This window comes from Acinetobacter sp. A2 (assembly GCF_012371325.1).
In the GTDB taxonomy this organism is placed as follows: domain Bacteria; phylum Pseudomonadota; class Gammaproteobacteria; order Pseudomonadales; family Moraxellaceae; genus Acinetobacter.
Map to the genome: position 1 here is coordinate 1 of NZ_JAAZQX010000020.1, position 51,169 is coordinate 51,169.

General features: G+C 42.4%; 54 protein-coding genes and 1 pseudogene. 19 read left to right on the top strand and 36 right to left on the bottom strand.

Annotated features, from left to right (window positions below; genetic code table 11):
* Nucleotides 1-104 precede the first annotated feature (104 nt).
* The 3 genes and pseudogenes from HHA43_RS13225 to HHA43_RS08765 form a co-directional block, all read left to right on the top strand.
* Nucleotides 105-614: pseudogene (locus HHA43_RS13225) on the top strand (AraC family transcriptional regulator); the annotation flags it as partial.
* A 159-nt stretch (nucleotides 615-773) separates the two neighbouring features.
* Entirely contained in the window at nucleotides 774-1,028 is a 255-nt protein-coding gene (locus HHA43_RS13230) for a helix-turn-helix transcriptional regulator (protein WP_266096373.1), read from the top strand.
* A 181-nt stretch (nucleotides 1,029-1,209) separates the two neighbouring features.
* Nucleotides 1,210-2,856: an acyl-CoA synthetase gene (locus tag HHA43_RS08765; protein ID WP_168542404.1), complete on the top strand. Its 1,647-nt coding sequence runs from the start codon at nucleotides 1,210-1,212 to the stop codon at nucleotides 2,854-2,856.
* A 155-nt stretch (nucleotides 2,857-3,011) separates the two neighbouring features.
* Here the strand turns inward: HHA43_RS08765 and yjgA are convergent, their stop codons facing one another.
* The 9 genes from yjgA to mazG all read right to left on the bottom strand — a co-directional run bounded on the left by yjgA (nucleotide 3,012) and on the right by mazG (nucleotide 9,681).
* Complete coding sequence (gene yjgA, locus HHA43_RS08770) at nucleotides 3,012-3,545, bottom strand: ribosome biogenesis factor YjgA (protein ID WP_168418445.1); 534 nt, start codon at nucleotides 3,543-3,545, stop codon at nucleotides 3,012-3,014.
* A 2-nt stretch (nucleotides 3,546-3,547) separates the two neighbouring features.
* Nucleotides 3,548-3,817 carry an HPr family phosphocarrier protein gene (locus HHA43_RS08775; RefSeq protein ID WP_026438354.1) on the bottom strand — a complete coding sequence of 90 codons (270 nt, stop codon included), beginning with the start codon at nucleotides 3,815-3,817 and terminating at the stop codon, nucleotides 3,548-3,550.
* The gene (gene rapZ / locus HHA43_RS08780; protein WP_168418444.1) at nucleotides 3,814-4,665 is read right to left on the bottom strand and encodes an RNase adapter RapZ; all 852 of its coding nucleotides are present in this window, start codon (nucleotides 4,663-4,665) and stop codon (nucleotides 3,814-3,816) included. Before rapZ ends, HHA43_RS08775 begins: the two co-directional genes overlap by 4 nt.
* 24 nt (nucleotides 4,666-4,689) lie before the next feature.
* The gene (panC, locus tag HHA43_RS08785) at nucleotides 4,690-5,535 is read right to left on the bottom strand and encodes a pantoate--beta-alanine ligase (protein WP_168461627.1); all 846 of its coding nucleotides are present in this window, start codon (nucleotides 5,533-5,535) and stop codon (nucleotides 4,690-4,692) included.
* A 1-nt stretch (nucleotide 5,536) separates the two neighbouring features.
* Nucleotides 5,537-6,346, bottom strand: a complete 810-nt coding sequence (gene panB, locus HHA43_RS08790) for a 3-methyl-2-oxobutanoate hydroxymethyltransferase (protein ID WP_168418442.1) — start codon at nucleotides 6,344-6,346, stop codon at nucleotides 5,537-5,539.
* A gap of 48 nt (nucleotides 6,347-6,394) precedes the next feature.
* Complete coding sequence (gene folK, locus HHA43_RS08795; protein ID WP_168461625.1) at nucleotides 6,395-6,883, bottom strand: 2-amino-4-hydroxy-6-hydroxymethyldihydropteridine diphosphokinase; 489 nt, start codon at nucleotides 6,881-6,883, stop codon at nucleotides 6,395-6,397.
* On the bottom strand, nucleotides 6,880-8,340 hold the full coding sequence (pcnB, locus tag HHA43_RS08800; RefSeq protein ID WP_168461623.1) for a polynucleotide adenylyltransferase PcnB: 1,461 nt from the start codon (nucleotides 8,338-8,340) through the stop codon (nucleotides 6,880-6,882). The genes folK and pcnB overlap by 4 nt, the downstream gene beginning before the upstream one ends.
* Nucleotides 8,341-8,469: 129 nt before the next feature.
* Nucleotides 8,470-8,904: a ComEA family DNA-binding protein gene (locus HHA43_RS08805; RefSeq protein WP_168542405.1), complete on the bottom strand. Its 435-nt coding sequence runs from the start codon at nucleotides 8,902-8,904 to the stop codon at nucleotides 8,470-8,472.
* Between the two features lie 12 nt (nucleotides 8,905-8,916).
* Complete coding sequence (mazG, locus tag HHA43_RS08810; RefSeq protein WP_168542406.1) at nucleotides 8,917-9,681, bottom strand: nucleoside triphosphate pyrophosphohydrolase; 765 nt, start codon at nucleotides 9,679-9,681, stop codon at nucleotides 8,917-8,919.
* A gap of 108 nt (nucleotides 9,682-9,789) precedes the next feature.
* On the opposite strand from mazG, the gene HHA43_RS08815 reads away from it, so the two are divergent.
* Nucleotides 9,790-10,563: an SDR family oxidoreductase gene (locus HHA43_RS08815; RefSeq protein ID WP_168418437.1), complete on the top strand. Its 774-nt coding sequence runs from the start codon at nucleotides 9,790-9,792 to the stop codon at nucleotides 10,561-10,563.
* Nucleotides 10,564-10,647: 84 nt separating this feature from the next.
* Here HHA43_RS08815 and der read toward each other — a convergent pair whose 3' ends face one another.
* The 20 genes from der to orn all read right to left on the bottom strand — a co-directional run bounded on the left by der (nucleotide 10,648) and on the right by orn (nucleotide 33,197).
* Nucleotides 10,648-12,060, bottom strand: coding sequence for a ribosome biogenesis GTPase Der (gene der / locus HHA43_RS08820; RefSeq protein ID WP_168418436.1), 1,413 nt, complete (start codon nucleotides 12,058-12,060; stop codon nucleotides 10,648-10,650).
* A gap of 161 nt (nucleotides 12,061-12,221) precedes the next feature.
* A complete protein-coding gene (bamB, locus tag HHA43_RS08825) occupies nucleotides 12,222-13,370 on the bottom strand; it encodes an outer membrane protein assembly factor BamB (protein WP_168418435.1) in 1,149 nt (382 codons plus the stop codon).
* Nucleotides 13,367-14,071: a YfgM family protein gene (locus HHA43_RS08830; protein ID WP_168542407.1), complete on the bottom strand. Its 705-nt coding sequence runs from the start codon at nucleotides 14,069-14,071 to the stop codon at nucleotides 13,367-13,369. Before HHA43_RS08830 ends, bamB begins: the two co-directional genes overlap by 4 nt.
* A 30-nt stretch (nucleotides 14,072-14,101) precedes the next feature.
* Nucleotides 14,102-15,397, bottom strand: a complete 1,296-nt coding sequence (gene hisS, locus HHA43_RS08835) for a histidine--tRNA ligase (RefSeq protein WP_104852470.1) — start codon at nucleotides 15,395-15,397, stop codon at nucleotides 14,102-14,104.
* Nucleotides 15,398-15,400: 3 nt separating this feature from the next.
* Entirely contained in the window at nucleotides 15,401-16,522 is a 1,122-nt protein-coding gene (ispG, locus tag HHA43_RS08840) for a flavodoxin-dependent (E)-4-hydroxy-3-methylbut-2-enyl-diphosphate synthase (protein WP_104852471.1), read from the bottom strand.
* Nucleotides 16,523-16,544: 22 nt separating this feature from the next.
* Complete coding sequence (locus HHA43_RS08845; protein WP_168461615.1) at nucleotides 16,545-17,354, bottom strand: helix-turn-helix domain-containing protein; 810 nt, start codon at nucleotides 17,352-17,354, stop codon at nucleotides 16,545-16,547.
* On the bottom strand, nucleotides 17,345-18,154 hold the full coding sequence (gene pilW, locus HHA43_RS08850) for a type IV pilus biogenesis/stability protein PilW (protein WP_019836295.1): 810 nt from the start codon (nucleotides 18,152-18,154) through the stop codon (nucleotides 17,345-17,347). Before pilW ends, HHA43_RS08845 begins: the two co-directional genes overlap by 10 nt.
* A 54-nt stretch (nucleotides 18,155-18,208) precedes the next feature.
* Nucleotides 18,209-19,441 carry a 23S rRNA (adenine(2503)-C(2))-methyltransferase RlmN gene (gene rlmN, locus HHA43_RS08855; protein ID WP_168461613.1) on the bottom strand — a complete coding sequence of 411 codons (1,233 nt, stop codon included), beginning with the start codon at nucleotides 19,439-19,441 and terminating at the stop codon, nucleotides 18,209-18,211.
* A gap of 138 nt (nucleotides 19,442-19,579) precedes the next feature.
* On the bottom strand, nucleotides 19,580-20,011 hold the full coding sequence (ndk, locus tag HHA43_RS08860) for a nucleoside-diphosphate kinase (protein ID WP_004975092.1): 432 nt from the start codon (nucleotides 20,009-20,011) through the stop codon (nucleotides 19,580-19,582).
* Nucleotides 20,012-20,173: 162 nt separating this feature from the next.
* On the bottom strand, nucleotides 20,174-20,374 hold the full coding sequence (gene iscX, locus HHA43_RS08865; RefSeq protein WP_104852473.1) for a Fe-S cluster assembly protein IscX: 201 nt from the start codon (nucleotides 20,372-20,374) through the stop codon (nucleotides 20,174-20,176).
* 459 nt (nucleotides 20,375-20,833) lie between these two features.
* Nucleotides 20,834-21,385, bottom strand: a complete 552-nt coding sequence (locus HHA43_RS08870) for a phosphatase PAP2 family protein (protein ID WP_168418432.1) — start codon at nucleotides 21,383-21,385, stop codon at nucleotides 20,834-20,836.
* Between the two features lie 24 nt (nucleotides 21,386-21,409).
* Nucleotides 21,410-22,693: a glycosyltransferase family 4 protein gene (locus HHA43_RS08875; RefSeq protein ID WP_168542409.1), complete on the bottom strand. Its 1,284-nt coding sequence runs from the start codon at nucleotides 22,691-22,693 to the stop codon at nucleotides 21,410-21,412.
* Nucleotides 22,694-22,913: 220 nt separating this feature from the next.
* On the bottom strand, nucleotides 22,914-23,339 hold the full coding sequence (locus HHA43_RS08880) for a hypothetical protein (protein WP_104470588.1): 426 nt from the start codon (nucleotides 23,337-23,339) through the stop codon (nucleotides 22,914-22,916).
* A gap of 32 nt (nucleotides 23,340-23,371) precedes the next feature.
* On the bottom strand, nucleotides 23,372-25,681 hold the full coding sequence (locus HHA43_RS08885; protein WP_168542411.1) for a fimbria/pilus outer membrane usher protein: 2,310 nt from the start codon (nucleotides 25,679-25,681) through the stop codon (nucleotides 23,372-23,374).
* 3 nt (nucleotides 25,682-25,684) lie between these two features.
* Nucleotides 25,685-26,401 (bottom strand): molecular chaperone, encoded by a 717-nt coding sequence (locus tag HHA43_RS08890; protein WP_168542413.1) that lies wholly within the window; start codon nucleotides 26,399-26,401, stop codon nucleotides 25,685-25,687.
* Between the two features lie 98 nt (nucleotides 26,402-26,499).
* On the bottom strand, nucleotides 26,500-27,027 hold the full coding sequence (locus HHA43_RS08895) for a hypothetical protein (protein ID WP_168542415.1): 528 nt from the start codon (nucleotides 27,025-27,027) through the stop codon (nucleotides 26,500-26,502).
* A 750-nt stretch (nucleotides 27,028-27,777) separates the two neighbouring features.
* Nucleotides 27,778-28,704 (bottom strand): branched-chain amino acid transaminase, encoded by a 927-nt coding sequence (locus HHA43_RS08900; RefSeq protein ID WP_168525977.1) that lies wholly within the window; start codon nucleotides 28,702-28,704, stop codon nucleotides 27,778-27,780.
* Between the two features lie 33 nt (nucleotides 28,705-28,737).
* Nucleotides 28,738-31,482 carry a bifunctional [glutamate--ammonia ligase]-adenylyl-L-tyrosine phosphorylase/[glutamate--ammonia-ligase] adenylyltransferase gene (glnE, locus tag HHA43_RS08905; RefSeq protein WP_168542417.1) on the bottom strand — a complete coding sequence of 915 codons (2,745 nt, stop codon included), beginning with the start codon at nucleotides 31,480-31,482 and terminating at the stop codon, nucleotides 28,738-28,740.
* Between the two features lie 183 nt (nucleotides 31,483-31,665).
* The gene (locus HHA43_RS08910; RefSeq protein WP_168418425.1) at nucleotides 31,666-32,472 is read right to left on the bottom strand and encodes an enoyl-ACP reductase FabI; all 807 of its coding nucleotides are present in this window, start codon (nucleotides 32,470-32,472) and stop codon (nucleotides 31,666-31,668) included.
* A 167-nt stretch (nucleotides 32,473-32,639) separates the two neighbouring features.
* Complete coding sequence (gene orn / locus HHA43_RS08915) at nucleotides 32,640-33,197, bottom strand: oligoribonuclease (protein ID WP_004976254.1); 558 nt, start codon at nucleotides 33,195-33,197, stop codon at nucleotides 32,640-32,642.
* A 122-nt stretch (nucleotides 33,198-33,319) separates the two neighbouring features.
* Here orn and rsgA point away from each other — a divergent pair, with 122 nt between their 5' ends.
* The 4 genes from rsgA (at nucleotide 33,320) to secB (ending at nucleotide 35,663) form a co-directional block, all read left to right on the top strand.
* Nucleotides 33,320-34,378, top strand: a complete 1,059-nt coding sequence (rsgA, locus tag HHA43_RS08920) for a small ribosomal subunit biogenesis GTPase RsgA (RefSeq protein WP_168418424.1) — start codon at nucleotides 33,320-33,322, stop codon at nucleotides 34,376-34,378.
* Nucleotides 34,379-34,472: 94 nt separating this feature from the next.
* On the top strand, nucleotides 34,473-34,880 hold the full coding sequence (locus tag HHA43_RS08925; protein ID WP_168418423.1) for a rhodanese-like domain-containing protein: 408 nt from the start codon (nucleotides 34,473-34,475) through the stop codon (nucleotides 34,878-34,880).
* A gap of 33 nt (nucleotides 34,881-34,913) precedes the next feature.
* On the top strand, nucleotides 34,914-35,168 hold the full coding sequence (grxC, locus tag HHA43_RS08930; RefSeq protein WP_004976247.1) for a glutaredoxin 3: 255 nt from the start codon (nucleotides 34,914-34,916) through the stop codon (nucleotides 35,166-35,168).
* Nucleotides 35,169-35,204: 36 nt separating this feature from the next.
* On the top strand, nucleotides 35,205-35,663 hold the full coding sequence (gene secB, locus HHA43_RS08935) for a protein-export chaperone SecB (protein ID WP_070153851.1): 459 nt from the start codon (nucleotides 35,205-35,207) through the stop codon (nucleotides 35,661-35,663).
* 80 nt (nucleotides 35,664-35,743) lie between these two features.
* Here the strand turns inward: secB and coaBC are convergent, their stop codons facing one another.
* Nucleotides 35,744-37,018 (bottom strand): bifunctional phosphopantothenoylcysteine decarboxylase/phosphopantothenate--cysteine ligase CoaBC, encoded by a 1,275-nt coding sequence (gene coaBC, locus HHA43_RS08940; RefSeq protein WP_168418422.1) that lies wholly within the window; start codon nucleotides 37,016-37,018, stop codon nucleotides 35,744-35,746.
* A gap of 113 nt (nucleotides 37,019-37,131) precedes the next feature.
* Between coaBC and radC the strand changes: the two genes are divergently transcribed.
* Nucleotides 37,132-37,830 carry a RadC family protein gene (gene radC / locus HHA43_RS08945; protein ID WP_168418421.1) on the top strand — a complete coding sequence of 233 codons (699 nt, stop codon included), beginning with the start codon at nucleotides 37,132-37,134 and terminating at the stop codon, nucleotides 37,828-37,830.
* 68 nt (nucleotides 37,831-37,898) lie between these two features.
* Nucleotides 37,899-38,807: a bestrophin family protein gene (locus HHA43_RS08950; RefSeq protein ID WP_168418420.1), complete on the top strand. Its 909-nt coding sequence runs from the start codon at nucleotides 37,899-37,901 to the stop codon at nucleotides 38,805-38,807.
* An 81-nt stretch (nucleotides 38,808-38,888) separates the two neighbouring features.
* On the opposite strand, the gene HHA43_RS08955 is transcribed toward HHA43_RS08950, so the two are convergent.
* Complete coding sequence (locus HHA43_RS08955; protein WP_168542419.1) at nucleotides 38,889-39,740, bottom strand: PHP domain-containing protein; 852 nt, start codon at nucleotides 39,738-39,740, stop codon at nucleotides 38,889-38,891.
* Between the two features lie 45 nt (nucleotides 39,741-39,785).
* Here HHA43_RS08955 and HHA43_RS08960 point away from each other — a divergent pair, with 45 nt between their 5' ends.
* The 4 genes from HHA43_RS08960 to mnmC are packed head-to-tail and all read left to right on the top strand — an operon-like array spanning nucleotide 39,786 to nucleotide 43,150.
* Complete coding sequence (locus HHA43_RS08960; protein WP_168542421.1) at nucleotides 39,786-40,397, top strand: septation protein IspZ; 612 nt, start codon at nucleotides 39,786-39,788, stop codon at nucleotides 40,395-40,397.
* Between the two features lie 29 nt (nucleotides 40,398-40,426).
* Entirely contained in the window at nucleotides 40,427-40,729 is a 303-nt protein-coding gene (locus HHA43_RS08965) for a YciI family protein (RefSeq protein ID WP_019838031.1), read from the top strand.
* Nucleotides 40,730-40,734: 5 nt separating this feature from the next.
* The gene (locus tag HHA43_RS08970; RefSeq protein WP_168542423.1) at nucleotides 40,735-41,205 is read left to right on the top strand and encodes a hypothetical protein; all 471 of its coding nucleotides are present in this window, start codon (nucleotides 40,735-40,737) and stop codon (nucleotides 41,203-41,205) included.
* A 37-nt stretch (nucleotides 41,206-41,242) separates the two neighbouring features.
* Nucleotides 41,243-43,150, top strand: a complete 1,908-nt coding sequence (gene mnmC, locus HHA43_RS08975; RefSeq protein ID WP_168542425.1) for an FAD-dependent 5-carboxymethylaminomethyl-2-thiouridine(34) oxidoreductase MnmC — start codon at nucleotides 41,243-41,245, stop codon at nucleotides 43,148-43,150.
* A gap of 81 nt (nucleotides 43,151-43,231) precedes the next feature.
* Here the strand turns inward: mnmC and HHA43_RS08980 are convergent, their stop codons facing one another.
* A complete protein-coding gene (locus tag HHA43_RS08980; RefSeq protein ID WP_019838034.1) occupies nucleotides 43,232-43,546 on the bottom strand; it encodes a rhodanese-like domain-containing protein in 315 nt (104 codons plus the stop codon).
* A 91-nt stretch (nucleotides 43,547-43,637) separates the two neighbouring features.
* On the opposite strand from HHA43_RS08980, the gene HHA43_RS08985 reads away from it, so the two are divergent.
* Entirely contained in the window at nucleotides 43,638-44,126 is a 489-nt protein-coding gene (locus tag HHA43_RS08985; protein WP_168418414.1) for a YajQ family cyclic di-GMP-binding protein, read from the top strand.
* Nucleotides 44,127-44,138: 12 nt separating this feature from the next.
* Entirely contained in the window at nucleotides 44,139-44,648 is a 510-nt protein-coding gene (locus HHA43_RS08990; protein WP_168418413.1) for a DUF4442 domain-containing protein, read from the top strand.
* A gap of 67 nt (nucleotides 44,649-44,715) precedes the next feature.
* Here the strand turns inward: HHA43_RS08990 and HHA43_RS08995 are convergent, their stop codons facing one another.
* Genes HHA43_RS08995 through HHA43_RS09005 form a run of 3 tightly spaced genes read right to left on the bottom strand, consistent with a single transcriptional unit; the run spans nucleotide 44,716 to nucleotide 46,515 of the window.
* Nucleotides 44,716-45,159 carry an acyl-CoA thioesterase gene (locus tag HHA43_RS08995; protein WP_171525313.1) on the bottom strand — a complete coding sequence of 148 codons (444 nt, stop codon included), beginning with the start codon at nucleotides 45,157-45,159 and terminating at the stop codon, nucleotides 44,716-44,718.
* 27 nt (nucleotides 45,160-45,186) lie between these two features.
* On the bottom strand, nucleotides 45,187-45,618 hold the full coding sequence (trxC, locus tag HHA43_RS09000; protein WP_136143965.1) for a thioredoxin TrxC: 432 nt from the start codon (nucleotides 45,616-45,618) through the stop codon (nucleotides 45,187-45,189).
* The gene (locus HHA43_RS09005; protein ID WP_168542427.1) at nucleotides 45,619-46,515 is read right to left on the bottom strand and encodes an alpha/beta hydrolase; all 897 of its coding nucleotides are present in this window, start codon (nucleotides 46,513-46,515) and stop codon (nucleotides 45,619-45,621) included.
* Between the two features lie 115 nt (nucleotides 46,516-46,630).
* Here HHA43_RS09005 and HHA43_RS09010 point away from each other — a divergent pair, with 115 nt between their 5' ends.
* Both HHA43_RS09010 and HHA43_RS09015 read left to right on the top strand, forming a co-directional pair.
* Nucleotides 46,631-46,966, top strand: coding sequence for a TIGR01244 family sulfur transferase (locus HHA43_RS09010; RefSeq protein WP_019838040.1), 336 nt, complete (start codon nucleotides 46,631-46,633; stop codon nucleotides 46,964-46,966).
* On the top strand, nucleotides 46,959-47,378 hold the full coding sequence (locus HHA43_RS09015) for a beta-lactamase hydrolase domain-containing protein (RefSeq protein ID WP_168542429.1): 420 nt from the start codon (nucleotides 46,959-46,961) through the stop codon (nucleotides 47,376-47,378). The genes HHA43_RS09010 and HHA43_RS09015 overlap by 8 nt, the downstream gene beginning before the upstream one ends.
* Nucleotides 47,379-47,540: 162 nt before the next feature.
* On the opposite strand, the gene HHA43_RS09020 is transcribed toward HHA43_RS09015, so the two are convergent.
* Nucleotides 47,541-49,418, bottom strand: a complete 1,878-nt coding sequence (locus HHA43_RS09020; protein WP_168542431.1) for a hypothetical protein — start codon at nucleotides 49,416-49,418, stop codon at nucleotides 47,541-47,543.
* A gap of 160 nt (nucleotides 49,419-49,578) precedes the next feature.
* Between HHA43_RS09020 and HHA43_RS09025 the strand changes: the two genes are divergently transcribed.
* Nucleotides 49,579-50,961, top strand: a complete 1,383-nt coding sequence (locus HHA43_RS09025) for a dihydrolipoyl dehydrogenase (protein WP_168542433.1) — start codon at nucleotides 49,579-49,581, stop codon at nucleotides 50,959-50,961.
* The last annotated feature ends 208 nt before the right edge of the window (nucleotides 50,962-51,169 follow it).

Below are 51,169 nucleotides of genomic sequence, written 5' to 3' on the forward strand. Positions count from 1 at the left end.
GTTACACGCTTGGCAACAAGACATTAACAGAGTGCGAATTAGTCCTTGACTATGTTTGATTACATTTTAAGGAACAGCAGCAGCTTACATATCAGCATTGGTTTGAAGGCCTAGCCTTAGATGTAACTCAGATTGATCAAGGTCATGGTTTTATTTCATTTCAAGACATTTGTAAGGTTGCAACACGTGTGCTACAAGACACCCAATGCGAGCATTTGGGCTTAGAGATTGGACGTGACAAAGGGCTGATTTCCATGGGCATGCTAGGTTTTGCCATGATCTCGAGTCAAAATATTGTCGAAGCGCTACAGACAGGACTGCAATACCATCCAATTTCAGGCAGCGTAATGGACTTGGATTATGATTTTTCCTCTAACCATCCCATGTTAGTCATCAAAGAGCGCTACCCTACAGGTCAGTTGTTGCGCTTTTTCTGCGATGAAGCCCTGTCCAGTATTATTAGCTGTTTAGATGTGATGTTGGGGGATCATCAAGATTTGCTCGAAGTACATTTTAGTTTTGCCAAACCTGCGCATTTAGATGCTTATCACGCACATTATCAATGTCCTTTGCATTTTTCATCACACATGAATGCACTGGTATTTCGTCCTGAAATTTTTACCCGTAACATTAAAACCGCAAGTGCTGCCAACTACAGCACCGCTATGCGTGTCTGCCAAATGGCATTGCAAGATATGCAGGCGATTAATCAGCAGCAATATGCACATGTACTAAGTTATCTGATTGAGCAGCATTTACCGCAGCATTTTGATATGACGCAAGCAGCGCAGCATTTTCAAATGAGTGAAAGACATTTGCGCAGACAGCTTTCAGCTGAGGGCTGTAGTTTCCAAAATTTAAGACAACGTGTTTTAGAAAATAAAGCCAAACAACTGCTACAACAATCCCTTTCCATTAGTGAAGTCAGTCAGCAACTGGGCTTTAGTGAATTGCGTGAATTTAGACGTGCCTTTAAACGATGGACAGGACTCAGCCCTTCACTGTATAAAAATCAGATCACACCATAAACACTGATTATTCTTAAAGAAAAACAAAAAGTTAAATTTTACTTCACTCATTATTTAAACCGACTTACAAGCGAACAAAAATAAAAACAACAGGATTTCGACTAAAGCATAACTGCAAAGCTGCCATAAAATCCCTATCTTTTTAAATTGGATAAAATAACGACATATATGGAGAATAACAATGGTCAGCGCATACGATGAATTACCGCGTACACCCGCCAATTTTGTAGCCTTGTCCCCTTTACGTTACTTGGAACGGGCGGCTTATATTTACCCACACCAAAATGCGATTATTCATGGTTCTCGCCAAATCACATGGCGTGAAACATATTTGCGCTGCTGCCAATTTGCCCATCAACTTCAACAATTAGGCATTAGCAAAAACGATACTGTTTCGGTGCTGCTGCCGAATGTTCCGGCCATGCTAGAGGCACATTTTGCCGTACCTATGGCGGGGGCGGTGTTAAATACTTTAAATACCCGCTTAGATGCCAAAACACTGGCATTTATGCTTGATCATGCAGAATCGAAAGTACTTTTGGTTGACCCTGAATTTGCAGCCTTGGCGCAAGAAGCCTTGGCAATGGTCACGCATGAAATTTACGTCATTGATGTCAGCGACGCAGAATACGAACATGCTGCCAATGCAATCAGCATTGGACAAATTGAATACGAAACATGGCTCGCAGCGGGTGATCCGAATTTTGAATGGCATTTACCGCAAGATGAATGGGATGCGATTAGTCTAAATTACACATCAGGCACCACAGGCAACCCAAAAGGCGTGGTTTACCATCATCGTGGTGCATATATTAATGCAGCAAGTAATATTATTGCCTGTGGCATGACACCACGTGCCAAATACTTATGGACACTGCCTTTATTCCACTGTAACGGCTGGTGTTTTGCGTGGACCATGGCCGCTAATGGTGGTACCAATATCTGCTTGCGTAAAGTCGACCCTGAACTGATTTTCAAACTGATTGCAGAACACAAAGTCGATTATTTCTGCGGCGCACCAATTGTCTTATCGATGTTAATTAACACCCCAGAAGAGAAAAAGACCCAGTTTGAGCACCGTGTAGAAGTCATGGTAGCAGGTGCTGCACCACCAGCCGCAATTATTGAAGGCATGCGCAATATTGGCATTAATGTCACTCACGTTTATGGCCTGACTGAAACTTATGGCCCATCTGCACTCTGTGCTTCTCAAGCAGGTTGGAGCGACTTGTCTATTCAGGAACAAGCACAGTTACATTCACGTCAGGGTGTGCCATATCCATTGCAGGATGGCATGAAAGTTCTTGACCCTGAAACTATGCAACCTGTACCCAAAGACGGTAAGACCATGGGCGAAATTATGTTCCGTGGCAATATCGTGATGAAAGGCTATTTGAAAAACCCAGAAGCTACCGCAGAAGCATTTGCAGGTGGTTGGTTCCATACGGGTGATTTAGCCGTATGCCAACCCGACGGCTACGCCAAAATTACTGACCGCTCTAAAGACGTGATCATTTCAGGGGGCGAAAATATTTCGTCACTGGAAGTTGAAGAAGTCCTGTATCAACACCCTGCCGTGCTAACTGCTGCAGTGGTAGCAAAACCTGACCCGCGCTGGCAGGAAGTCCCATGTGCCTTCATTGAACTCAAAGACGGTAAACAGGCCAGCCCTGAAGAAATCATTGCCTATTGCAGCCAGCACTTAGCACGCTTTAAAGTACCAAAAGATGTGGTGATTACTGAAATTCCAAAAACCTCTACAGGCAAATTACAAAAGTTTGTATTGCGTGAGTGGGCCAAAGAGCGTTCAGTCGGTGAGTTTGGTTAAGGCTAAATTTAATCTAAAACTATGAGGATGTACCAACTATTCATCCTCATCATAAATCCAAATAAAAAACGACTCATCTTGGAGTCGTTTTTTGATTGTCAAATGAGTTAATCTACAACCATCTTCTGATTTGCTCTAACTCAACTTAATTTGACTTAACTTTCAGACAAGAGCGCAACCTGTTGTACATAGTTGAATAACTTGAGTTTAGACGCCTCTAATTCCTCTTCAGGTACTTCCTGTTTCATATCACGGTGAATACGCAACAGATGCTGACGCAACGTATGACGTTCTGCAGCTTTGTAGGTTTTACTAAAATCATTGATGACAGGGTCACCATCTTTAATAATACGCTCCACCCAACGCTGTAACTGCGCGGTTTTCTTTGCGCCTTGTTGTGGCGTCAAATACGACAAAATCACCGTTTCATTTTCATTGCGTAGCAGTTTACCAATACGCTGACACTGACGACGGCGTGCTTCATGTGAAGTGATACCTTGCAATTCCAGCAAAGCGTCAATTAAACGCTCTTCTACAGGAAGTTTCTGAATTTGTTTGGTGCTTAACTGCGCCAATTGTTCGCCCAGAGCAGCCATACGCTGTACGGCTTTTTTCTGTTCGGTTTTACTTGCACGCCCTTCTAAAGATTCAAAGTCATCTTCAGTAAAACGTTGCGGTCGACGTGCCACGATTAATCTGCCTCGTAAAATTTTGCTGCAAATAGTGCTTGAATGTCAGATAAAGCTTTTTCTTCATCTGCCCCATCAATCACCAAGCGTAAAGTAGTTCCCTTGCCTGCACCCAGCATGAGCAAGGACATAATATTTTTGGCATCGACCAACTTGTCGCCTTTGCCAATTTGGATTGACGAACGGAATTTGGTGGTCACTTCTATCAGTTTCCCAGATGCCCGTGCATGTAAACCTAGTTTATTAATTACGTCAACAGTTGTGTCAATCATGACCAGTGCTTCATTTCTCGGTGTAAGACTTGTATAGACCATTTTGCCTCAAGTGCTTTTTTTAGTCTATCTACGATATAAACAGAACGATGTTGCCCACCAGTACAGCCAATAGAAATGGTGATGTAGTGACGATGCCCTTCGGCAAAAGCAGGCAACCATTTTTCTAAAAACTGATAAATGTCTTTAAACATTTCATGAGTTTGCGGGCTTTGTTGCAAAAACTCCTGCACGGGTGCATCTAAACCTGAATGTTTTCGCAGCTCTAAATCCCAATGCGGGTTGGGTAAATGCCGTACGTCAAAAACATAGTCGGCATCTAGCGGAATGCCGTGCTTATAACCAAAGGACTGTAAAATCACAATTAAATGATCGCTTTGCCCAAGTTTAGACAGCAATACATGCTTTAGGTCATGCACGCTTTTATCGGTAGTATCTATATGCACAGTCGAGCGAAACTGAATAGGCATCAACAAGGTTTTTTCTTCTTGGATACATTCATTTAAGCTTTTAAATCGACTCGACAATGGATGCGGACGGCGTGATGCACTAAAGCGGGCAATCAGTTCCTGATCCTGCGTGGTCAGATAAATAATATCTACCGATCCATGCTTCTGCAGTTGTTCAAATACCAGATCAAACTCTTGCAAGTCGGCACGGGTACTGCGTACATCCACCCCCAACGCCAACTGCTCTAAATTATTTTCCTGATCCAGTTTGTCTACAATTTCTGGGAGCAATGCCAAGGGTAAATTATCAATACAGTAATAACCTAAATCTTCCAACACCTGTAATGCCGAAGATTTTCCTGAACCCGATTGACCTGTGACGATCAAAATACGTTTCATGGCATGCAACCCTTATATTGCGAACTATGCAGAATGTTTGACCTGCAAATTGTCAATTAAACGTGTATTGCCCAGTTTTGCAGCAACGAATAGCACAACATCTTCACTAAATGCTTCAATTTTTTGCAATTCTGTTGTACGTGCTTCTACATAGTCCACAACAAAGCCCGCAGCTGTCAATGTGGTCTTAATATTCGCTAACACTTGTGACAAGCTTTCGCCTTGCTGTAACGCCTGTTCTGCTGCTTTTAGACTTTGATAAATCGTCGGCGCAATTTGACGCTGTTCTGCACTCAAATAGCCATTACGCGAACTGAGCGCCAAGCCATCTGCTGCGCGTACAATGGGTACACCAATCACTTCAAGCGGAATGTTTAAATCACGCACAAACTGACGAATCACCGCCAATTGTTGATAGTCTTTTTCGCCAAAGAAAGCATAGTTTGGCTGCACCATATTAAACAATTTGGTCACTACGACTGCGACCCCATCAAAATGACCCGGGCGCTGTAAGCCACACAAATCTGCAGTAATATCGCTAACAGAAATATTGGTCAAACGTGGCTTATTGCCATACATTTGCTCCACAGAAGGCGCAAAAATAATGTCACAACCAACATCTGCCAACAGTTGGCTGTCCTGATCTAAAGTCCGTGGATAACTGTCAAAGTCTTCATTTGGACCAAATTGAATTGGATTCACAAAAATACTGACCACCACCAAATCACATATTTTTTTCGCTTCACGCACCAAAGTTAAGTGCCCTTCGTGCAAATTTCCCATGGTTGGCACAAAACCAATGGTTTTACGCGCAGCACGTGCAGGCTGTAAAGATGCTGCTAAGCCTTGAATTGTGGTTTCGGTTTTCATATTACAACTCAACTTGGAAAGTATGTTCACGTGCAGGGAAAGAGCCATCTTGTACTGCGGCATGATAGGCTTTAAATGCATCTAAAATAGCAGTTTCACCCGCTTGTTCTTTCATAAAGTTACGAACAAATTTTGCCATGCGACCAAAGGTAAGCCCTAGCATGTCTTGTACCACCAAGACTTGACCATCGGTTGCTGCACCAGCACCAATGCCAATCACAGGAATTTCAGGGAATAGCTCTGAAATTTCCTGACCTAGCTGTGCAGGTACACATTCCAGCAATAAAATTGCCGCACCTGCATCCACCACCGCTTTACAGTCTGCAATCAGCTTGTCTGCCGCTTCACGGGTACGCGCTTGCAACTTGTAGCCACCAAACACATGCACCGATTGCGGTGTCAAACCCAAATGCACACACACTGGAATACCGTTACGGGTTAATGTTGCAACGGTTTCACTGAGCCATGCACCGCCTTCCATTTTGACCATTTGCGCACCTGCCTGCATGACTTCTTTCGAGCTTTGCAGTGCATCATTTAAGGTGGCATAACTCATAAATGGCAGGTCTGTCAGAATAAAAGCATGCTGATTGCCACGGCGTACCGCAGCGGTGTGATAAGCCATATCGGCCACAGTCACAGGCAAAGTCGAGTCACGTCCCTGAATTGACATGCCCAAAGAATCACCAATTAAAATTGTGTCAATTTCGGCAACTTCCATTGCCTTTGCCATGCTTGCGTCATAGCAAGTCAGGCAGGAGAATTTGCGACCTTCCGCTTTAAATTTTCTTAGGTCACTTAGACTAATCATGAAAATATTCCTCTATGGAAAAGCATTACTCATGCTTAATTTAAAACTTTACAGCCCTGCCCAATCCCCTGCATCCGCAACTGTTAAGTTCGGATGTTCAAGCAATGCCAAATGTTTTAAAGCTTGTCCTTTGACGCTTAAATTAGCATCTAAATCTAACAATGGGATGACGACAAAATCACGCTCTAACACCCCCACATGCGGTACAGTCAAACGTTCATTTTCAATCGTGGCATCGCCATAAATCAATAAATCTAAATCTAGCGTGCGCTCACCCCAATGACGTAACCGCACCCGACCCGACTCCTGTTCAAAACGCTGTAACTCATCCAACAACGCTAGAGGTTCAAGTTCTGTTTCCAAACGCACTACGGCATTTAAATAGTTTGGCTGATCTTGTGGCCCCATGGGTGGACTTTGGTACAGCTTTGAGGTCTGCACAGCACCCAAAGTTGCCAGTTTTTGTACAGCATCGGCTAAAATTTGACGAGAGTCGCCCAAATTACTGCCTAAACCAATATAGGTGATGTTGCTCATTGTGTAGGCCCAAAAATCACTTGGCTTAAATCACGTTGTACACGTTTACGTTTTAAAATTGGATGATCTGCAGCAATACCAGACTCATGAGTGCTTGCAGAACGTTGAGCACGATTTTCTTCATATTGCTTGGCTTTACGCGCACGACGGCTGCGTGGCTCAGGCTCATTCACCAAAGGCTCAATTTGATGATCAATCTGCTGAGCTAACACCTCAACAGGCTCAGGCGCTGCTTTACGGCGGCTCTTAGCACGTGACCGGTTGTATTGAGCAATCGCACGTTCTTTTTCATCGGTGCTCATGAGCTGATAGGCATCCCACCATTGGCCCATGCCTAGGGTTGAGCTATCGCCTGATTTTTCTCGCAATAACAAGAAGTCAAAACCTGCTCGGAAACGCGCATGTCCCGATAATGCTTCGATCTGCTGTGGCTTAGGTTGCAACAAGCGGGTTTGCATTTCCCATACTTCACGAATAAAAGTTTCAGCAAAACGTGGAATGATGGTACGTGTTGCTTGACGTTTCAGCACATCTAAACCTGCCTGTGCACGTGCTTCGGCTGCAACTACACCTTTAGATAAATAAAAGTCACAACGCTCTAAAAATGGTTGCCACAACAGCACTGCATAGAAAAATGCAGGATTAATCGTTTTGCCAATGGCAATACGTTGATCTGTATTTTTTGCAGCACGTTCAATAAACGGATTAATGTCAGGTTTAATATCGGCAAATAACTGACGCCAAATTCCGAAATCAATCAACATTGGTAAAACTTTGTTTAGATGCCCCATCGTAAAGAGCTTTTGCGACTCATCATACAAACGGTGGGGTGAAACATCACGCAATAATTGCGTCATTTCAGGCGTAAAAATTTTTAGAATTTTTGGATCAATATTGAAGTTCAATTTAGCAGCGAAGCGCAAAGTCCGCAGCATACGCACAGGGTCTTCTTCAAAACGTAGGGTTGGATCACCCAATAAACGTAAGTTTTTATGCTTAATATCATCTACGGCATTGCAAAAATCCAGCACTATGCCTTTGCGGGGCTGGTAATACAATGCGTTGATTGAAAAATCACGACGGGCAAAATCTTGCTCGATTGTACCCCAGTTATTGTCGCGAAGAATCATGCCTGCGGCAGAAGTCACAGCTTTTTTGGGTGGCGCACGGAAAGTCGCTACTTCAATCAGTTCACGTCCTGCGTAGACATGCGCCAGCTCAAAACGTCGTCCAATAATTCGGCAACGTCGTCCGAAAACCTCTTTCACTTGTGATGGTGTGGCATTGGTCACGGCATCAAAATCCTTAGGATTCAGCCCCAACATTAAGTCACGAACTCCACCGCCTACAATATAGGCTTCATAGCCTGCTTTAGTTAAAGCATCTAAAACATCTAAAATGGAAGAAGGTAATTGAGCGGTAGATAAACCACATTTTGACGCGCGCAAAGTTTGCAAAAGACGCTGTCTCCTACGTCTGAACGTAAAATATATAAGATGTCGCTAATCATATCTCTATCACAATCAAAGGGCAATTTGATTCACACGCTAATTTTGCAATGTGTAGTGCTAAAATTCTGCTTGCAGCTACAATGCCAGCTTGTGTTTATTCTTGGCAAATAAAGCTGGGCCAATGCCTTTGACTTGCTGTAACTCTTCGATACTTTGAAACTGTCCCTTTTGTTTACGATATTCCACAATCGCTTCAGCCTTTTTCAAGCCAATCCCCGATAATTGTTGCAGTTGCTCTAGCGATGCACTGTTCAAACGGACTTGCTGCACACTAGAACTTACTTTTTGCTTCGGACGTGCTAAATAATATTGTGATGTGGCAGCAGTCGTTTGCTTTGCAGTCAAACGCTGATCTTGCGCTTCTTGCTGCGCTTTCCATTTTAAATAATTTTGGTCGAACTGCTGTGCCGTTGTGGGAAGACTGATTCCACACAGCAACACTGCCCATAATCCAAGTACTGTAAATTTAAAATCAGCCCAACTCAAACTCAATATACGTGGTATATACATACAATGATTAACCTATTTTTTTAATTGTTGTTTTGCTTGCTCCCAAAACCGATCCATTTCTTCTAAACTCATTTCTTCAATCTGCTTTTGTTGTAATTCGGCTTGATCTTCTATGTAAGCAAAGCGTGTTCTAAATTTATGAATTGTGCTCAATAATGCCATTTCACTGGACAGGCCTAGTTTACGACCTACATTGATCAAAGAAAATAAACAGTCACCAAACTCATCCAGTATTTCGTCGGATTGTTGCTGCTGAATCGCCTGCTGTAATTCCTGCAACTCTTCTTCAAGTTTTACATAAGCCTCTTCTACAGTTGGAAAATCAAAGCTTAACTGGGCTGCATGCTGCTGAATTTGCTGTGCCTGCTGTAATGCAGGGGCATGTTTAATTTCGTCTAAACGTGATTTTGCCTTGCCCTGTTTTTCTTGTTGTTTGATGGTTTTCCATAAGGCAGCAACATCTTCTGCGCTGAGCTGCGCAAACTGTTCGGCCTGAAACACATGTGGATGACGACGAATCAGTTTTTCAGTAATAGCTTGCACCACATCCTGAAAGTTAAACGCACCTTGCTCACTATACATTTGTGCCTGAAACACCACTTGCAGCAAAAGGTCTCCTAGTTCATCTCGAATTTCATCCACATTACCTGAACGTACTGCGGCTTCGACTTCATAGGCCTCTTCAATTGCATATTTGGTCAAACTTTCAGGGGTCTGCTTTTGATCCCACGGACATTGTTGACGAAGTTGTTGCATGACTGAAAGCAATTGCTGCATGAGATATTCCTTATTTCATTTTTTTGCACAAACCTGAATATTTTTTGCTATGCTCAAAACCGCAAGGACGATATGTACAACAAAAATAACATCAGGGAGCAAGTTCAAATGCACAGTATCTTGATTAGTGGTGCTGCACAAGGCATCGGTGCGGCAATTGCCCGTTTGTTTTACCAGCAAGGTTACCGTGTTGGTATTTATGACATTCATCTCACCCAAGCCCAACAACTGGCCAATCAACTGGGTGAACGTGCGCATGCAGGCTTATTGGATGTAGCGGACTATACCAGCTGGCAAGCTGCTTTGTCAGATTTTTGCCAATGGGCGGGTGAACTCAATATTTTAGTCAACAATGCTGGAATTTTATATTCAGGTGCTTTTGAAGATACACCTATAGAAGCTCATCACCGTACCATGGCAGTCAATGTCAATGGCGTGTTGAATGGCTGTCACGCCGCTTTGCCTTATTTGAAACAGGCTAGTTTTGCTCGGGTGATTAATCTGTCTTCCGCCTCTGCAATTTATGGACAAGCTGATTTAATCTCTTACTCTGCTTCTAAATTTGCTGTGCGTGGCATCACTGAAGGATTAGATATAGAATGGGATAAATTTGGTATTCGTGTGTTAGATGTAATGCCACTTTTTGTGCAAACAGCCATGGTTAAAGATATGAATGCTGGCACCATTCAAAATATGGGGGTACATCTCTCAGCAGAAGATGTAGCGCAAGTGGTTTATCAGCAAGCAACGGCCAAAGACTCTATTCTGACCAACACCCACCGTGCGGTAGGTTTAAAAGCCAAAACCTTAATGCAATTGTCTGGCATCAGCCCGCAATGGTTAAATCGTTGGTCGAATCGATTATTGGCAAAGCGCGCATAAGGTAATGCTACCCCAATATGCCGCACACAATAAAAAGCCCGAATTTAAAATTCGGGCTTTTTTTGCATCTTGAAAAATGACAGCTTACCCACGCTTAAACTTTTTCTCAGCTTTCTTGAACTTCTGTACATAGCGGCGGCGACGTGCTGCAGTACGTTCATCCACCTGTGACTTACGTCCTTCAAATGGGTTTTCAGAAGTTTTAAATTCAATTTTTACCGGTGTACCTTCAAGTTTATACACTTTACGGAACACATTTTCTAAATAGCGACGGTAATCCGCAGGGGTTTTATCTACCTTGTTGCCGTGAATGACAATTGTAGGTGGGTTTTGTCCGCCCATATGCGCATAGCGCATTTTGATGGCACGCCCCTGTACTTTTGGTGGATGGTGCGCATCAGTCGCATCATTCAAAATTTGTGTCAGTTTAGCAGGTGAAACTTTCAAATGTGATGATTCATAAGCACGGTGTATAGATGGGTATAGATCGCCCACACCTGTACCATGTAATGCAGAAATCAGGTGAATTTTTGCCCATGGAATAAAGTCAAAACGACGTTCTACATCTAGCTTACATTGCTTGCGATCATACTCAGACATATTGTCCCATTTGTTAATCGCAACCACCATGGCACGCCCTGCTTCGAGTGCATAACCAATCAAGTGTAAGTCTTGCTCTACAATACCATCACGTGCATCAACCACCACTACCACAACGTGAGCATCTTTCATGGCTTGTAAGGTTTTCACAATTGAGAATTTCTCAATCATTTCATCCACCTTACCTTTACGACGCACACCCGCAGTATCAATTAAGGTGTATTTACGCCCATTACGCTCAAATGGAATATAAACCGAGTCACGTGTTGTTCCAGGTTGGTCAAATGCAACTACGCGCTCTTCACCCAATAAACGGTTGACCAACGTAGATTTCCCCACGTTTGGACGTCCAATAATGGCTAAACGCAAACCTGTGTCTTGGTCATGTGCATCTGGGTTTTCGTCTTCAGGAATATCAGCCAGAACATCTTCCAGCATTTGCTGTACGCCACGTCCGTGACTAGCAGCCACTTGTAATGGTTCGCCCATACCTAGCTTGAAGAATTCCACCAAGGCTGCTTCGGCATGTACGCCATCGACCTTGTTGGCCACCAAGAATACTTTTTTGCCTAAAGTACGCAATTCACGTGCAATTTGCTCATCCGATGCGAGTAAACCTGCGCGTGCATCCACCACAAAAATAATGATGTCCGCTTCGTGGATTGCAGTTTTTGACTGCTCTGCCATATAAGAGTCAATACCGCCTTCGGTTTCGCCAATACCACCTGTGTCCACAACAATAAAGGACTTGTTTTGGTAAGTAGCATCACCATATTTTCGGTCACGTGTCAGACCAGCAAAGTCGGCAACAAGCGCATCACGGCTCTTGGTAATCTGGTTAAACAGCGTTGATTTTCCGACGTTCGGACGACCAATGAGCGCAATTACGGGTTTCATAGATTAACCTTTATACAAGATCAGCCAACTTAAATGGCCTGAACATCAGAAACTGTGGAGAAAGTAGATCAAATATCTAAATAAAAACACGGGGTATTGAACATTCAATTACCCCGCGTAAAAATACGGACGACTATTTTAGCATAAAAGTCAGAATAAAATTAACGGTTCTGCCAAACGCTGAAAGCACCCTTTTGCGTTGCTACATAGAGCTGATTGTCAATGACACGCAATGTGCGTACTTCACCGCTGGTTTTTGAGCGTCCAACCAACTGACCTGAACTTGGGTCAAGCAAATGCAATACACCGTCTAAATCGCCTACCACCAAATACTGACCTAACAACACAGGATTAGACAAACGACGATTCAGTAAACTGTCATTTTCCCAAAGTTGTTGCCCAGACGTGATTTCATAGGCAGCAATTTTACCGTCATCACTACTGACAAACACACCATTACCCGCTACTTCTGGGCGTTTGGTGCTGCTCATGTCTTCGCTCCAGATCACCTGTTGCGATGCCAAGTCCAATACAGTGACCTGACCTTGATAGCTTGTGGTCACCAAGAATTGGCCGGCAACTACAGGGTCACCATCAATATCATTTAAGCGTTGAATGTCTGAACGACCTTCACTGATTGCGACACGACGTTGCATGCGTGGTACGCCTGTCACAATATCTAAGGCATAAACATAGGCATTTGCCGAAGCAATTAAGACTGTACGCGGGTCTAAAGCAACAGGTGCAGCCATACCACGTAAGCTAAACTGTACGTTTGGCAAGTTATAGGTCCATACCAATTGACCCGTTTCTACGTTGTGCGCATACACCGTGCCATCATTGCTGACCGTGACCACACGACCAGACTGAATCAATGAAGGTGCAAGAATTGCACCTGTTAATTGTGCCACCCACTTTTGTTCGCCTGTTTGCTGATCTAGGGCGAACAATTGTCCTTTGCTGTTGCCTGCAACCACTATTCCTTCTGCAGCTTTTACGCCAGCACTAAGACCTTGCTTAGAAACTTGCTTTTGCCAAAGGCGCTGTTTGCCTTGATAGGCGGCCATTTCACCTTTAGGATCAACCGTAAAAATTACACCATTTGCAGCATCGAGCTGTAAACGCAGTGGATCTGCTGCCGTTGTAGAAGATACATTTTGCGAAAATACAGGCACTAAACTCTGTGCTTGTTCAAGTTTTGGGAGTGGATTTGGCTTAACTTCTGCAACTTTAATTTTATTTGTAGAACATCCCACCAAAGCGAGGGTTAAAACTGTCAGTGCAAACGGTATTTTATACTTTCTATTCATTGGCTCTCATCCACTTGTGTTTCTAATACTGGGCGTTCAATTTCAGGATCATCCACCAAAATGCCTACACTTTCGAGTTTTATTTGTAAAATTTGACGCTCTTGTTTACGTTCTACCAAAGTATCCCATGCACTTTGATACGCTTTTTTAGCATTTTCACGGTCATTTTTGGCAACATAGACATCACCACGTGCTTCGTCTGCTGTAGCTTTAAATGCAGGATCGGTCACGCCTGCCAAACTTTGAATGGCTTCGTCATATTTCTTTTGAGCCAGCTGTGCATACGCCAAACGTAACTTGACCAGTTGCACCAAGCCCTGATCTTTCACTTTTGAGTTTTCAACTTTCTTTAAAGCTTTTTCAGCCGCAGCAAAGTCTTGCTGATCATAAGCCAATTTTGCCATTAAAAACTGAGTTTGAATGGCCTGCGCAGAGTCTGGCGCTTCTTTCACAATTTTATCGGCAGTTGCAGACAATTGACTAAAAGCATCAGGATTCGCTTCTGTGTTACGTGCATCATCCATCAGTTGCTGCACTTTGGCAGTATTCATTTGATGCTCAGCCAAGTTTTTTTTCTGCCAATATTGCCATCCGAAAAAGGCAATCAACGCAATTAAAATCCCGCTAATAATGGCCGAGCCATATTTTTTCGCAAACGATTTTAAACTATCAAGTTGTTCGTCATCACTCAATGCGCTCATTGGATTACCCTTTTCCTTATGTTATTTGGCTTATTGTGAAGAAAATTTTTCAATGATGAAAGGCACAATTTCAGCAACAGCGACTGCAGTTTGCTCGGCAGTTGCCAAAGTTTTGACTGCCAATTGCTGTGCTTCCGCTTCGCGCTCACCATAAATCAATGCGTAGATTGCACCTGATTGATCGGCTTTTTTCATTTGGCTTTTCATTGAACCTTGTGAACCGACTTTCAGGCGAATTTGGCTGCCTGCCTGTTCCAACTGGTCACGAATTTGCTCAGCCAAAACCAAAGCCTTGCCTTGCGTATTTGGGTCTGCCAACAAGAACACTTCACAATCACGTACTGGTGTATTGTCTTCGACTTGCTCAAGTAGCAACAACAAACGCTCAATACCCATGGCAAATCCCACGGCAGGTACAGACTGATCTGCTTTGCCTTTCAATTGCCCAACCAGACCATCATAACGTCCACCTGCACAGACTGTGCCTTGTGAACCTAAATGCGTAGTTGTCCATTCAAATACTGTTTTGTTGTAATAATCTAGACCACGTACCAATTTTTGATTAATTACAAAATCAATGCCTGCATCTGTTAAATATTGCTGTAACTGGGCAAAGTGATTTAGGGTGTCTTCACCCATAAAATCATGTAATTTCGGTGCATTTTCTAAGATGCTTTGTGTTTTAGCATCTTTAGAGTCCAAAATACGCAGTGGATTGGTACTTAAACGACGCTGAGAATCTTCATCTAAATCGGCCTTGTGAGCTTCTAAAAACTCAACCAAAGCAGCACGATACGCAGCACGCTCATCCGACTCACCCAAAGTATTCAACTCTAAGCGAACTTTATCGGCAACGCCCATGCGTTTCCATAAACGCGCAGTCATTAAAATAAGTTCGGCATCCATGTCTGGCGTTGCAACACCAAAAGTTTCGACACCAAATTGATGGAATTGGCGGTAACGGCCTTTTTGCGGCTTTTCATAGCGGAACATCGGGCCGATATACCACACACGCGGGGTCGCGCCACGCAGTAAATTGTGCTCTAACATGGCACGTACACAGCCCGCAGTACCTTCAGGGCGTAAAGTCAAAGACTCTGGCGGATTGCCTTTGTCCAAGAAAGTGTACATTTCTTTTTCAACGATATCGGTCGCATCACCAATTGAACGCTTAAACAAATTGGTTTGCTCGACCATTGGCAAACGAATTTGTTGATAACCATAAGCATCCATTAGTGATGCTAAATGTTGCTCTAGACGTCTCCACGCAGGAGTTTGCGTAGGCAGAATGTCATTAAAACCTTTGATTGCAACAATTGAACTCATGTCTTACTCAGAAAAATTTGTACGAATAATCTCTTTAGATTTAGCTTCTTCAAGCTCTGTCACACGTTGACGAACCATGCTTTCGATTTCATCAACAAGTTGGTTGGTATCAATTAAATGGCTTTTTTCACCATTTCGATATACCAACGAACGTGGACTTGCACCCACGACACCAATATCCGCCTCTTTGGCTTCACCTGGGCCATTCACTTTACATCCAATAACCGATACATCCATAGGCGTGCGGATATCTTCCAAACGCTCTTCCAAAGCCTGCATCACAGAAATCACATTAAATTCCTGACGTGAACAGCTTGGGCAAGCAATGAAGTTAATGCCGTTTGAGCGTAAGCTTAAAGATTTAAGAATATCAAAACCAATTTTGACTTCATCTTCAGGTTCTGCCGCAAGCGAAATACGCATGGTATCGCCAATGCCTTCCATGAGCAGACCACCCAAAGCAATTGCTGACTTAACCGTACCTGTACGGTAAATGCCTGCTTCAGTTACGCCTAAATGTAATGGATTATCAATTTGTTGTGACAACAGGCGGTAAGCATCCATGGTTAAAAACACATTAGAGGCTTTGACTGAAACTTTAAATTCATGAAAGTCTAAGCGATCTAAAATATCAATATGACGCATGGCAGATTCTAGCAATGCAGCCCCTGTTGGCTCACCATATTTTTTCTGAATGTCTTTTTCTAGCGATCCTGCATTTACACCAATACGCATGGAAATATCGTGATGTTTTGCAGCAGCCACCACTTCACGAATTTTAGCTTCTGAGCCAATATTCCCTGGGTTAATACGCAAGCAATCTGCGCCAGCATCGGCAACGGCCAAAGCAATTTTATAGTCAAAGTGAATGTCTGCAACTAAGGGTACAGACACTTGCTTACGAATTTCACCAAATGCAGCTGCGGCTTCCATTGTTGGCACAGAAACACGCATGATGTCTACACCCGCATCCACACAACGCTGGATTTGCGCCACAGTCGCAGCTACATCACAGGTTTCTGTATTGGTCATACTCTGAATACTAATGGGTGCATCACCACCGACATAAACAGAACCCACACGAATTTTACGGGTCGGACGGCGTTGAATTGGATTCACAATCATGATATCGCTCTACCTTGCTGCATTATCGAGACAAACGGAATTCGGCTTTTCCGTTTACAGTATATGGCGATAATGAAATCGACTCATTGTTCAAACTTAATGACACAGCAGTGGCATCATCTAAACGAATTTGGAATGGGGCTTCACCTTGTAAATTTAAAGTTGATGCCTGACGTCCTGTTGCCAATACATTGCCTGCAGAGTCGACAATATGCACTGAAGTTGGACGTGCGAATTGCAAATTCAATTGATCACCTGAAGCAAGTGAGGTTGTGCCAACCGTTGCATTGTCTGAAATGATTTGCACATCAGATTGCAGCACTGCAATTTCAGGTTCAGCAGTGTCTTGACTAGAAGACATCCAGTTCTGAATCAATGCCACCAAAGCCCACAGTAGCAACAAGACAGCAATCGCAATGGCGATACGGGTCAGCCACTTCTTATTACGATCACGGTTGGAACCAGGCAGCTTCCCCATAATTTTGATGGGTGAATTGTTCAAGGCATGGTTGGGCAACAGACCTGTATCGTTGGCATAAATTTCATCAAAACGCTGAATAATCGCAGAAGCATCGACCTGCAAATATTTGGCATAGGTACGATAATAACCTTTAATAAAGGTCGCTTCTGGCAAGGCGGTATATTCATCCTGCTCAAGTGCAGTCAGTGTTTTCAATGGAATTTTCAAATCTTTTGAAACATCAGCCAGATCGCGTTTTTGATTCACACGAATTTGACGAAGGTACTCACCTGGACGTTGAACATTTCCTAATGCATGGGGTACCTGATTGCTCCCCTGTGATGGTTGCGGTGAATTAGGATTTACTTCCATACGGCCTCAGTACTGTACTGTAATTGCAAATAACGTTGGTATTCTTGGCTATTGGGAAATAATGCACGCAGCTGGTTCACTAAAACCTGAGTTCCCAATTGATCGCCATTGGCACGTGCTAAACGAATCCCAATCCATAAGGCACGCGCACCCTGATTTTTTTGCCCGACCGCACGTACAAACTGTTCATACAATTGTCGAGCGGGTGCAAATTGTTGTCTTAAATATAAAATTTCAGACAACTCTAACATTGAAACATAAGAATCGCGGTTGGCTTGCAAGGCTTGTTTGAATGATTTTTCGGCATTCGCGACATCACCCAACTTTAAATAAATACGCCCTACGTTTTCTAATGCTCTAAAACGCTGATCATAACCCAGTGTTGCACCAGCAATACTGAGCTGTTCAATCGCCTCATTATAACGTTCTACTTGATATAAATACGTACCATAGTTGTTACGCGCTTGTGCATTTTGAGGGTCAGCAGCAATGGCACGCTTGAAATAGGCATCGGCTTTTTCTAGATTCAGCTTGCTACCTTCTTGCTGCAACAACACTCCCATCATCATATTGGCAGATGAATCGCGTGAATCGCTTTCCAAAGCTTGATCCAACGCACGCTTAGCAGAATCTAAGTCGCCATTTTTTAAATATTCTGCGGCAAGTTGAGTGCGTACTTGTACTGCTTTTTCTGGGTCTTTTTGTCCGAGCGTTGGCGCTGTGGTTTGACAAGCTGCAGCAAAAATTGCCGAAATACAAACGGTTGTAATTTGTGCGAATTTAAATACAGGCTTATTCAATGGACATCCCCTTTGCGTCTTAATTCGATGCAAGTCGCTTATCTATACAAGTCATTATCCTTGCGAGCGTATAATTTCATTTTGCGCTGCAACTTTCTTTTTCCACTGCTCTGCACGACGGGTACGATCGGCGACTTGTCCGACCAATTGCCCACAGGCAGCATCAATATCATCACCACGTGTCTGACGAATCGTACACACAAAACCTGCATCAGACAAAGTTTTTTGGAAAGAAATAATTCGATTTCGGCTAGAACGCCCATACGGTGCGTGCGGAAATGGATTAAATGGGATCAAATTAATTTTGCTTGGCAGGTTCTTGAGTAACTGAATCATTTGCTGTGCATGTTCAGGATGGTCATTCACACCATCTAACATGACATATTCAATGGTCACGTGTTTACGGGCACTTTCATTGCCATCTTTGCCAATATAACGCTGACAAGCCGCAATCAATTGTTCCAACGGATATTTTTTGTTGATTGGAACCAGCTCATCACGTAATTGGTTATTGGTGGCATGTAAAGAAATTGCTAGGGCAACATCAATGTCTTGTGCCAATTGATCAATTTTAGGCACTACGCCCGAGGTAGATAAGGTCACACGGCGCTTAGACATACCATAGGCAAAGTCATCTAACATGATGCGCATAGAATTCAAAACAGCATCGTAATTCAGCAATGGTTCACCCATGCCCATCATCACCACGTTGGTCACAGAACGCTCACGCTCTACCACTGGCACATCTTCCATGTAGGAATAGTTTGCCATCCACAACTGACCAATAATTTCGGCTTGAGTCAAGTCACGCTGGAAGCCTTGTTTACCTGTAGAGCAAAATGAACAGTCTAGCGCACAACCCACTTGCGATGAAATACACAAGGTTTTGCGTGAGCCAGTTTTATCTTCTGCAGGAATCAAGACAGTTTCGACGAGTGAGCCTTCACCTTCGCCCACACGGAACACCCACTTACGCGTACCGTCTTTAGAATAGTTTTTATGCACCACTTCTGGCGCTTTAATTTCACAAATCTTTTCCAGTTTTTCACGTAACTTGCCCGAAATATTGGTCATTTCGGCAAAGTCTGTAACAAAAAACTGGTGAATCCATTTCATCACCTGCCCTGCACGGAATTTCTTTTCGCCTAACTCTTCAAAGAATTTTTCCATTTGTGGACGTGACATGCCAAGGAGATTCACTTTCTCTGCAGTATTGGACTGTGCAGGAGCGGATGCAGATGCTTGCTGAACATCTGTCGCAGATGCAGCGAGGACTTCTGTACTCATGTGTGTATTACCTAAACCATGTCTAAAGATGAAAGGAGATGCTCAAGAGGTGAGCAAGGGTTTATTCAGAAAATAAAAATTCGGAGAATAAAAAACCAGATAAGCATAATAACACTTATCTGGTTTGAATACTGCGTATTAACGAGTACGTGGGCAAACTTCAGTTTGAGCAAAGAAGTAGTTTACTTCACGCTCTGCAGATGCAACTGAGTCTGAACCGTGAGCAGCGTTTTCGTCGATGCTTACAGCGAAATCTGCACGGATTGTACCAGGAGCAGCTTCTTTAGGGTTTGTCGCACCTAAAATTTCACGGTGAGCAAGAACTGCGTTTTCACCTTCAAGAACTGAAACAACAACTGGACCAGAAGTCATGAACGCAACTAGGTCACCAAAGAAACCACGTTCTTTGTGCTCAGCGTAGAAGCCTTCAGCTTCAGCTTGAGAAAGGTGTTTCATTTTAGTCGCAACGATTTTAAGACCAGCTTTTTCGAAACGAGCAAAGATGTCACCGATGTGGTTTTTAGCAACTGCATCTGGTTTTACGATAGATAAAGTACGTTCAATAGCCATGATTGGCTCCTTAAGTCAATGTTGACGCGAAAATTTTGCCGCATTATACCGAATAATGGGCTGTTTTCTGCTTTTGATGTGTAAAAAAATTGCTTTTTTCGATATGAAGCAAATTATGCAGATCGACATCGGATAAATCCGTCTGGCTTCACAGCACTATTTTTAACGTGCTTCGTCAATCCACGCCATTTGAATGGCTTCTAACAAACCTTCTGTCGATTTTTCTGGGTTATCTTCAAACTCAGGTAAAGCGCAGACCCACGCGTGTAAATCGGTAAAACGAATCCATTGTGGATCCACATCGGGATGTGCTTCATATAATTCAATCGCAATGTCGATGCTATCTGTCCAACGTAAACCCATGTGTATTCCCTATTCTATTTAAGACAGCGACTACTTTAACAAATTTCACCAAAGCTGCCTGCCTTTCTGTATCTGATCTATAACTTTTCAAATATGATTTACACACATAAAACCATACTTAATGGTACTCAATCACATACATCTGATACTCGGAAACGTCATCCACAACCTGAGCAAAAACAAGCACTGCTTTGTTTGCAGCGCAAGTCAACAATGGAGCAGTAATCCAAATATGGAAAATCGCTTTTATGATGAGTAGCGTTACTCCGCAAGATGATGTTCTCGCGAAACACTCAGCTTCTCATTTTGCTGAATGAAAATATGTGTAGTAAAGTAGGTCGAACCGAAGGTTTATCCAACTGTTTGACCGTAATTAATAGGACTCCGTTATAACTCTTTAGCCCTCTAATCAATAAATTCATACTCAAGTTCTTAATATAAACTTGAGATACAAACCACTTATAAAACAATATTTACATAAGGTGCAGCCAAAATAATCGCACTCGCTACAGCCCCTCCAATCATCGCCCCGACGGCCACATCACTTGGATAGTGCAAACCTAAAATCATACGGGAAATAGCTACCAAAATCGTAAAGGGCAACATCAACATCAACAATACTGGCTGGATATAACCCAACACTGTGGTGGTCATTACTGCATGTAATGTGTGACCCGATGGAAAGCTAAAATGATCTAGCGGGCGCTCACCTAAACGAATGACTTGGTGAACCTGATAGGGACGTGGACGCACTGTTTTTTGTTTGAGGTATTTATAAATACCTGTACCAACCGAGCCGCCCAATAAGAGATAAATAATTTGTAAGCTGTAGCCAATGCCTTGCATGATCCATGCACTTGCTAGCATGACATACCAGAACACACCATCGCCCAAACGGCTAATAATTTTAAAAAATTGTGCCACCCTCTGCGAGTGGGAAAAATGGTTAAGATACAAACAGCCTTTTAAGTCGAGATCCAGCATTCTTATTTTTGCATTTTTAAACTTCATCAGTTCTCTCCTTTTGGCGCATAACTAAGATGGCATGTATCGCTCCTCTGCCACTTGATATAACGCCTGCTCAAATTGTTGGACTGGGTGTTGCCAGCCAATATTTAAAGTCGCTTTGCGGGCCTTTTCGCCCATTTGTCTAAGGGTTGTAATATCGGGAAGTCGGTGGATATGACCGACCAAATCTTCTGGCTGACCGAGTGGACTCAACCAACCTGTTTCATTCGGTTTTATATGTAAACGTGCACAAGCATAGTCATAAGCAATGACAGGTAAGCCACTGGCCATGGCTTCTAACACGACATTGCCAAAGGTTTCGACCTGACTGGCAAAGGTAAATACATCAGCACTGGCATAAGCTTCTGCAAGCGCTGTGCCACTTAAACTGCCAGTAAAAATAATATCGCCATGCAAATTCATGGCTTCTAGACGCTGACGATCGGGCCCATCACCCACCACCACCAATTTCACAGCTTGTTCCGTTTTTTGGGGCATGCTGTGGTAGGCATCAATAATCACATTGACTTCTTTTTCTGGCGATAAACGCCCCACATACAACATCACTCGTGTGTTTTCATCTGCCCCCCAGCGTGCTCTAAGTGCTGTTGAACGAAACTCAGGAGAGAAGTGCTCGACATCAACACCACGCCCGACAATCACCAATGGGCCTTCTACGCCAAACTGACGCAATGATTTTTCTGTGTCATGACTCGGCACACAGGTCAGCAAAGTATTGTTATGGAACCACTTTAGATAGTGTTGTATCGGTTTAAGTAAAAAAGCCAAATCAAAAAATCGGCTAAAATCCTGAAATGCAGAGTGAAAACCACTGGAAACAGGAATACCTTTTGATTTTGCCAAATGCAAACTAGCAAGCCCCAAAGGCCCTTCAGTCACAATATGCACTACATCTGGTTCAAACTCATCTAGCGCCTGCGAGAGTTTAGACCACTGTGGCCAGCCAAATTGTAAATTATTATATTTAGGAATCGCTTGGGCTTTAACCAGACACTCTTTATAAGGCTGAAACTGGCCATCATGCTGTTTTTGTTCAGGGCGTATGAGCAGAATTTTATGCCCAAGTGTCTGTAAACCTTTGCACAATTGCTGCAATGAACGTGCTACACCATTAATTTCGGGTGGCCAAGTTTCTGTCACGAGGGCAATTTTTAAACGTGGGCGGACAAGGTCTGAGAGTTCAGATTGAGGCTGGCTATTTTTTTGTTGTTGATCTTGTTTGAAATAAAATTTAAATGCATCGCTGTAACGCTCTAATTTACTGCTCTGCTTTGCCAATACATTGCTCATCGCCTTTCTGCTCAATTCTTATTTTATGCTAGTTAGCCTAATACAGCAGCATTGCAATAATATGATGCTTTGGTGACATGTTTGTCATTTTTTATACAATTTTAAAAGCTAGAAACCCCATAATTTGCTGTTAGTCGGCCCAAGAACAGATGAAAAAAAGCAGATATTCAATACCTGCCTGTTCAATACATTATCATGAGCCTGCTGCACATTAAAACATCTAAAACAGTAAGTTAACGTATAACTCATCGGTATAGCGTCCTGCTGGCGTTGTCAAACTCGGCTGTTCATCTAACCTTACCGCTACACTGTATTTATGCCCTGATGCAGAAGTCTGTCCTTCAATTGGCGTGTTCCACAGATTATTTTTTGCACCCATAATGCGCATACTGGTACGTAAACGGTGAGCACCATTGTTTACAAAACTGCTGCCGTGCTTGTCCCGTAAATTACGACTACTAAACTGAATACTATAACCACGATCACAGCGCACATTAAAACTGGTTGCCGTCTGACTACGGTATTGAGCGCTCATTTGCAATAAAGACTCACTCACCGAACCAATGGTGCAGGCCTGTGCAGGAACACAGACCCAACAGCCACACAACAACAGGCTTATTTTTTTTACGATCTCTAATCTTTTCATTTTTCTCACCCTCACTCATCATGCTGACATGCTTACTGACAAATCAAATCCATTTGCGTTGTTTGCGGAACCGTGCCAGCTTTAACTTGAGGTACTTCAAGCTGACTATGGCAAATCTTTCCACCTTTGGTTTTGACTTTTAGCGTATAGCTGCCGGGTTTCACACCATATAAATGTACATTTCCATCACTGCCCACAGGTACAAACTCAGTGGTATCACGACTTAAATACACCTCACTTCCCTGCACAAACGGCTGCTGATCAGCTGTAAGTAAACGTAATATAATCAATCCTGTACGCTGCACAGGAAAATTCACTTTATAACCACGTTGATTCATACCAATCACTTTTTGGCTTGAATATTCAAAGCTGTCATACATGTCTAACTGGTCTTGATCAAAAGACACGTCGTAATTGACGTAAGGTACAATGTCATGCACAAACACATAGCCTTTTTGATTGGTTTTGCCGACTGGTGTTAAAGCCCGTTGTACTTCTACATTTGGAATATCACCGACATTTACCAATGCAAAGGCATTGTCTACGTATTTGGTCATGGCCCATTTTCGATCTAACCAAACCACTGCACCCTGATAATTGGCTTGACTATAGCTAAAACGCTCACTTTCATCGTGGCTTAAATATAGATTACCCATAGGCATTCTTAGCGCCGTATAAGCATTTACCCCAATCTCATCTTCTGCTTGTTGGTGGCGCACAGCAAGCGTGTAATCCACACCATTTTGAGCCAGACTACTTTGTGCATAACGCAACTGCGTCTGTTCATCAAAGTTATGAGAAAGTTGCGCACTGCGGCGTTGGTCAAACTGATAGTTCAGGGTTAAATATGCCCCGTCACTATCCTCTATTTTTAAATCTTTATAATATGAAAATGACATTGAAGCCTGACGCCCAAACATACGCGAAAAACCGACCGTAAGCATTTGGCTATCTGCAAAACTATTTTCAGTATTGGAGTGATAACGACGTTCCAAATAGTTCACGTTTAAGGTGTTGATTAAAGGAACATTAAAAATACTGACATAGGCCAAATTGTCATATTCCACCGTTTGTGTTGCATCGCTATAACCCAAGCCTCGGTATTCAGGGCTGTAATACTTATGACTGGCACCGAATGCAATCCGACTGCCATTACGGCTTATTGAAGTACCATAGGTATAGCCATCGCCCCAGTCACTATGACTAGAAGCTGCATGCGTATCTAACAAGGCATATTTGCTGATAGCCTGTGTCCATAACAAACCAACATTTTGCACATCCTTGCTGTAACTTAAATTAGTGCCTAAGGTCGTGCTGTCAGTAATCCCGCGTCTGAAATAAAGGTTGCCAAAAAACTCACGATAATCATCTGACACGTAGTCATAGTCATAACGCAACTTGCCTGCAGAAAAGTTATATTCATTTAACCCAGGTTTGAGTAATTGCGTGGTGACATAGACAGGAAAGGATTGCACGGTACGGTTACCCAATACATCTTCCACCACCACCTGCGCCTCACCCGACTGCTGAATATTGGCGCCTGTATTTAAACTATAGTGTCCGGGTGTAATCTGTTGTTGATATAAATTGATGCCGTTAATGTATAAATCGACTGTCGATGGCAGTACCGCACTGCCCCTTAAGGTGGGTACATTCCAATAAATAAAATCTGGATAACTACTAAAATTTGAACCAAAAGATACACCGCCAAATCTAAATGTATCTAATAATGGATTATAAACACTGGTGTTATCACCCAAGGTTAAACGCTGATAACGTGATGGAAACTCTATTTCAAAACTGGTATTCAAACGCAGTAACTTATCTTGGTCTTGTTCTGCTTCTTTGCGATACATCATGGCATTTTTAAAAATCCAGTAATCCTTAAAAATACCAAGCTCCGCCAAGCCATTTAATTCATTATGGTTATCATAACGCGCATACAGTACGTCATAATTTAAAAAGCCACCCAAGTCCGCTTTAGAGGGAATCGCATGCGTTTGGGTAAATTGTGCATCAATAAAATAGCTGGCTGGTACAGTCAGTTTAATGGCTTGCAGTGCAGAATCTTGCTCAGACTGAATATCGTTAGTGGTTACTGAACAAAACTGCGTTTGTGCGCTGTGTTGTTGTAAGCGCTCTTGCAGCAAACCTAATTGTTGCAAGACCTCACATTCCATATAGCGTTGCCCATCCTGCTGCAATACCAGACTTTCAACGACACGATCAACGCCATTTAACCAAACACTATTTAATACCATTTCAGGCTGAGCAGCAGCGGCTTGTAATGGTATCCCCCACAGGACACATTGCAGCGCAAAAAACAGTCGAGTTCTATGCATGATTTAGCCCTTCATTTTTAACTCAATGGCTTGCTCACTTTTATCTGTTTCAAGTTTGAGTATGTAATTTTTCAAATCACTGAGTTTGATTTGCCCCATATCAAAGCTATGTTTTTGTTGATTTAACAAATATTTCATTTCACTAGAGGTTGCGATAGCTTGTTTTTTCTGGTCTAGAATGCTGATCGAAGAAATTTGCACATGTGATGCAGCATGATTTTCTATCTCTAAAAATAAGCGGTTATTCTGATAACGCGGGGTTGCCGTTACATTAATTGCATCTTGCTTGCCTACAAACAAAGGGACTGAAATCGTAAATAAAAACTGCAAAGCGTCTTCTTCCACCACAGGGGCAATTTCTTTAAAAACAATACGCCAAGTTTTTTCTTGCGCCATTTCTTCCTTAGAAAGTGGTCGGCTAAAACCTACGCGTATCACTTGTTGTGCATTCGGTTGTAAAACAAAGTTTTTAGGATTAATTAAGATGTCTTGTTCTGGTTCTAGCACATCTTCACCCTGTGCATTTTGCGACCATTTATAGGCAGACATTTCAAAGCTTTTCGGTTCAGTAAGATCGGTGGCTTCCATGACTACTGTTGCACTGCGTTGTCGTGCTTTATCGCCCAAATACATTTGCGTAGGTGAAATGACCAAGTTTGCATAAACAGCTTCTACACATAAGCAACCTGCAACCAGCATATATTTCAATAATCGTTTCATACTTCCCCCAGCAATGTCTTATTTTGTATTTCTTTAGACTAAAAAGTTGACTCCACCCTGTCGGTAAAGCCAACTTATTCAGATTGAGTTCAAGCGAATTAGAATGACACTCGAATGTTGTATTTATCGGTGTAAGTACCCGCTGGTTTAGAAATACCTACGCTGTCACTTTTAACCAAGACATTATAAGTATTCCAGCCATTGTTACCTGGCGCAATGTTGGTTTTCTGATCATTTAACTGAATCACAGACGATGAACCCGCAAGCGTGGTTTCAACGGTTAAACCCACTGCATGATTACCTGATATCGCTTGAGATTTGGTTGATTTGCTCCCCACACGGTTATCGGTATCGACCATTAAGTTGTACTTTGCATTCGCTCCAACCAAAAATTGACCTGAAGATTCTGCACCATCTTTTAATGAGATACTTGGTGTTTTCACTTTCAGTTCACAGCGCTTAGGCACAATCACTTGAATTGGAATACTTCCTGTACATGGCCCTTCGTTACATACTGGAGTTGGTTTAGGGTCTTTAGGAGGAGTATGACCACCTCCCGCCATTGTTACTGTTGAAAAAGCGCCGAAAACCACCACAGCTGCAGCTGTTTTAATAAATTTAGACATGTCATTTCTCCATAAACTTTTATAAAAACCATTTTTTAATCATTCACTCACTTGAGATGTCGTTAGAATTATTGAAACTCAATCCTTAGCGAGTTTCTTCATTGTAGGTATTTCTCACAAAAATCCATCTATATGCTCCATTTCACACAATTTTGAATAAACTTTGAATTTCAGCAAATTAGGAGATTAAAGTACTGTTTTAAATGACATCACAAAAAACTAGGGAGCAGCTTACTCCCTAAAATTTGTGACCCAAATTTTAGGGATAATAAAAAAATATATTTCTTTACACCTAGATTAAGATTTTGTTTTTATTGATTTTTAATTTATCTTTATTTTAACTTTTGTTACACTTTAAGTCGGTTTATTTTTAACTGAATGGTTAAATTATGATTTTTAGTCTATTTTTTACTATACTTTTCACATATTTGATTCGCTATCTCCTATCACATTCGACAGACTGAGCGCTTTTTAACATCAAATCTCACCAATTACAGGGATTGCCTCTCGCTATAAAAAACTATGTTTTGAGCAACTAAATTTATCGTTAAGATCAAATTTTCACACCACTAAATCAACGAAGAAATAATTGATTATTCATCTATATCGGTAAAGTGAGTGATAAATCTTGCTCGATGTTTAGCGAGCTCATAAGGTAATCGCAGACAAAATAAAACCCCATTCAAGCACTGCCTGAATGGGGTCATCACACCTGAGTCAATTCTCTTCACTCAGGCACACAAGCGTGACTTATTTAACGTAAGTCAACCAGTGTGCATATTTGTCATTCTTACCTTGAACTGCATCAAAGAAAGTTTTTTGAATTTCAGTGGTAATTGGGCCACGTGAACCACAACCAATCACACGGTCATCATATTCACGAATTGGGGTGACTTCCGCTGCTGTGCCTGTAAAGAAGGCTTCATCGGCAATGTAGAATTCATCACGAGTAATACGGCGTTCAACCACCTCATAACCCAAGTCTTTAGCAATGGTGATCACTGTTTGACGCGTAATACCATCTAAAGCACCGCCTGCGATGTCTGGTGTGTGTAAAACGCCATCTCTAATTAAGAATACGTTTTCACCAGAACCTTGGCATACATAACCTTGTGGGTCCATCAACATGGCTTCATCATAGCCTGCTTGCGCGACTTCTTGGTGTGCAAGAATAGACAAGGTGTAGTTACCTGAAGCTTTGGCTTTACACATAGTCACGTTTGGATGATGGTGCGTAAATGATGAAGTTTTAACGCGAATACCATTGGCCATCGCTTCTTCACCTAAATATGCACCCCAACCCCAAGCGGCAACAGCAGCATGAATGGTGTTATTGGTTGCAGCGATACCCAATTTTTCAGAACCAATCCAGATTAATGGACGTAAGTAGCACGATGAAAGTTTGTTTTCACGTACCACGTCAATTTGCGCTTGCTCTAAAGCTGCTTGATCAAATGGTACTTTCATTTGATAAATTTTGGCAGAGTTTAACAAACGCTTAGTATGGTCCTGAAGACGGAAAATCGCAGTTCCGTTTGGCGTTTCATAAGCGCGGACACCCTCAAACACACCCATACTGTAGTGTAAAGTATGCGTTAAGACGTGAATTTTTGCATCACGCCAGTCAACCAATTGTCCATCTTGCCAAATAAAACCATCACGATCAGCCAAATTCATGGCACACACTCCAAATGTTTATACATAGTCATTTTAATCCAACGCAGACATTGCAGTCGGATCAATTAATCTTTGCCATAACTTGCAAACGACCTCACGGGTATCGTACCAGTCCGCAGCATTGACTTGCATGGATTGATTTGCAAGGGCTAAGCGGTGGCTTTCGGCTCGTTCACGGAGATAAGCTTGAATCAATGCTGTCGCATCGTCGCTGGATAAGCAACCTGTTTTTGCGGCATCTTCAAGGATTCTTACGTTGTCGGAATAATGGGCGAGATCAGGATTCGACCCACTCCAGGCTAATACCGCATACTGTGCCATAAATTCGATATCAACGATACCACCTGCATCCTGTTTTAAATGAAAAATTCCATCTTTTTTTTGCTCTTTGGATGAACCCAAATGATCTTTCATTTTTTGACGCATTTTCAGCACTTCACTGCGCACATGTGCTTCTTCACGTGGCTGAGTCAAAATCTGACAACGCAATACTTCAAACTTGTCACGTAAACGTTGCTCACCCGCAATACTGCGCGCACGAACTAAAGCTTGATGCTCCCACAACCATGCACTTTTAAGCTGATATTGTTCAAAAGCACGTAAACTGGTGACCAATAAACCTGCTTCACCCGAAGGACGTAAACGGGTATCGACCTCATAGACACGGCCATCTAGGGTTTGTGTGGTCATAAGCGAAACAAACTTTTGCGCAACCCGCATGGCAAATTCAAAACCACTGATAGGTTTCATCCCATCGGTATCGGCTTGCTCATCCATGGCATGCACAAAGACCAAATCCAAATCTGAACCATAGCCCAACTCGATCCCACCGACCTTACCATAGCCAATAATCGCAAAGGCATTATGTTCTAAACCACAGCGCTGCCCTTCACTGTCGAGTGGATAACCATGCTTTTTGGCCGTAATTTGATACGCCAATTGTAAAGCTGCATTTACTGTTACTTCGGCAATATCCGTCAGCGCATCGGACACTTTCATCAAGTGGCTTTCTGCCAATACATCACTGGCTGCAACCGTGAGCACATTGGATTTTTTGAATAAACGCAGCACCCGCATTAAATCTTCAACTTCATCCAGCTCAATGCGCAGCAATTGCTGGCGTAGCGAATCTTCCAAATCACTGCGCTTCGGCAATTCAAAATCCATGGATAAAAATTCATCCAACAACACAGGATATTGGGTCAGTTCTTCACAAATCCATGGACTAACCGTGGCCATTTTCACCAAGCGCTGTAAAGCTCCCTTGCTTTCAATCAGCATCACCAAATACACGGTACGGCGCAGCACTGACTCAACCAATGGCATTAAGCGCATCAATGCCATTTGTGGATGTTCCGATTGCAACACCGCTTCAATCAAGTGTGGCCAAAAGGTTTTTAAACGCTGTAAAGCTTTGGCTGTAAGTTTTTTAATGCCGTGCCCATACCAAAACTCATGTACTAGGTTTTTCGCCTGATCATCCAGTACCGCATTCAGTTGTTTTTCTAGCTGACTATAATTTTCTAGCAAGGAATCAGGTTCATTTTCTTTAATTAAATGTTCAAACTGATAAATCACTTTGACACGCTTTTCATTCAGGGTCTGCATGAAGCTGTCCCAGTCAGCAAAACCCAAGGTATCGCTAATACGTGCACGTAGTTCAGGTTCGGTAGGTAGGGCTTGGCTTTGCTGATCATTCAAGGCTTGAATAGCATGTTCAACCCGACGCAGGAACAAATAGGCATCTTCTAAATCCAGTACGGCTTGCGGCTCTAATAACTCTGCCTCACCCAAATGGCGTAAATTGACTAAACATTGACGGTCTTGCAATTCCAGCTTTGAGCCACCGTAAATCAGCTGAAATACCTGTACGATAAACTCAACTTCACGAATCCCCCCCGCACCCAGTTTAATATTGTCTTCAATATTACGGCGCTGCACTTCGCGCTCAATCATGGCTTTCATTTCGCGCATGGCTTCAAAGGCGGTGTAATCGACATATTTACGAAATACGAAAGGTCGGGTCATCTCCAACAGTTCATCGCCTTCTTGCCCGCCCGTGATAATACGTGCCTTAATCCATGCATAGCGCTCCCATTCACGTCCATGCTGACTTAAGTATTTTTCCAATGCCACATGACTAATGGCCAAAGCTGAACCATCGCCCCACGGACGTAAACGCATATCAACACGAAATACAAAACCATCGGCAGTGATGTGATCTAGCAGATAGATCAGCTTTTGTCCCCATAAAATACAGAATTGCTGTACTTCAATGCACTTGCGTCCGTTGGTTTCGCCTTGTTCATCAAAGGCAAAAATCAGGTCGATGTCACTGGATAAATTCAGCTCCTGTGCGCCATGCTTACCCATAGCCACCACAATCAAATCCTGCACTTTGCCGTTATATCCCATTGGTTCGCCATGTTTGGCAACCAGCGGAACTCGCGCAAAATCTTTGGCAACTTGCACACAAATATCGGCAAAATCAGAAAGTTCTTGCGTCAGTGTCACCACATCAGTCAGTTGATTGGCATCTTGCCAAATCCAGCGGAACATTAAACGGGCACGTAAAATGCGCAGGGTTTTCATCCACAGGGTTTCATCACTGATGTCTTGTAAAGTCGAAATGACCAGTTGATGAATATAATCTGCACTCAGAGGTTTCAGAAATTGGTCAATTGCATAATCCTGTTGTAACAGGGCTTCGTGATTTGCCAAGACTTGTTCTGCGTATTGACTGGCATGTAATGTTTTTTGCAATTGTTCCGCATTCATTTTCACAACCTAAAACCGAGCTTTATTTTAAAGTTTTGTCAAAAGACAACTTTCTAGTTATAACAGCAGTTGCCTGCAACAAGGAAATAAAATTGCAGTGATCTGCAAAATATCTCTATTTTGAAAATATACCCATAAAAAAACCGAAGCCTAAACTTCGGTTTGATTTACTAAATACAATGCTTATTCAGCATCTAGCATCAAATCTGCGCTCATGCCTACCGTATTAAAGCCTGCATCGACATACAGAATTTCACCTGTAATACCGTTGGCCCATGGTGAGCATAGGAATAACGCGGCATTACCAACATCTTCAATCGTCACGTTACGTTTTAACGGTGCAACTTTTTCATTCAGGTCTAACATTTTACGGAATGATTTAATGCCTGATGCTGCAAGGGTACGAATTGGACCTGCAGAAATTGCATTCACACGAATACCTTCTGCACCCAAGCTTGAAGCTAAATAACGTACGCCTGCTTCCAAAGAAGCTTTGGCCATACCCATCACGTTATAGTTAGGCATAACACGTTCAGAACCTTGATAAGTCAGTGTCAATACGCAACCTTGGCGGGCTTGTAATAATGGTTTTGCAGCACGTGCCATTGCAATTAAGCTATAAGCACTGATGTCATGTGCAACTTTAAAGCCATCACGGTCAGTAACATCGGTAAAGTCACCATCTAAAGTATGTGCAGGTGCAAAACCAATAGAGTGAACCAAACCGTCTAAACCATCCCAGTGTTTCGCCAATTCAGCAAATGTTTGCTCAATTTCTGCATCTACACCAACATCACATGGCAAAACAATACTTGAACCAAATTGTGCAGCGAATTCATCAACACGTTTTTTGAGTTTTTCATTCGGATAAGTAAATGCTAATTCTGCACCTTCACGATGCAATGCTTGTGCAATACCAAATGCGATAGATAATTTACTTGCAATACCTGCAATTAAAAAACGCTTACCCGCCAAAAGACCTTGTGCCATGTGAAACTCACCTAGATATATTTCGCTGTATCATGCCAATTCTGAACACAGAGTGAAATTGCATAATGCGCCTTTTTTTGCAGATTATGTAAAAACTTGGCAACAAAAAAAGAGGCTATTGCCTCTTTTTTGCAACATCCGCACAGCTTTGCGTGTGTATATAGAGCTTAGTCTTGATTCATAATAAAAAAATATTGGCGGTAATATTTCAGCTCGGCAATCGAATCGCGAATGTCATCCATCGCCAAATGCGAAGCGTTCTTTTTCAAACCGCTCATAATTTCAGGGCGCCAGCGCTTTGCCAGTTCTTTGACTGAAGACACATCCAAATTACGGTAATGAAAATACTGTTCCAATTCAGGCATTAAACGGTGCAAGAAACGGCGGTCTTGGCAAATTGAGTTACCACACATTGGGGATGTTTTTGGATTCACCCATTTCTTTAAAAACTCAATGGTTTGCTGTTCTGCATCCTGCGCAGTGAGTTTGCTGCGGCGCACACGCTCAATTAAACCTGACTGCCCATGCTGACGCGTATTCCACTCATCCATAGCATTTAAAATGCGGTCAGGTTGATGCACTGCAAGCACAGGCCCTTCTGCCAAAATATTCAGATGATCATCGGTCACAATGGTGGCCACTTCAATAATCTGGTCATTGTCGGTATCTAGACCGGTCATTTCCAAATCAATCCAAATCAGGCGAGTATCAGGCGTGCTGCTCATAAATGTGCAATCTTATTCGGCTTAAAAACAACATAGTAGCAAATTTCTTGCTTCTTGGCTGTAACTGTGCCCCCGCTTCATGCTATTTTTGCCATCCTGAGCTCATGGTTTTTAGGATATGAATGGCTTTAATTCGTAAACGTCGATTGACTGAACAGCAGCAACGTCGAATTGAAAAACAACACAAGTCACGTCAGGCAGATATTGACACCTCACATGATTTAGAAGGCTTGGTGGTACAACACTATGGCCGTCAACTGGAAGTGCAAGCATTATCTGTCCCTGAAATTCATCCTGAAAAGCCTATAGTCCAAGCAGGCGAACCAGAGCCTTTTTGGAAACCCATTGAAATTGGCAGTGTTTGGCGCTGTCACACCCGTACCAATTTAGAATTATTGGTGACGGGAGATCGAGTGAAATGGCAGGCCGACCCAAATACAGGTTTGGGCATTATTAGCGCGATTCATCCACGTCAGTCTTTGCTGACCCGACCAGATCGCTACCATAAGGTCAAACCTGTTGCCGCCAATATCAGCCTGATTGTTATTGTGTTTGCGCCTTTGCCTGAACCTGCACCGGGCTTAATTGACCGCTATTTGGTTGCCTGTGCCGATGCAGACATTCCAGCCCTATTGGTCTTAAACAAATCTGATTTACTGCAAGAAAACGACCCAATTTTAGACTTGCTTAAGGAATATCAGGCCTTGGGCTATGAAGTTATGCAAACCCAGTCCGATGGCAATTTAGACCATTTAGCCGCACGTTTAGCAGGTGAAACTGTAGCCTTTGTGGGGCAATCTGGCGTAGGCAAAAGCTCGCTGATTAATGCCATCGTGCCAGAAGCGGCGCAAAAGACCAATATCATTTCGGAAAACTCAGCCCTTGGGCAGCACACCACCACTTCTACCCGCTTAATTGGCTTTGGCGAAGGCGCTGCCTTGATTGACTCGCCAGGTATTCGTGAATTTGGTTTGTGGCATTTAAGTGCAGATAAAATTCAGCACGGTTTTCCTGAAATTGAAAATTTGCTGGGACATTGCCAATTCCGTAACTGTACCCATAAACACGAAAAGCAATGTGCGTTGCGACAGGCAGCCGCACAGGGTGAAATTTTGCCGCGTCGTTTGGACAGTTATTTAAGACTCTGTGATGAAATTGCCGAAGCGCAACAAAAAAATTAATTTTATTATGGCGCTGCCCTTGAAGCGGTGTTTTTGATCGCCATATTTATACGCTATACTCTTGAACAATTTTGAAATTGTAATTAGGTGACTTGTGGAACGTTGGTTCGAATTTATGGGGAATCATCCCTTCTTATTTGGGACACTGGCCGTATTGGTAGTGTTGTTCTTTGTGTTAGAAGGTCAACGCAATGGTCGTAAAATTTCCCCACAATCTTTGGGTATTTTAGTCAAAGCTAAAAATGCCATGTTGATTGATTTACGTGATGCCAAAGATTTCCGTGAAGGTCATATCAGTGGCAGCCGCAATATTCCCTATAGCCAAATTACCAAGCATGTTGAAGAGCTAAAAACCTCAGATCGTCCATTGGTCTTTATCTGTAACTTAGGTCAAGTTGCAGGCAGTGCTTTACAACAAGTCGCTCATGCAGATGCCTATCGTTTAGATGGCGGCATTAGCAACTGGAAAGCACAAGGTTTACCTTTAGTAAAAAGCAAATAGTTATCCCTCATATTTTTCGCAAGGAGAACGATCATGGCTGAAGTCACTATTTATTCAACGACTGTGTGTCCATACTGCATTCGTGCAAAACAACTCCTTGAGCGTAAAGGCGTTGCCTATAAAGAAATTAATTTGTCGAATGAAGCGCCTGAAGTACGGGTTGAATTAATGCAACGTACCAATCATCGTACTGTTCCACAAATTTTCATCAATGACCAGTTTATTGGCGGCTTTGACCAATTATATGCGTTAGATCGCGAAGGCAAGCTCGATCAATTATTGGCATAAACATAACACTATATAACCAACTCGTAAGGATTTAACATGAGTGAAGAACAACAAGCTCAACCACAATTGGCATTAGAGCGCATTTATACCAAAGACATTTCTTTTGAAGTTCCTGGGGCACAAGTATTTACCAAAGAATGGCAGCCTGAACTTAACATTAACCTGTCATCTTCTGCAGAAAAAATAGACCCAACCCACTTTGAAGTGGCATTAAAAGTTGTGGTTCAAGCCAACAACGGTGGCGATACTGCATTTATTGTTGATGTTACCCAAGCTGGTATTTTCCTAGTTGATGGCGTTGAAGAAGAGCGTTTACCGTATATTCTGGGCGCATACTGCCCGAACATTTTGTTCCCATTCTTACGTGAATCTGTAAATGATATGGTAACCAAAGGCAGCTTCCCGCAATTATTGCTCACCCCAATCAACTTCGATGCCGAGTTTGAAGCCAATATGCAACGTGCGCAAGCTGCTGCAGCAGAAGGCCAAGCTTAATTTACGCTGTATTTAAGCTAAAAACCGCTGAAATTTCAGCGGTTTTTTTATGTCATTAACTTATGGATATACGATAAAGGTTAAAACTCATCATCCTGTGATGGATCACGATATAAAGCATCATGTATCGCCTCAACCAATTGCTGTGCAATTTCTTGCTTCGAGGCTTTTTCCAAATCACGTTTTTCCATGTGGTAGCTTTCAGCAAAAAATACGGTCATGGCATTTTCATCTGAAGCAAAGCCAATATCGGCACGGGAAACATCATTGCAGGCAATCATATCTAGCTTTTTCGCCACCAATTTACCCGCTGCATATTCTTCTACATTGCGAGTTTCTGCCGCAAAACCCACCATAAATGGACGTTTTTCCTGCTGAGCAATAGTCGCAACAATATCTGGGTTTTTCACCAAGGCCACATTCAGCTCATCGCCTGACTTTTTAATTTTGTGTTCTGCAATTTCTGCCACGCGGTAGTCGGCCACTGCAGCTGTAGCAATGAAAATATCACAGCCCTTTTCTAGCATTTGCAAACTGGTATCTAGCATTTGAATAGCAGAAGATACATTTATCCGCTGTACGCCATTCGGTGTATCTAAACTCACTGGGCCAGTAATGAGCGTAACTTTTGCTCCTGCCGCATAACAAGCTGCAGCCAGCGAGAAGCCCATTTTGCCGGTACTGTGGTTAGAAATATAACGCACAGGGTCTAAAGCTTCACGGGTTGGCCCGGCCGTAATGGTGACGTTTTTTCCTGCTAACATGCCAAACTTTTCCACCAAGGCACGCTGTGCCTGATGAAAATACTGGGTGACCTGATGGGCTAAATCTTCAGGCTCAGGCATACGCCCTAAACCGACATCGCCACAGGCTTGTTCGCCTGCGTCAGGCATAATCACATGCACGCCATCTTCCACCAAAGTGGTTAAATTACGCTGTGTGGCTTTGGCCGCCCACATTTGCTGATTCATGGCAGGTGCTACCCAAACAGGGGCATTAGTGGCTAAATATAAAGTGCTGAGTAAATCATCGGCCAGACCTGCAGCAAACTTGGCTAAGGTGTCACAGCTGGCTGGTGCAACCAATACTAAGTCCGCCCAACGAGCCAGTTCAATATGCCCCATGCCTGCTTCGGCTTCGGTATCTAGCAATTCAGTATGCACAGGATTACCCGACAGTGCCTGAAAAGTCAGTGGTGTGATAAAGGCTTGCGCACCTTTGGTCATAACCACACGAACACTAAAACCCGCATCTTTTAAACGACGTACTAAAATCGCACTTTTATAGGCCGCAATACCGCCTGTCACAGCTAAAATAATGTTTTTATGAGGGATGACGCTTAAATCGAAGCTCACAAACAAGCCACCTTTTTGTTGCAGTGGCGCTCACAATAGCATTAAATAATGTCATTCCCAAGAGATCTGCTTGGATTAAATTTTCAAATTTAGAATAAAAAAGTCAAATAACAATGCATTTATCTATTAAACATTGGCCTGAACAAGAACGGCCGCGTGAACGTCTCATTCAGCAAGGTGCTGCCAGTTTATCTGATGCCGAACTATTGGCTATTTTCCTACGCTCTGGCTCACAGCAACATTCAGCGGTGGAGTTAGCACGACTGCTGATTCAACATTTTGGCAACTTAACCGCCTTATTAGATGCCCCAATCACAGAGCTGTGCCAGTTTCACGGCATGGGCAGCAGCAAATATTCGCAGCTCATGGCAGTCAAAGAGCTTGGACGGCGTTATGTGGCTGAACATTTAAAACAAGAGACCATAGAGCTGAGCAATTCAAAACGCCTCATGGAATATTTACGTTTTGAACTTTTAGGTGAAACACGTGAGGTCTTTGCTGTACTTTGCCTAGATGCCTGTTTAAGAAAAATTAGCTTTAAAAAACTGTTCTATGGCGCGCTAAATTCTTGTGAAATTTCCATTAATCAATTGTTGCGTTTTGCGATTAGCCAACACGCAACGGCAATTGTGATTGCACACAATCATCCTTTCGGATTGCCACATCCCTCACGTGCAGATTTAGTCCTGACACAGCAGATACAACAGGCCTGTCAGTTGCTAGAACTACGTTTGATTGATCATTGCATCATTTCGAGTGAGGGCAATTTTTCCTTTGCCGAGCAACAATTGCTGAAATTTGAGCACACTTAAAATTTGTATATTGACAAAGCCTGCACAAGCACAGAAGATCATCAAAAAATTGTGATGATTCTAATAAAATGATAGTCGATCAACCCAGCGTATTTAACTTATTATTTTCGTGGCGGGGCACGATTTTACCCAAGGTCTTGCCACCTTTAGGGGTAGTGATGTTACTCTCCACCATTATTGGTGGTTTGTCCTATATTGGTTACTTTCATTTTCCTGAATTGCCCTTAGTCGGCTTTACCTTAATTGGTGTCGTCCTATCGATCTTTCTTGGCTTTAAAAACAGTGCCTGTTATGACCGCTGGTGGGAAGCACGTAAACTCTGGGGCATGCTGATTGCCAATGCACGTCATTTTGACCGTGACTGCCGTATGCTGACTCAGGCACGCCGTGAGCGTGTGATTCAGCATGTCATTGTATTTGCCAACGTACTACGTGACCGACTGCGTCATCAAACCGCCAATCCTACCGAATTAATACAAACCAGTGGTATGAGCCAGCAAGCGATTACCCAACTGTATCAACAGGCCAACGCACCACAATACACCCTAAGTCTGATTCAATGGGAGTTGATGCAAGCCCTAAAAGAAGGTGAAATTTCCGATATTATTTACACCCAAATGAATCAGCACGTGACCGAACTCAGTTTGGTGCAAACGGGCTGTGACCGTATTGCCACCACACCACTGCCATTTGCTTACTCCGTATTGCTGAATCGTACTGTGTACTTTTTCTGTTTTATGCTGCCGTTTAGTTTGGGGTCTACGCTCGGATTGGCGACCCCACTTTTGGTCGGTATTTTAGCCTATACCTTTTTAGGCTTAGATGCGCTCAGTTCTGAAATTGAAGAACCTTTTGGTACGCAAAGTAACGACTTACCATTAGATGCCATGGTGCGTACCATTGAAATTGAATTATTGGGTACTTTGGGCAAACCAACCCCACCGCCTATTCAAGCTCAAGACAATAATTTGCTTTAATTTATTACCCCTCCCTAGCCCTCTTCTATACGGGGAAGGAACTCCTTCTTCATCTGGGAGAAGGTTGGGATGAGGGAGTTATTAAACAAAACTCTCCCAGATCCCGACTTGCCCCTCTTTCACTCGTGGAATATTACCCAGTTTAATCCATGGCATATTTTCACCATGAAAATCGCTGCCAACGGATACTTTTAGGCCATGTTCAGCAATCATACGATCCACCATTTGACGGGTCGAAGTAGGGTCAATATTGGGTGGTAACTCCACAGCATCTCCCCCATATTTGGCAAAAATTTCAATCAAATAACGAATATTGGTGGCAGATAAATCATAACGAGTGGGATGCGCCAACACAGCAAAGCCCTGACTTTCGTGAATTACCCGAATGGTGTCTTGCAGGCTCAAGCCATCAAATTTCACATAGGCTTTTTTGCCTTCTTTAATATATTTATCAAATGCTTGCTGAACACGTGTCACAAAACCTTTTTCTTGCAAGGTTTTGGCAATGTGTGTACGTGTAATCCGATCTGCCACACCCTCGACTTTGGCCAGTACATCGTTATAAATATCTTGCCCAATCAGCGGAGTCAGCAAATCACAAATTTGCTTGGCACGTTCTGCACGAATTTGTTTTTGCTGTTCAAGTACCGCCTGCAACGGCGCAGGATTTTGCATATTCAAGGCCACCACATGCACGCTGTAACTCTTTTTGGTGGCAGGCCGTGACCACTGACTCGAAATTTCCACGCCAGAAACAATCTCTAAAGCCTGTCCCTGTGCAGCTTGTCGCGCTAACAGCACGCCATCCATCGTGTCATGATCAGTCAATGCCAAGGTGTGAATACCCTGTTGAATGGCTGCAGTTACCAGTTCTGCAGGTGACAAAGTTCCATCAGAAATATTACTGTGTGTATGTAAATCTACGCCGTGCATCACTTATACTATGTCATTTATTTGATCAGATTTAGATACTCTAACATGAAAGCACTTTTAGACTTTGTGCCCCTCATTATTTTCTTTTATTTATACAAAACTGTAGATCCAAAAGACACCGACCATCAATTATTACAACTCATCGGCTCTGCAGGCGGTGTCGATAATAATCATATTCTTGTGGCAACCACAGGTCTGATCATATCCATGTTAGTGGTGTATGGCGCATTATTTGTCATGCAAAAATTCCGCCTAGATAAACAACAATGGATTGTGTTGTTTATGACTGTCATTTTTGGTGGTGTCACCTTAATGCTGAGCGATGACTTTTATATCCGCCTCAAAGCCGCCATTTTAAATATTGTCTTTGCCGGTGCTTTTTTACTGTCGCCGTGGTTCAGCAAAGACCGTAAACCCCTTATTCAACGCTTATTTGGCCCAGTGTTCAACTTAAGTGAAACAGGCTGGAAAAACCTGAATTATGCATGGGCTGCGATGTTTGCTGTGATGTCCTTCCTGCATGTGTTTTTTGCATTTTTATTTATGGATGGAAAATATTGGGGAGAATTCACCGCTTTTGGTGACATGATCGTAATGTTTTCCTTTATCATTGTGCAGTTTATTGTATTGCGCAAATACTTTAAAACATCTGAATAATTTCTGATCTGCAATATTCGAGAGTAGCTATGCCTTTATTTGTTCTAAGTTGTACTGACCGTGAAGGTACACTGGAAAAACGTCTTGCGACACGTCCTTTACATTTGGCACGTTTGCAACAGCTAGATGCAGAAGGTCGTTTGATTGTGGCGGGCGCTATGCCTAAAGACCCAAGCAATCCACAAGCAGGTTTTTATGGCAGCACCATGATTGTCGACTTTGATAGCCGTGAAGCCTTAGACGCATGGTTACAAGATGAACCTTTCTTAAAAGAAGGCGTGTACAGTCATATTGACGTCAAGCCATTCAACAAAGCCTTTCCTCAAGGATAAGCAATATGCGTTTCGTTGTTGCCAGTGCTGTTCTACTGAGTTCAGCCGCCTTTGCTGTTGAACCAACGCCAATGCCGAACACAGTTGCTGCAGTTGCGCCTACAGCGGCTGCGAGCAATGCGGCTGCAGCTTCAGCAACCACAGCAGGCAATCCCGCAGTGCCTGCTACTCAAAATAAACCACTGACTGCCGAACAAATTGCTAAAAATAAAGCCATTCAGGAAGCCAAAACCAAAGCCTTGATTAAAGATCAAAGCACACGTTTGCAACAACTCGAACAGGCCAACCTAGATGCCTTAGCACAAAATCAGGAACTGCAACTTAAAAATGATAATTTAGGCGTGCAAGTGCAAGTGCTGCAAAGTGAACGCAGTGCACAAATGTTTTTATATGGTGCAGCGACACTGGCAGTAGGCGTATTGCTCGGCTTTCTAATTGCCAGTTATGTTTATACCAAGCGTCGTCGTCAATGGTAATCTGACTGCGCACCTTTTCATTTAAAGGACTTTTGTTTTGTTTCAGCCTATTCAAACTGCCGAGCTGGATTGGCAACTGGTCGATGGCATTGATGTGCCCATTTCCAAACAGTTTGGTGATGTGTATTTCTCTAAAGACAATGGCCTGCTCGAAACGCGGCATGTGTTTTTACAGGGCAACGACTTACCCACCCGCTTGGCAGCACTCAACGATTTTGAATATTTTTGCGTAGGTGAAACAGGCTTTGGAACAGGCTTAAATATTTTAGCGCTGTGGCAATTGTGGCAACAGGTACGTCCTAATAATCACAGTCACTTGCACGCCATTTCTGTAGAAAAATTTCCACTCCGCAAAGCCGATCTAATTCGTGCCTTAGCCGCTTGGCCAGAACTGAGTCATCTGTCTGAACAGCTGATTCAGCAATACCCTGCAGCCATAGCAGGCTGTCATCGTTTAAATCTTCCAGATGAACGCTTTAGCCTCGATTTATGGCTAGGCGATGCACAGGAAGTATTCCCTGCAATTGCCAAAACCACACCTGTAAACGCTTGGTTTTTAGATGGCTTTGCCCCCTCTTGCAACCCAGATATGTGGCAGGAAACGGTACTGAACCCCATTGTAGCCTTATCAGACTATGGCACGACCTTTGCCTCATTCAGTGTGGCAGGCGTACTTAAACGTGGCTTAAAACAACACGGTATTCAGATTACCCGCCCACGTGGTTTTGGGCATAAACGGGAAATGCTAAAAGCAGTTTGGCAAGCGCCGGACATGCCGCAAACATCAGATCAGACTGAAATGGCACAAATTGCGGCAACAAACCGCAATGCAGCCACCAAACAGCGCCATATTGCGATTGTAGGCGCAGGAATTGCAGGTTTAAGCTGTGCTTGGGCATTTGCACAACGTGGGCATCAAGTCACGCTCTACGATCAAACAGCGCCCCTTGCAGGTGGTTCAGGCAATCCCTTGGCATTGTTAAACCCAAAACTTTGCCCAGCTCATCAAACTGCCGATCACTTAATGACGCTGGCATGGCAATATGCCTTGAATCACTATGCCGTATTCAAGGCATTTCGTCCGTTGCAGATTCATCAATTGGCGCTTAAACATGCCGATGAATTACTAGATTTAGCCACACAATATCCACCAGATATTTTAACAGCACACACCGCAGCTGAACTCATACCACAAAGTAATTTTGCCAGTTTGAACTTATTGCAAGCAGGCGCAGTTTCTCCACATCAACTGCGAGATGAAATTCTTGCACACCCACTCATTCAGTTTCAGCAAGCCAAAATTGAAAAAATTACAGCTGCAGCACAACAGCAGATTTTACACAGTACAGATGCTGAACTCGGACGTTTTGATCATGTTATTGTCTGCGCTGCCCTACAAAGCGGTGCTTTTTTTGAAAACTATCCTGTACTTAAACCTATTCGTGGGCAAGTCAGCTGGTTAAATAATGCCAATCAAGCCTTGCCATTATCACAAGCCTATAGCTATGGTGGGTATTGCATGCAGCTCAATGCTGAGCAGCTCATTTTAGGCGCATCATTTTATCCAAATCGGGAAGATTGCGATGTATTGGCAGAAGACCATGTGCATAACTACGAACTTATCCACAGTGTCTTTCCTGCCTATGCTAAAAATTTAGCCCCTGTAGACACTTGGCAAGGACGTGCTTCTGTACGTGCCCAAAGTCAGGACTATTTCCCTTTACTGGGTAAAATGCATGATGATCAGGAAATTTATAGCTTGGCAGGACTGGGTTCTAAAGGTTTTTTATTTGCCCCATTGTGCAGTGAAATACTGGCAGCACAGGTTTTAGCCGAAGCCTGCCCTGTACCGAAAAACTTACTGCAAAAACTGGCCGTAACACGCTTTCAAAAAAAAGTGAAAGCCAAAAAACCATATTTTAAAAATATTCCCCCCTTAGCCTAGCCCTTAGTTGTAGATAAAAGGGATAAAACAACACCCAACAAAAAAGCGCCTTTCGGCGCTTCTTTTTTGCAGTTGCAAATATTATGCACCCTGCTCCAATGCTAAGCCAGCATCACGTGCTGCACGCGTACCACCCATTAACACCACATATTCACGTGAGTTGTCAAAACCCTCAAGTAACTCTGCTGCACGTGGGGCTTTACTACCACCACCACATAAAATGTAAATCGGTTGATCCGCTGACACCTGAGTGAGGCTCTCTGCTGAAAGATCGCTAATAGGCTGATTTACTGCCCCTTTCACGTGTGCTTCAGCATAAGCACTTGAATCGCGTACATCCCAGATCACTGCATTTTCTGGGAACTCAAATGTTGTAATTTCTTGTTTACGGATCATTGCGCACTCCTTTGATGTAAACAACACTTGGCAAATGAAGAAAACATCCCTAGCATCTCAGATATTGTTTCCATTTGCAAAGGTCTTCATTATGCCTTCTTTCGATATTGTTTCTGAATTAGAACTTTTTGAAGTGAATCATGCGGTTCAAAACACACAAAAAGAAATTGGTACTCGTTTCGATTTTCGTGGTCAAGATGTGTCTATCGAACTCAATGAAAAAAACAAAGAGATTAAAATCTCCACTGAAAGTGATTTCCAATGTGAGCAAGTGTATACCATGCTCGAAAATCACTTCTATAAGCGTAAAGTCGACATTCAGGCACTTGATCCACAAAAAATGACGGCATCAGGTAAAAATGTGATTCAAGTGATCAAACTAAAAGATGGTCTTGACTCAGATACCGCAAAAAAAATTAACAAAGCCATTAAAGACAGTGGCATTAAAGTGCAATCTTCTATTCAGGGTGACAAAATTCGTGTAACCGACAAGAAACGCGATACTTTGCAACAAGTGATGGCGTTCTTGAAAGAGCAACAATTTGGTCTGCCATTGCAATTTAATAACTTTAAAGATTAATTTGGGGATGCCATGACACCAACCAATCGCTTAAACAAACTGGTCAAAGCAACATCAAAATTGCCTAAAGGCATTCAAAGCCGCCTTTTAAGTCAAGCTTTTGGTCGTGTCGTGCCTATGGTGGGTAGTGCAAAAATTCGCTATCACGAAGTGACTCCATCACAAGTGGTGGTCAGCATTGCCAATCACAAAGCCATGCAAAACCATATTGGGCAAGTACATGCCTGTGCAATGGCACTGCTTGCCGAAACTGCAACAGGTTTTGTAACGGCTATGAATGTACCAGATAGCGCAATTGTGCTGATTAAAAGCCTGAAAGTGGACTTTAAACGCCCAACTCAAGGTGCTATGACCGCCATTGCGACCTTAAGCCCCGAACAGCAACAACTCATGCACAGCACCGACAAAGGTGAAACGCTGGTCAATGTCAGTGTCATGGATGAATCTGGTGAAGTTCCAATTCAGTGTGAAATGCTGTGGGCTTGGGTGTCTAAAGCACATTTAAAGCAAAAACAAGCCTAAGATTATTCTCTAAAGCAAAAAATCCCAGATCAAAGATCTGGGATTTTTTATAGTCACTTAAAAATAACTACGCTTGGCTCGCCTGAGCCTCTAAAAACTTCTGTTTGGATTCTTCAGGAATCTGACGTTTTGAACCTTTGACGTCTACCGCAACAAAGGTAAACACCCCTTCGGTAACACGTACTGCTTCACGTGAATCATCATGGCTGTCCCACACTTCAATTTGCATTTGAATTGAAGTATTGCCCACTTTCAGAATTTTAGTATAGCAACTGATCACATCGCCCACTTTGACAGGCACCAAAAAAGTCATTTGGTTAATTGAAATCGTGGCACAGCGCCCTTTACTAAAGCGCTCAGCATGAATTGCACCCGCCAAGTCCATCTGTGAAACGATCCAGCCTCCAAAGACATCTCCACTCCAGTTGGTATCTGCTGGCATGGCAATTGTTTGTAGGGAAAGCACTCCCTCTGGTTTTGCATGAGAATCTGACACGTTCACTCCGGACATTTGCATTAAGTTAGCACGAACAGTGCATTAAGATTGGGCGTTAAGCTGCTGATCCAACCACTGTTGTAATTCAGTCGCACGTAGCGCACCGCTTATTCTAGCAATTTCATTGCTTTTATTCATCAGTACCAGTGTTGGAATACTGCGCACATGAAACGCACTGCTCAAGCGTGGATTGGCTTCTGTATCAATTTTTGCAAATACTACATGCGGATTTTGCTTAGCCACCGTTGCAAAATGTGGTGCCATCATCTTGCATGGACCACACCAGTCTGCCCAAAGATCAATCAGAATAGGTAAATCGCTGTTTTGAATAAAATGACTAAAATTTTGTTCATTCAGTTCAATTGGCGCAAGCGGAATCAAGGCTTGATGGCACTGTCCACACGCAGGGCTGGCAGATAATTTATCTTCAGGTACTCGGTTTTTTGCACCACATTCAGGACACACAATAATCATTTACTGATCTCCAAACAGTTGCTGTAAAAACTCTAATTGGGTCTGAATCGCTTTTTTAAACCATTCACCATGATAAATATCGAAATGTTGCATATCCCACTCTTCATATTGCACATAAGGCGCAATATTGGTGGCTGTTTCACGACTAGATTCAATTGGAATCAAACTGTCGTGCTGTGCGGCAATAAACAACACCGGGATGTTGATTTGGCGGACTTCCTGAATAGGACGATAACGGATTAAATGAAAAAACACCCGCGCAGGAATGGTACCGCTCCAATAATAATCAGAATTTACAATGGACATATAACCTGCATAACTGTCTGCTGTAGGTAAAAAGCACAGCGCCTTTTGCGCCACCACAGGCAGTGTTTTTGGCGACATACCCACCTTTGCACCCATATAATCCTGACTAGAAATTTTTAAGGCTTTGGGAAGTTGCTGCAAAGGATACAACTTGGCACTTTCCGCACCATCGACAAAAGGCACTTGTACCATCACCGCAGCCAAATTGTGTAATCTCGAAGCCAAACTTAGCACATATCCACCGCTCAGCGATGTCCCCCATAAAATCATGCGCTTGGCATCTATAGATTTACGTTCTGCGATATGTGAAATCATGCTGCGCCAATCATCTAACTGCGCTTCAATAGACACCAATTCACGTGGACGACCTGTGCTTCCACCCCAATAGCGATAATCAAACAACACCACGGCATAGCCTGCCTGAGCAAAGTGTTGTGCATATTGCACCAATTTAAAATGCCGCAAGGCCGCCAGACCATGCGCCATCAGAATCACCGCGGGCTTTTCTATAGATTTAGGGCGATAAAAGTCTGCAGCAATCACTTCATGATCACTTTTGACATATAAAGGCTCGACCGTGTAGGAATGCATACGCGCTCCATTGCGTTATTTTATCGTTATAAATATTTCAGAACATTCAGCTCATGAATCTGCTTAATGCTATCATAAAGCATATTGTCATGAATAAAATGATGGAGTGTTTCCCATGTCTGAACAAGTCGGTTTTGCAGGTCAAATTGGTCCTGAGCATGTAACTCAGGTACTTGAGAAAGGTTTTAAGTCAATTATTAATAACCGCCCAGATATGGAAGGTGGTCCTGAACAGCCCACTAGTGCACAAATTGAAGAAGCGGCACGTGCTGCAGGTTTAGATTATGTTTATCAACCTGTGGTATCAGGTCAGATTACCGAGTTAGATGTTCGTGCATTTGCCAATCACTATAATGAATTACCAAAACCTGTGTTGATGTTTTGTCGTACAGGTAACCGCTCAAATAACTTATTCCAATTAGCTAAACAAATGGATTTGTTGGATGACTAAACACATCCTCAAACATGTGTTTTGCTGTATTCTGATCTGCAGCAGTATCTCGCTGAGTTATGCGAACAATACACAGATGCTAACAAACAAAGTCAGCGTTGCAGGTCAGATGAATACTGCTAAGTTTTCACAATTGATGCGGCAGGGTTTTAAATCGGTGATTGTGAACCGCCCTGATCAAGAGATTGGCAATGCGGTCAAAGTCAGCGAATTACGCAATATTGCAGAAAAATCTCAGGTCAGCGTGATTTATCAACCCGTTAGTAGCGGTAAAATTTCTCAAACAGATATTCTTGAATTTGCCAAATATTATAATGAGCTTCCAAAACCTATTCTGATGATTTGTCGTAGTGGTGCTCGTTCTAGTGCTTTATTTCATCAAGCAAAATCTCAAGGTTTGTTGCATGAATAAAATTTTATTGGTGGTGATGTGTGTCTTGGCGCTGAGTGCTTGTAGTTCTATGCAAATCCGCCCGACGGTGGGTGTGAGTGTGGGGACTTCGCTTTAATTTTTAAATTAAAATCCTCATAAAAAAACAGCGCCGAAGCGCTGTTTTTGTTATCTTAATTACTTTTATGGTAGTAATCCTGCGAAGGGATCGTTTAAAGCACAATTCTGCCCATAAGGACTTTCATCAAATGGTTGACCTGCTTCAGAATCAAAATCCTCTTTTAATAATCCTAATCCGTACACTAAACTTGAATTCAAATCTTTAGTACTAACACTTGTCTTCGCTTTAAACTCTACAGTTTGCCACCCAGCATACTGTCTCAAATACTGAACACTAAAATTAAACTTACCAGTTGAATCTGTTGTATAGGTAAAAGTAGGACTCACATTGCCTTGAGGATCAACAAATCCTGTAGCTAATTGAACGTTTGATTTATCAACAATCTCACAATATGATTGAACACGAGATGGTAATACTAAACTCTCAATGCTCTTAATCGCATCAGCTATTGTTTGAGTTTGATTTTTTAAATCATTTACAATATTAGTCTGTTGATTAATTCGTTGTTGCTTTTCAGCTGTTGCTGATGCAATTGCAGTCGTTAACTTAACTCTTAACCCTTCAAGCCTTAAATTTAGCTGTGCAATTTCTCCATTAATTGAAATAATTTCAGCTTGATACTGTTGAATAGATGGCTCATTTTTTCTATTTTGGGCTAATTCTAAATTAGTCTGTGCTTTCGCTAATAATGAACGCTGATCGCGTATTTGCTGTTCTACAGTTGCAATCTCATTTTGAAGTCTAGTTATTTCAGCTGATTGTACAGGTTCACCTTGAATTGAAGCCAACAAACTTTCTTGCTGCCTTAAATTGCTATTTTGAGTATTTAAATTAGCACGAAGAGGATTTAAACGAATATTGCGCGTACCGTCTAATTGTGCTTTTGTTTGGAAGTAGCCGCGACCAGCACGTAATAAATCAATGCTCATCGTTACACGATAATTAGGTAATGGCTTTCCATCTATATCAACAACATGCGCAGACAGAGCTTCTCTATAATATAAAGCATCAGCAGTCTTCGCAAGCTCACCAGACTTACCAAAAGTAATATTGCCTATAGGTTGTTCGATTACACCTTTTGATACATTGATCTTAATAGATTGTTTGCTTACAACCTGATTACCATCAACAATTTTAGCATCTAAAGTAATACCTGAATCTATAATATTACTAACTAGCGAATCAGGAACTGTAGGCAAAGTAATATTGTATTTAATGTTACCATTAGAATCTGTTATACCGACTGAACTTCCATTTATTGTTACTTTATTAGTTTTTGTATCTACTATTGATAATGTAACTTCTCTACCAGAAACTCCCCCACCATTTTCATCAATTGCTTTAACCGTAACAATTGCATTATCTCCCGTTACAACGAGTGTCGGTTTATTTACAGCAATATCTAAGTGGTATTGCGCTATATTTGAAGACTGTACGGAATCAACTACTTCCAAAATTCTTGTTTGTGAGGTTAATTTTCCAGCTGCATCCTTATAGATTGCATTCAAACGAATACCATCCCTAAGTAATTCAGATATATTTTTTACATTTGAAGGTGTTAATCTGATTGTAAAAATAGCATTACCATTTTCATCAGATTTAACATTTGAACTTCCTTCAATAGTAACCCCATTATTTATAGTATCTTCAACCGCTAGGACAACAGACTCGCCAGAAACACCACCGCCATTAACATCAGCTAATTTCACAGTAATAACTGCCGTATCTCCTGTTACAACCAATTGAGGTTTTGAAGCATTAATTATTAAATGGTAATTAGTCTCAACAGCATTAGAACCACCATTATTAATGCTCCCCCCACTTTCTGTGGATGAAGATCCATTATTATAATAACCATCACTTCCACCGCCACCACAGCCAGCCAATAAAACTGCTAAAGCTACAGCCGAAAACTTCAAACTAATTTCTTTCTTTTTCATTGAGTTATTCCCCAAATCCCTCTAAAACTACGAGTTAATCAAACATCTAATTAATATTGTCAGATATGTAACCATAGTTACTGCTTTATGTAAATAAAAGCATGATAAATGTTTTGCTTATGTTAGCCTAAATTTATTTATTACGTGAAGTAGTCAACAAATGTACGACCTCATTATCATTGGTGCAGGCACCGCAGGCATTAGCGCCTACAAAGAAGCAATTAAACACACCCAAAACTTACTCATCATCAATCACGGTCCATGGGACACCACCTGTGCCCGTGTTGGTTGTATGCCTAGTAAAGTCCTCATCTCTAGTGCCAATCGCATGCACGACATTCAACATGCACAAGAAGTTGCACTTACTGTAGATGCAAAAATTGATACATCACAAATCATGTCACACGTACATCAATTACGTGATCGCTTTACCGCAGCAACACAGAAAGATGTAGATCGCTGGGAAGCATCACACAAAATTTCTGGCTTTGCGACATTCGTAGATGCCCATACCATTCAAGTCAATGGACAACGATATCAAGCAAAATCCTTTATTATAGCTGTGGGTTCTACCCCTGCTTATGACCAATCATGGAAACAAGCTTTGGGTGAGCACTTAATCACATCAGACCAAATTTTTGAATTGGAAACATTACCTCAGACTTTGGCAGTTATTGGTAGCGGTGTGATTGCAATTGAATTAGCTCAGGCCATGCAGCGCTTAGGAGTAAATACCACTATTTTTGCACGTAGTCGCAAAGTAGGGTCTCTCAGTAGTCCTGAACTACAAAAAATTGCCCAAGATACCCTCAACAAAGAATTGAACATTAAATTTGAAACCTTGCCAACCCAACTTAAAAAAACAGCGCAAGGTGTGCAAATTGAATATCAAGAAAATGGACAAACACAAAACTTAACTGCCGATTACGTACTGGTTGCTACAGGTAGACGTAGCTATTTAGATCAACTTCAACTCGAAAATATAGATCAGAGCTTTAATAACTCAAAACACCTCCCAATTGATGCCTACACCAAACAACTTGGGCAACATGCTATTTTTGTAGTCGGTGATGCCCATACAAATACACCAATTCAGCACGAAGCTGCACATGAAGGCCGTGAAGCTGTTCACAATTGTCTGAATTATCCAAACCTAATAAATTTAAAAACACTAACACCAATCGGAATTGTGTTTAGCTCACCTGAAATGGCAACTGTAGGACAAAGCTACAAACAGCTAAAAGATCAGAATATTGCATTCACAACAGGTTTTGTTTCTTATGAAAAACAAGGTCGTGCTTTAGTTTTAGGTAAAAATAAAGGTGGTATTGAAGTCTATATTGATTCAAGTAACCATAAACTCTTAGGTGCAGAACTGTTTGTCGGAGCAGCAGAACACATGGCGCATTTACTTGCATGGATGATTGATGAGGAACTTTCACTTGAAGATATTTTAGATAAGCCGTTCTACCATCCAACCCTAGAGGAAGGGCTAAGAACTGCATTTAAACATGCACGCAGACAACTACGAAAAGCCAATTAAAGTTCTCAAATAAAATCGAATATTTACCTTTAAAACCATCCATTGATGTTTTTTGGTGTTCTTTATTTTTAATATTCTTTTATTTCATATTTTTATTTTAATTCAAGCATAAAAAAACACCCTCAACGATTGTTGAGGGTGTTTAGAATAATGAGCTGGCGATGACTTACTCTCACATGGGTAACCCCACACTACCATCAGCGCGAAG

Coding starts and splice junctions, on each gene's coding strand:
- HHA43_RS13230 (WP_266096373.1), top strand. CDS start 774: ATGACGCAAGCAGCGCAGCATTTTCAAATGAGTGAAAGACATTTGCGC.
- HHA43_RS08765 (WP_168542404.1), top strand. CDS start 1,210: ATGGTCAGCGCATACGATGAATTACCGCGTACACCCGCCAATTTTGTA.
- HHA43_RS08775 (WP_026438354.1), bottom strand. CDS start 3,817: ATGATTGACACAACTGTTGACGTAATTAATAAACTAGGTTTACATGCA.
- rapZ (WP_168418444.1), bottom strand. CDS start 4,665: ATGAAACGTATTTTGATCGTCACAGGTCAATCGGGTTCAGGAAAATCT.
- panC (WP_168461627.1), bottom strand. CDS start 5,535: ATGAAAACCGAAACCACAATTCAAGGCTTAGCAGCATCTTTACAGCCT.
- panB (WP_168418442.1), bottom strand. CDS start 6,346: ATGATTAGTCTAAGTGACCTAAGAAAATTTAAAGCGGAAGGTCGCAAA.
- folK (WP_168461625.1), bottom strand. CDS start 6,883: ATGAGCAACATCACCTATATTGGTTTAGGCAGTAATTTGGGCGACTCT.
- HHA43_RS08805 (WP_168542405.1), bottom strand. CDS start 8,904: ATGTATATACCACGTATATTGAGTTTGAGTTGGGCTGATTTTAAATTT.
- mazG (WP_168542406.1), bottom strand. CDS start 9,681: ATGCAGCAATTGCTTTCAGTCATGCAACAACTTCGTCAACAATGTCCG.
- HHA43_RS08815 (WP_168418437.1), top strand. CDS start 9,790: ATGCACAGTATCTTGATTAGTGGTGCTGCACAAGGCATCGGTGCGGCA.
- der (WP_168418436.1), bottom strand. CDS start 12,060: ATGAAACCCGTAATTGCGCTCATTGGTCGTCCGAACGTCGGAAAATCA.
- bamB (WP_168418435.1), bottom strand. CDS start 13,370: ATGAATAGAAAGTATAAAATACCGTTTGCACTGACAGTTTTAACCCTC.
- HHA43_RS08830 (WP_168542407.1), bottom strand. CDS start 14,071: ATGAGCGCATTGAGTGATGACGAACAACTTGATAGTTTAAAATCGTTT.
- hisS (WP_104852470.1), bottom strand. CDS start 15,397: ATGAGTTCAATTGTTGCAATCAAAGGTTTTAATGACATTCTGCCTACG.
- ispG (WP_104852471.1), bottom strand. CDS start 16,522: ATGATTGTGAATCCAATTCAACGCCGTCCGACCCGTAAAATTCGTGTG.
- HHA43_RS08845 (WP_168461615.1), bottom strand. CDS start 17,354: ATGGAAGTAAATCCTAATTCACCGCAACCATCACAGGGGAGCAATCAG.
- rlmN (WP_168461613.1), bottom strand. CDS start 19,441: ATGAGTACAGAAGTCCTCGCTGCATCTGCGACAGATGTTCAGCAAGCA.
- ndk (WP_004975092.1), bottom strand. CDS start 20,011: ATGGCTATTGAACGTACTTTATCTATCGTAAAACCAGATGCAGTTGCT.
- iscX (WP_104852473.1), bottom strand. CDS start 20,374: ATGGGTTTACGTTGGACAGATAGCATCGACATTGCGATTGAATTATAT.
- HHA43_RS08870 (WP_168418432.1), bottom strand. CDS start 21,385: ATGAAGTTTAAAAATGCAAAAATAAGAATGCTGGATCTCGACTTAAAA.
- HHA43_RS08875 (WP_168542409.1), bottom strand. CDS start 22,693: ATGAGCAATGTATTGGCAAAGCAGAGCAGTAAATTAGAGCGTTACAGC.
- HHA43_RS08880 (WP_104470588.1), bottom strand. CDS start 23,339: ATGAAAAGATTAGAGATCGTAAAAAAAATAAGCCTGTTGTTGTGTGGC.
- HHA43_RS08885 (WP_168542411.1), bottom strand. CDS start 25,681: ATGCATAGAACTCGACTGTTTTTTGCGCTGCAATGTGTCCTGTGGGGG.
- HHA43_RS08890 (WP_168542413.1), bottom strand. CDS start 26,401: ATGAAACGATTATTGAAATATATGCTGGTTGCAGGTTGCTTATGTGTA.
- HHA43_RS08895 (WP_168542415.1), bottom strand. CDS start 27,027: ATGTCTAAATTTATTAAAACAGCTGCAGCTGTGGTGGTTTTCGGCGCT.
- HHA43_RS08900 (WP_168525977.1), bottom strand. CDS start 28,704: ATGAATTTGGCTGATCGTGATGGTTTTATTTGGCAAGATGGACAATTG.
- glnE (WP_168542417.1), bottom strand. CDS start 31,482: ATGAATGCGGAACAATTGCAAAAAACATTACATGCCAGTCAATACGCA.
- HHA43_RS08910 (WP_168418425.1), bottom strand. CDS start 32,472: ATGGCACAAGGTCTTTTGGCGGGTAAGCGTTTTTTAATTGCAGGTATT.
- orn (WP_004976254.1), bottom strand. CDS start 33,197: ATGAGCAGCACGCCTGATACTCGCCTGATTTGGATTGATTTGGAAATG.
- rsgA (WP_168418424.1), top strand. CDS start 33,320: ATGGCTTTAATTCGTAAACGTCGATTGACTGAACAGCAGCAACGTCGA.
- grxC (WP_004976247.1), top strand. CDS start 34,914: ATGGCTGAAGTCACTATTTATTCAACGACTGTGTGTCCATACTGCATT.
- secB (WP_070153851.1), top strand. CDS start 35,205: ATGAGTGAAGAACAACAAGCTCAACCACAATTGGCATTAGAGCGCATT.
- radC (WP_168418421.1), top strand. CDS start 37,132: ATGCATTTATCTATTAAACATTGGCCTGAACAAGAACGGCCGCGTGAA.
- HHA43_RS08950 (WP_168418420.1), top strand. CDS start 37,899: ATGATAGTCGATCAACCCAGCGTATTTAACTTATTATTTTCGTGGCGG.
- HHA43_RS08955 (WP_168542419.1), bottom strand. CDS start 39,740: ATGCACGGCGTAGATTTACATACACACAGTAATATTTCTGATGGAACT.
- HHA43_RS08960 (WP_168542421.1), top strand. CDS start 39,786: ATGAAAGCACTTTTAGACTTTGTGCCCCTCATTATTTTCTTTTATTTA.
- HHA43_RS08965 (WP_019838031.1), top strand. CDS start 40,427: ATGCCTTTATTTGTTCTAAGTTGTACTGACCGTGAAGGTACACTGGAA.
- HHA43_RS08970 (WP_168542423.1), top strand. CDS start 40,735: ATGCGTTTCGTTGTTGCCAGTGCTGTTCTACTGAGTTCAGCCGCCTTT.
- HHA43_RS08980 (WP_019838034.1), bottom strand. CDS start 43,546: ATGATCCGTAAACAAGAAATTACAACATTTGAGTTCCCAGAAAATGCA.
- HHA43_RS08985 (WP_168418414.1), top strand. CDS start 43,638: ATGCCTTCTTTCGATATTGTTTCTGAATTAGAACTTTTTGAAGTGAAT.
- HHA43_RS08990 (WP_168418413.1), top strand. CDS start 44,139: ATGACACCAACCAATCGCTTAAACAAACTGGTCAAAGCAACATCAAAA.
- HHA43_RS08995 (WP_171525313.1), bottom strand. CDS start 45,159: ATGTCCGGAGTGAACGTGTCAGATTCTCATGCAAAACCAGAGGGAGTG.
- trxC (WP_136143965.1), bottom strand. CDS start 45,618: ATGATTATTGTGTGTCCTGAATGTGGTGCAAAAAACCGAGTACCTGAA.
- HHA43_RS09005 (WP_168542427.1), bottom strand. CDS start 46,515: ATGCATTCCTACACGGTCGAGCCTTTATATGTCAAAAGTGATCATGAA.
- HHA43_RS09010 (WP_019838040.1), top strand. CDS start 46,631: ATGTCTGAACAAGTCGGTTTTGCAGGTCAAATTGGTCCTGAGCATGTA.
- HHA43_RS09015 (WP_168542429.1), top strand. CDS start 46,959: ATGACTAAACACATCCTCAAACATGTGTTTTGCTGTATTCTGATCTGC.
- HHA43_RS09020 (WP_168542431.1), bottom strand. CDS start 49,418: ATGAAAAAGAAAGAAATTAGTTTGAAGTTTTCGGCTGTAGCTTTAGCA.
- HHA43_RS09025 (WP_168542433.1), top strand. CDS start 49,579: ATGTACGACCTCATTATCATTGGTGCAGGCACCGCAGGCATTAGCGCC.